This is a genomic window from Streptomyces axinellae (genome assembly GCF_039532135.1).
Classification (GTDB): domain Bacteria; phylum Actinomycetota; class Actinomycetes; order Streptomycetales; family Streptomycetaceae; genus Streptomyces; species Streptomyces axinellae.
In genome coordinates this window covers 227,358-285,028 of record NZ_BAAARJ010000005.1, presented here as the reverse complement: position 1 = coordinate 285,028, position 57,671 = coordinate 227,358, and the positions used below count along the sequence as shown (strand labels likewise).

General features: G+C 71.3%; 44 protein-coding genes, 1 tRNA gene and 2 pseudogenes (1 of these 47 only partly in view). 19 read left to right on the top strand and 28 right to left on the bottom strand.

Going from position 1 to position 57,671, the window contains the following annotated elements; translation table 11 throughout:
- The 4 genes from ABD339_RS09685 to topA form a co-directional block, all read right to left on the bottom strand.
- Window positions 1–422, bottom strand: partial view of an alpha/beta hydrolase gene (locus tag ABD339_RS09685; protein ID WP_344564215.1) — the 5' portion only. It extends 1,261 nt beyond the left edge of the window; the window shows 422 of its 1,683 coding nt (coding positions 1–422); the start codon lies at window positions 420–422; its stop codon lies off the left edge, out of view.
- A 200-nt stretch (window positions 423–622) separates the two neighbouring features.
- Window positions 623–1,834 (bottom strand): DNA polymerase III subunit delta', encoded by a 1,212-nt coding sequence (locus tag ABD339_RS09680; protein WP_344564214.1) that lies wholly within the window; start codon window positions 1,832–1,834, stop codon window positions 623–625.
- A gap of 110 nt (window positions 1,835–1,944) precedes the next feature.
- Window positions 1,945–5,331 (bottom strand): dTMP kinase, encoded by a 3,387-nt coding sequence (tmk, locus tag ABD339_RS09675; protein ID WP_344564212.1) that lies wholly within the window; start codon window positions 5,329–5,331, stop codon window positions 1,945–1,947.
- A 370-nt stretch (window positions 5,332–5,701) separates the two neighbouring features.
- Entirely contained in the window at window positions 5,702–8,596 is a 2,895-nt protein-coding gene (gene topA / locus ABD339_RS09670) for a type I DNA topoisomerase (RefSeq protein ID WP_344564210.1), read from the bottom strand.
- A gap of 272 nt (window positions 8,597–8,868) precedes the next feature.
- Here topA and ABD339_RS09665 point away from each other — a divergent pair, with 272 nt between their 5' ends.
- Both ABD339_RS09665 and ABD339_RS09660 read left to right on the top strand, forming a co-directional pair.
- Window positions 8,869–9,273: a TM2 domain-containing protein gene (locus ABD339_RS09665; protein WP_344564450.1), complete on the top strand. Its 405-nt coding sequence runs from the start codon at window positions 8,869–8,871 to the stop codon at window positions 9,271–9,273.
- 170 nt (window positions 9,274–9,443) lie between these two features.
- Window positions 9,444–9,917 (top strand): DUF2752 domain-containing protein, encoded by a 474-nt coding sequence (locus ABD339_RS09660; protein ID WP_344564208.1) that lies wholly within the window; start codon window positions 9,444–9,446, stop codon window positions 9,915–9,917.
- 171 nt (window positions 9,918–10,088) lie between these two features.
- On the opposite strand, the gene ABD339_RS09655 is transcribed toward ABD339_RS09660, so the two are convergent.
- The 4 genes from ABD339_RS09655 to ABD339_RS09640 all read right to left on the bottom strand — a co-directional run bounded on the left by ABD339_RS09655 (window position 10,089) and on the right by ABD339_RS09640 (window position 16,232).
- Window positions 10,089–11,852, bottom strand: a complete 1,764-nt coding sequence (locus tag ABD339_RS09655) for a DUF7059 domain-containing protein (RefSeq protein WP_425575941.1) — start codon at window positions 11,850–11,852, stop codon at window positions 10,089–10,091.
- A 159-nt stretch (window positions 11,853–12,011) separates the two neighbouring features.
- On the bottom strand, window positions 12,012–12,575 hold the full coding sequence (locus ABD339_RS09650) for a small secreted protein (protein WP_344564205.1): 564 nt from the start codon (window positions 12,573–12,575) through the stop codon (window positions 12,012–12,014).
- A 263-nt stretch (window positions 12,576–12,838) separates the two neighbouring features.
- Window positions 12,839–15,238: a sodium-translocating pyrophosphatase gene (locus tag ABD339_RS09645; protein ID WP_344564204.1), complete on the bottom strand. Its 2,400-nt coding sequence runs from the start codon at window positions 15,236–15,238 to the stop codon at window positions 12,839–12,841.
- Between the two features lie 418 nt (window positions 15,239–15,656).
- The gene (locus tag ABD339_RS09640) at window positions 15,657–16,232 is read right to left on the bottom strand and encodes a TetR/AcrR family transcriptional regulator (RefSeq protein ID WP_344564203.1); all 576 of its coding nucleotides are present in this window, start codon (window positions 16,230–16,232) and stop codon (window positions 15,657–15,659) included.
- A 99-nt stretch (window positions 16,233–16,331) separates the two neighbouring features.
- Here ABD339_RS09640 and ABD339_RS09635 point away from each other — a divergent pair, with 99 nt between their 5' ends.
- A complete protein-coding gene (locus ABD339_RS09635; protein WP_344564202.1) occupies window positions 16,332–17,183 on the top strand; it encodes an SDR family oxidoreductase in 852 nt (283 codons plus the stop codon).
- 148 nt (window positions 17,184–17,331) lie between these two features.
- Here ABD339_RS09635 and ABD339_RS09630 read toward each other — a convergent pair whose 3' ends face one another.
- The gene (locus ABD339_RS09630; protein ID WP_344564201.1) at window positions 17,332–17,892 is read right to left on the bottom strand and encodes an ATP-binding protein; all 561 of its coding nucleotides are present in this window, start codon (window positions 17,890–17,892) and stop codon (window positions 17,332–17,334) included.
- A 139-nt stretch (window positions 17,893–18,031) separates the two neighbouring features.
- Window positions 18,032–18,373 carry an anti-sigma factor antagonist BldG gene (bldG, locus tag ABD339_RS09625; RefSeq protein ID WP_016473000.1) on the bottom strand — a complete coding sequence of 114 codons (342 nt, stop codon included), beginning with the start codon at window positions 18,371–18,373 and terminating at the stop codon, window positions 18,032–18,034.
- Window positions 18,374–18,445: 72 nt separating this feature from the next.
- On the opposite strand from bldG, the gene ABD339_RS09620 reads away from it, so the two are divergent.
- Window positions 18,446–21,040: a DEAD/DEAH box helicase gene (locus ABD339_RS09620; RefSeq protein ID WP_425575940.1), complete on the top strand. Its 2,595-nt coding sequence runs from the start codon at window positions 18,446–18,448 to the stop codon at window positions 21,038–21,040.
- 281 nt (window positions 21,041–21,321) lie between these two features.
- Here ABD339_RS09620 and ABD339_RS09615 read toward each other — a convergent pair.
- The 7 genes and pseudogenes from ABD339_RS09615 to ssd form a co-directional block, all read right to left on the bottom strand.
- Window positions 21,322–21,666, bottom strand: a pseudogene (locus ABD339_RS09615) (Rv3654c family TadE-like protein); the annotation flags it as partial.
- On the bottom strand, window positions 21,572–22,012 hold the full coding sequence (locus ABD339_RS09610) for a TadE family type IV pilus minor pilin (RefSeq protein WP_344564197.1): 441 nt from the start codon (window positions 22,010–22,012) through the stop codon (window positions 21,572–21,574). The pseudogene ABD339_RS09615 and the gene ABD339_RS09610, both read right to left, overlap by 95 nt.
- 91 nt (window positions 22,013–22,103) lie before the next feature.
- A complete protein-coding gene (locus tag ABD339_RS09605) occupies window positions 22,104–22,310 on the bottom strand; it encodes a DUF4244 domain-containing protein (RefSeq protein WP_344564195.1) in 207 nt (68 codons plus the stop codon).
- An 89-nt stretch (window positions 22,311–22,399) separates the two neighbouring features.
- Window positions 22,400–23,356: a type II secretion system F family protein gene (locus ABD339_RS09600; protein WP_344564193.1), complete on the bottom strand. Its 957-nt coding sequence runs from the start codon at window positions 23,354–23,356 to the stop codon at window positions 22,400–22,402.
- Window positions 23,353–24,228 (bottom strand): type II secretion system F family protein, encoded by an 876-nt coding sequence (locus ABD339_RS09595; RefSeq protein ID WP_344564448.1) that lies wholly within the window; start codon window positions 24,226–24,228, stop codon window positions 23,353–23,355. Before ABD339_RS09595 ends, ABD339_RS09600 begins: the two co-directional genes overlap by 4 nt.
- A gap of 68 nt (window positions 24,229–24,296) precedes the next feature.
- Complete coding sequence (locus tag ABD339_RS09590) at window positions 24,297–25,541, bottom strand: TadA family conjugal transfer-associated ATPase (protein ID WP_425575947.1); 1,245 nt, start codon at window positions 25,539–25,541, stop codon at window positions 24,297–24,299.
- Between the two features lie 92 nt (window positions 25,542–25,633).
- Window positions 25,634–26,818: a septum site-determining protein Ssd gene (gene ssd / locus ABD339_RS09585; protein WP_344564191.1), complete on the bottom strand. Its 1,185-nt coding sequence runs from the start codon at window positions 26,816–26,818 to the stop codon at window positions 25,634–25,636.
- 453 nt (window positions 26,819–27,271) lie between these two features.
- Between ssd and ABD339_RS09580 the strand changes: the two genes are divergently transcribed.
- On the top strand, window positions 27,272–28,105 hold the full coding sequence (locus ABD339_RS09580; protein ID WP_344564189.1) for an HAD family hydrolase: 834 nt from the start codon (window positions 27,272–27,274) through the stop codon (window positions 28,103–28,105).
- A gap of 648 nt (window positions 28,106–28,753) precedes the next feature.
- Here ABD339_RS09580 and ABD339_RS09575 read toward each other — a convergent pair.
- A complete protein-coding gene (locus ABD339_RS09575) occupies window positions 28,754–29,614 on the bottom strand; it encodes a Fic family protein (protein WP_344564187.1) in 861 nt (286 codons plus the stop codon).
- A 116-nt stretch (window positions 29,615–29,730) separates the two neighbouring features.
- Between ABD339_RS09575 and ABD339_RS09570 the strand changes: the two genes are divergently transcribed.
- Window positions 29,731–30,714, top strand: a complete 984-nt coding sequence (locus ABD339_RS09570) for an ATP-binding protein (RefSeq protein ID WP_344564185.1) — start codon at window positions 29,731–29,733, stop codon at window positions 30,712–30,714.
- A gap of 184 nt (window positions 30,715–30,898) precedes the next feature.
- Here ABD339_RS09570 and ABD339_RS09565 read toward each other — a convergent pair whose 3' ends face one another.
- On the bottom strand, window positions 30,899–32,131 hold the full coding sequence (locus ABD339_RS09565) for a polysaccharide deacetylase family protein (RefSeq protein ID WP_344564181.1): 1,233 nt from the start codon (window positions 32,129–32,131) through the stop codon (window positions 30,899–30,901).
- A 258-nt stretch (window positions 32,132–32,389) separates the two neighbouring features.
- Here ABD339_RS09565 and ABD339_RS09560 point away from each other — a divergent pair, with 258 nt between their 5' ends.
- The 6 genes from ABD339_RS09560 to ABD339_RS09535 all read left to right on the top strand — a co-directional run bounded on the left by ABD339_RS09560 (window position 32,390) and on the right by ABD339_RS09535 (window position 40,595).
- Window positions 32,390–34,795, top strand: coding sequence for a SulP family inorganic anion transporter (locus ABD339_RS09560; RefSeq protein ID WP_344564180.1), 2,406 nt, complete (start codon window positions 32,390–32,392; stop codon window positions 34,793–34,795).
- A 95-nt stretch (window positions 34,796–34,890) separates the two neighbouring features.
- On the top strand, window positions 34,891–36,912 hold the full coding sequence (gene acs / locus ABD339_RS09555) for an acetate--CoA ligase (RefSeq protein WP_425575939.1): 2,022 nt from the start codon (window positions 34,891–34,893) through the stop codon (window positions 36,910–36,912).
- 275 nt (window positions 36,913–37,187) lie between these two features.
- Window positions 37,188–38,648: a Na+/H+ antiporter NhaA gene (gene nhaA / locus ABD339_RS09550; RefSeq protein WP_344564177.1), complete on the top strand. Its 1,461-nt coding sequence runs from the start codon at window positions 37,188–37,190 to the stop codon at window positions 38,646–38,648.
- 217 nt (window positions 38,649–38,865) lie between these two features.
- Entirely contained in the window at window positions 38,866–39,336 is a 471-nt protein-coding gene (locus ABD339_RS09545) for a phage holin family protein (RefSeq protein ID WP_344564175.1), read from the top strand.
- On the top strand, window positions 39,333–40,268 hold the full coding sequence (locus ABD339_RS09540; protein WP_344564174.1) for an alpha/beta fold hydrolase: 936 nt from the start codon (window positions 39,333–39,335) through the stop codon (window positions 40,266–40,268). The genes ABD339_RS09545 and ABD339_RS09540 overlap by 4 nt, the downstream gene beginning before the upstream one ends.
- Before the next feature lie 141 nt (window positions 40,269–40,409).
- Entirely contained in the window at window positions 40,410–40,595 is a 186-nt protein-coding gene (locus ABD339_RS09535; protein ID WP_344564173.1) for a hypothetical protein, read from the top strand.
- 135 nt (window positions 40,596–40,730) lie between these two features.
- Here ABD339_RS09535 and ABD339_RS09530 read toward each other — a convergent pair whose 3' ends face one another.
- From ABD339_RS09530 to nth, 3 genes are all read right to left on the bottom strand, one after another.
- Window positions 40,731–41,930 (bottom strand): MarP family serine protease, encoded by a 1,200-nt coding sequence (locus tag ABD339_RS09530; protein WP_344564171.1) that lies wholly within the window; start codon window positions 41,928–41,930, stop codon window positions 40,731–40,733.
- A 188-nt stretch (window positions 41,931–42,118) separates the two neighbouring features.
- Window positions 42,119–42,823 (bottom strand): NUDIX hydrolase, encoded by a 705-nt coding sequence (locus ABD339_RS09525; RefSeq protein ID WP_344564169.1) that lies wholly within the window; start codon window positions 42,821–42,823, stop codon window positions 42,119–42,121.
- Window positions 42,820–44,013 carry an endonuclease III gene (nth, locus tag ABD339_RS09520; RefSeq protein WP_344564167.1) on the bottom strand — a complete coding sequence of 398 codons (1,194 nt, stop codon included), beginning with the start codon at window positions 44,011–44,013 and terminating at the stop codon, window positions 42,820–42,822. The genes ABD339_RS09525 and nth overlap by 4 nt, the downstream gene beginning before the upstream one ends.
- 265 nt (window positions 44,014–44,278) lie before the next feature.
- Here nth and ABD339_RS09515 point away from each other — a divergent pair, with 265 nt between their 5' ends.
- A complete protein-coding gene (locus ABD339_RS09515; protein WP_326688883.1) occupies window positions 44,279–44,953 on the top strand; it encodes a Crp/Fnr family transcriptional regulator in 675 nt (224 codons plus the stop codon).
- 138 nt (window positions 44,954–45,091) lie between these two features.
- On the opposite strand, the gene ABD339_RS09510 is transcribed toward ABD339_RS09515, so the two are convergent.
- The 4 genes from ABD339_RS09510 to sp36 form a co-directional block, all read right to left on the bottom strand.
- On the bottom strand, window positions 45,092–45,961 hold the full coding sequence (locus tag ABD339_RS09510; RefSeq protein ID WP_344564163.1) for an MBL fold metallo-hydrolase: 870 nt from the start codon (window positions 45,959–45,961) through the stop codon (window positions 45,092–45,094).
- Window positions 45,958–46,821, bottom strand: a complete 864-nt coding sequence (locus ABD339_RS09505) for an NUDIX hydrolase (RefSeq protein WP_344564161.1) — start codon at window positions 46,819–46,821, stop codon at window positions 45,958–45,960. Before ABD339_RS09505 ends, ABD339_RS09510 begins: the two co-directional genes overlap by 4 nt.
- Window positions 46,822–47,265: 444 nt before the next feature.
- Entirely contained in the window at window positions 47,266–47,730 is a 465-nt protein-coding gene (locus ABD339_RS09500) for a RidA family protein (RefSeq protein WP_344564159.1), read from the bottom strand.
- Complete coding sequence (gene sp36, locus ABD339_RS09495; protein ID WP_344564157.1) at window positions 47,727–47,888, bottom strand: Sp36 family protein; 162 nt, start codon at window positions 47,886–47,888, stop codon at window positions 47,727–47,729. The genes ABD339_RS09500 and sp36 overlap by 4 nt, the downstream gene beginning before the upstream one ends.
- A 193-nt stretch (window positions 47,889–48,081) precedes the next feature.
- Between sp36 and bagA the strand changes: the two genes are divergently transcribed.
- Window positions 48,082–49,077: an ATPase BagA gene (bagA, locus tag ABD339_RS09490; protein WP_344564155.1), complete on the top strand. Its 996-nt coding sequence runs from the start codon at window positions 48,082–48,084 to the stop codon at window positions 49,075–49,077.
- On the top strand, window positions 49,074–50,606 hold the full coding sequence (gene bagB / locus ABD339_RS09485; RefSeq protein WP_344564153.1) for an ATPase BagB: 1,533 nt from the start codon (window positions 49,074–49,076) through the stop codon (window positions 50,604–50,606). Before bagA ends, bagB begins: the two co-directional genes overlap by 4 nt.
- A 460-nt stretch (window positions 50,607–51,066) precedes the next feature.
- Here the strand turns inward: bagB and ABD339_RS09480 are convergent, their stop codons facing one another.
- The gene (locus ABD339_RS09480) at window positions 51,067–51,447 is read right to left on the bottom strand and encodes a WhiB family transcriptional regulator (RefSeq protein WP_344564151.1); all 381 of its coding nucleotides are present in this window, start codon (window positions 51,445–51,447) and stop codon (window positions 51,067–51,069) included.
- 530 nt (window positions 51,448–51,977) lie between these two features.
- Between ABD339_RS09480 and ABD339_RS09475 the strand changes: the two genes are divergently transcribed.
- Window positions 51,978–54,266, top strand: a complete 2,289-nt coding sequence (locus tag ABD339_RS09475; protein WP_344564150.1) for a transglycosylase domain-containing protein — start codon at window positions 51,978–51,980, stop codon at window positions 54,264–54,266.
- Between the two features lie 479 nt (window positions 54,267–54,745).
- Here the strand turns inward: ABD339_RS09475 and ABD339_RS09470 are convergent, their stop codons facing one another.
- Entirely contained in the window at window positions 54,746–55,210 is a 465-nt protein-coding gene (locus ABD339_RS09470) for a GatB/YqeY domain-containing protein (RefSeq protein ID WP_344564149.1), read from the bottom strand.
- A gap of 199 nt (window positions 55,211–55,409) precedes the next feature.
- On the opposite strand from ABD339_RS09470, the gene ABD339_RS09465 reads away from it, so the two are divergent.
- The 3 genes and pseudogenes from ABD339_RS09465 to ABD339_RS09455 all read left to right on the top strand — a co-directional run bounded on the left by ABD339_RS09465 (window position 55,410) and on the right by ABD339_RS09455 (window position 57,622).
- Window positions 55,410–56,354, top strand: a complete 945-nt coding sequence (locus tag ABD339_RS09465; RefSeq protein ID WP_344564147.1) for a metallophosphoesterase — start codon at window positions 55,410–55,412, stop codon at window positions 56,352–56,354.
- 104 nt (window positions 56,355–56,458) lie between these two features.
- Window positions 56,459–56,710, top strand: a pseudogene (locus tag ABD339_RS09460) (LysE family transporter); the annotation flags it as partial.
- An 838-nt stretch (window positions 56,711–57,548) separates the two neighbouring features.
- Window positions 57,549–57,622: transfer RNA gene (locus ABD339_RS09455), tRNA-Pro, on the top strand.
- Window positions 57,623–57,671: the final 49 nt, after the last annotated feature.

Below are 57,671 nucleotides of genomic sequence, written 5' to 3'. Positions count from 1 at the left end.
GGCTTCGTACGGGTCACAGCCAGCTGGATCTCATCCCCGGAGCCGCCTTTGGCACCGTCCTTGGTGCCGCCCTTGGCGCCGCCCTCCGAGCTGCCCTTGGTGCCGTCCTCCGCGCCGCCCTTCGGATGCTCGTAATCCACGGGCACCCGCAGCTTGGCGCACTGGAAGCCGGCGGGGCCGCAGTCGTGCCAGGCGAGCTTCTGGTCGTAGTACGGCCGCAGTTCGTCCGGGACGCGCTCGGGCAGGGGCTTGAGCGGCGGAGCGGGCGCGCCCGCGCTGCTACTGCTCGCCGAGGCCCCGGATTGCGGCCGGTCGGACGAATCGCCGCTCGTGCAGCCGGAGATCAGCAGCGCGCCCGCGGTCAGCGCGCCGAGCGTGGAGAGCGCGGCCCGCGGGCCACTCAGCAGGCGTGTGTGGTCCATCAAGGAGTCCCTCCGCTCGCGGCACGTACTCGGCCGCACCTGGGGGGAGCGTATCCGGGCCCGCGTGTCAGCCATGCCCGCTCCCCCGCTTCCTTGCTCGTACGAGTGAGCCCCCGTCCACCTGCCATACGGGAGCCTCCCGGACGAGGCAAGCGGTCTCCTCCGTGCTCCCGTCCCCCCTGGGGGCGTGGGGCGCCCGCTCAGCCCGCTCTCAAGGCCATCGTCATCGCCTCCACCGCCAGCAGCGGCGCCACGTTGCGATCCAGCGCGCGGCGGCAGTCGAGCACCGCTTCGATACGGCGCAGCGTCTGCTCGGGGCGCGAGGCGGCGGCGATCCGGCCGATGGACTCGGCCGCCTCGTCGTGCGAGAGGGCCACCGAGGAGCCCAACTGCCGTGCCAGCACGTCCCGGTAGAAGCTCGTGAGGTCGGTCAGTGCCAGGTCGAGGGAGTCGCGCTGGGTACGCGTGGCACGGCGCTTCTGCTTGTCCTCCAGCTCCTTCATCGCCCCGGCCGTGCCGCGCGGCATCCGCTTGCCCTCGGACCCTCCGAGGGCCGCCCGCAGCTCCTCGGTCTCCTTGACGTCGAAATCCTCGGCGACCTGCTTGGCGTCCTCGGAGGCGGCGTCCAGCAGCTCCTGGGCGGCGCGCAGTGCCTGCCCCACATCGTCCACCCGGGCGGGCAGCTTCAGCACGGCCGTGCGCCTGGCGCGGGCCCGCTCGTCGGTGGCCAGTCTGCGGGCCCGGTCGATGTGGCCCTGGGTGGCGCGGGCGGCGAAGGCGGCCATGCCCGGTTCGATCCCGTCCCGCCACATCAGCAGGTCCGCCACCGCGTCCACCGGGGGCGTACGCAGGGCCAGGTGGCGGCAGCGCGACCGGATGGTGGGCAGCACGTCTTCCGTGGAGGGGGCGCACAGCAGCCATACCGTGCGCGGCGCGGGCTCTTCGACGGCCTTCAGCAGGACATTTCCCGCGCCCTCGGTGAGGCGGTCCGCGTCCTCCAGCACGATCACCTGCCAGCGGCCCCCGGCGGGCGACATCTGTGCCCTGCGCACGAGGTCGCGGGTCTCCTTGACGCCGATGGTGAGCAGGTCGGTGCGGACGACCTCGACATCGGCATGGGTGCCCAGCATCGCCGTGTGGCAGCCCTCGCAGAAGCCGCAGCCCGGCTCGCCGCCCAGCGCGCGGTCGGGGCTCACGCACTGGAGCGCGGCGGCGAACGCGCGCGCCGCCTGCGCCCGCCCCGCGCCGGGCGGGCCGGTGAACAGCCACGCGTGGGTCATGGCCGATCCGGACAGCCGGGCGGAGCCGCGCTCCGCGCCCTCCGCCGTCACGAACGCGTCAGCGTCGCGGGACGCGGCGCCCAACTGCCGCGCCGCCCGCTCCTGCCCCACCATCTCGTCCCAGACCGCCATGCCCCCATTGTCCCGGACGCCTGTGACAGCCGGTCCCGCCCGCCGCCTTACGGCCGCCGCGCGAGGGGACTGCTACCGGTTCCGCCCGCGGTCGGCGATTCCGCCCGCGGTCACCGGTTCCGCCTGCGGTCTTCCTCGCGGTCGGCGTCCTCGTGCGGGCCGAGCAACTCGTCGGCGAGCGTGGGTGCGTCGTCCATCGGGGTCTCCTCGGCCCAGGAGGGGCGGGGGCGTCCGCCCTCGTCCACCTGCGGCAGCTCCCGTGTGCGGTCCTCAGCGTCCGCGTACGCGTCCCCGTCCCTGCCGCCGCGTCCGCCGCCCTCGGTGACCTGGGGCAGCACGGTCGTCTCGTCGGCGTCGGAGACCTGCGGGAGGACCGTGGTCTCCTCGTGGTCGTGGCCGGAGACCTGCGGCAGGACGGTTGTCTCGTCGTTGTTGCCGGACGGAGAGGACGCGGGGGGCGTGGCGGACGCCGGGGGCGACGCCTGCGGGATCTGTGTCGTGTCCGCCTCGGTGCCGTCGGGCGCAGCGGCCCGTGACGAGGCATCCGGTGCGCTTTCCAGGGCATCAGGTGTGACCTGCGGAATCTGCGCGGTGTCCGCCTCGGTCCCGTCCGGGGAAACCGCGGCATCCGGTGCGACCGTCCCTTCGGACTCCGGAGACGAAGCCGGGGACGACGAAGTGGCGGACCCCGCCGCCCCGTCCTTCCGCAGGGAGTGCGACGCGCGCGGCTCGTCGTCCGTCCCGTGCGACGTCTGGGCCTGAGCGGCCCTGCGCGCCTCCTCCGCCCGCAGCAGCGCTTCCTCTGCCTTGCGCTGGCGCTCCTGCCGCCGCTCCTCCGCCTCGGCGCGCAGCTTCGCCTCCTCGGCGGCACGCTGACGCAGCCGCTCCTGCTCCTGCTCGTAGGCGCGCTGTTCGGCCTCCCGTCGTGCGCGCTCCTCCTCGGCCTTGCGGCGCGCCTCCTCGGCCTGCTTCCTGGCCTCCTCGGCGCGGCGTGCCTCCTCGCGCCGGCGCTCCAGCTCGGCCTCGCGGCGCTTGCGCTCTTCCTCCTCGCGGCGCAGTTTCTCCAACTGCTCCTTGCGCTCGCGCTCCTTGCGCTCCTCCTCGGCCTTGCGCGCCGCTTCTTCCTCTGCCCTGCGCCGGGCCTCTTCCTCTGCCTTCTTGCGGGCCTCTTCCTGGGCCTTCTTCTCGGCTTCGGACAGCGGCAGCACCTGGTCGAGGCGGTGACGCACGACGGTGGTGACGTCCTCGGGCTCCTGGCCGCCATCGACGACGAGGTAGCGGGCCGGGTCGGCGGCGGCGAGGGTCAGGAATCCGGAGCGCACCCGCTGGTGGAACTCTGCGGGCTCGGACTCCAGCCGGTCCGGCGCCTCGGTGAACCGTTCCCGCGCGGTGTCCGGCGCGATGTCCAGCAGCACCGTCAGGTGCGGGACCAGGCCGTCGGTGGCCCAGCGGGAGATGCGGGCGACCTCGGTCGGCGACAGGTCGCGCCCCGCGCCCTGGTAGGCGACGGAGGAGTCGACGTAGCGGTCGGAGATGACCACAGCCCCGCGCTCCAGCGCGGGCTTGACCACCGTATCGACGTGCTCGGCCCGGTCGGCCGCGTACAGCAGCGCCTCGGCGCGGTGCGAGAGCCCGGCGGAGGAGACGTCCAGGAGGATGGAGCGCAGCCGCTTGCCGACGGGCGTCGAGCCGGGCTCCTTGGTGACGACGACCTCGTGGCCCTTGCCCCTGATCCACTCGGCGAGCGCCTCGACCTGTGTGGACTTGCCGGCGCCGTCGCCGCCCTCCAGGACGAGGAAGAAGCCGGAGCCGGCCGGGGACTGCGCGGGCCGGCCGCCGCCGAACGCCTCCAGCAGGTCGCGGCGCAGCGGCACACCCTGCCGGTCGTCCGTGCGTCCCAGCAGCAGCGCGCCGACCGGCAGCAGCAGCGCGCCGACGAGCATCAGCGTGAAGGACGCGCCGCCGTGGTCGAAGACGAAGGCGCCGTTCTCCACGCGGTGCGGCCCGATGAGTGCGGCGACCACGGGCGCGAGCACCGCGGCGACCCCCAGCGACAGCCGGACGACGGCCTGAAGGTGCTCGGTGGTGCGGGAGCGGCGGGAGTCCTCGGTCTCCTGGTCCAGCAGGGTGTGCAGGGTGTTGGCCGCGATACCGGCGCAGACTCCGGCCAGCAGCGTCAGCGCGATCACGGTCGCCGTGTCGGAGACGAGCCCGGCGGCCAGCAGTGCGAGGCCGGTGAGCCCGATGATGAGCGCGAGCAGCCTGCGCCGGGAGAGCGCGGGCAGCGTGCGGGGCGCCAGCCGGATACCCGCGCCGGTGCCGCCGGTCAGCATGAGGGTCAGCAGTCCGAAGGCGACGGGGCCGCCGCCCAGGTCGGCGGCGTGCAGCGGGGCGAGGGCGACGGCGGCGGCGATGGCTCCGGCGATCGCGGCGCCCGCGAGCACCAGCAGCGGGACGGCGCCGGTACGGCCCTTGTCGGTGCCGGTACCCGTGCCGGTCCTGGGCCTGCGCAGCCCCTCCAGCGGGGAGCGCGGGCGCGGTCCGGCCGCGTCGGGCAGTTCGAGGAAGTAGACGACCGAGGCGGCTGCGGCGAACAGCCCGGCGGCGACGTACGAGGCGAGCGCGCTCTGGTGTGCGCCGAACCAGTCGATGCCGGTGCCCAGCAGGTTGCTGATCAGTGTGACGACGACCAGCAGCGCCGCGGCGAGCGGCAGCGCGACGAAGCCGGAGCGCAGCCACAGCCTGCGCAGCGCGTCGCGGTGGTCGGGCAGCGCGCGTACGGCGGCGCTCTCCGGCGGGGCCGCCGGGAGCAGGGCGGGCGCCGTGCTGTCCCGCGTGACGGTCGAGAGCCGCTCGGCGGCGCCCATGACGAAGACGGTGATCAGCAGTACGGGGAAGGCGCTGCCGGGCGTCCAGTCGATCCACAGCGGCGCGACGATCAGCGCCAGCACCCGCACGACGTCGGCGCCGAACATCGTCCAGCGCCGGTCCAGGACCTTCTTCCTGCCCTGGCCACCGGTCGCCGCCTGGCCGCCGTCACCCGGTGCGGCCTCACCCTGCGCGGCGTTCTCCTTACCGGAGTTCTCGTTGCCGGCGTTCTCGTTGCCAGTGCCGTCCTTCCCGGCATCGCCCTTCCCGGCGCCACTCTTGCCCGTACTGCCCTGCCCGGCGTTGACGAGCGCGGCCACGGGCCCCAGGAGCACGGCCCCGAACAGGAGGGTGGACAGCAGCCTGAGTCCGAGGACGGAGGCGACGACGAGGGCCATCCCCCGGTACTCGCCGCCGAACACCGGGTCCCCCGCCACGCCGCGTACGGCTGCCGCCTGCATCGCCAGCAGCAACAGCACCAGCAGAGCCAGCATGTCGCCGATCCCGCTGGTGAACTGGGCGCTCCACAGCCGCCGCAGCGGCGGGAAGCGCAACAGCGCGCTGACGGCGCCCTCGCGGGATTCCGCGGCCAGGGAGTCATCGGGGGCGGTAGGGGACTGAGACTTCATCCCGCCAGCGTATAGGGAGCGTCCGCCCATCGTTTGTTTGCCCGAACATCTGTACCTAGCACTGCCCGCCCCAGTGACCAGATCCGGCCACCGAGGCGCCCCCGGGCCGAAACCCGACCCCGGAGCCGGGCCGGAGACCCGGGCGGGAGACCGCCGCCGGATCTGGGGCAGGACTCGGGCAGCGCCCGGAATCAGGGCCCGGCCGGGGCCGGCGCGGGACCCGGAAGCAGGGCCAAGGACGGGCCGGAACCGGAGCCGGGATCAGCCGGAGCCAGGGTCAGCCGGAGCCGGTTCGGAGCACGGGCCGACCCGCCCAGGTCACCAGGCAGAGCCGACCCCCCAGGCCACCGGATAGACCGGCCCACCCAGGTCACTCCCCGGCGGACTCCTTCGATCCGGCCGCCTTCTTCGACGCCCCGGTCTTCTTGGCGGCAGCCGACTTCGCAGCGGCCGACTTCGTGGCAGGCGTCTTCTTGGTGGCCGCCGTCTTCTTCGCGGGCGCCTTCTTGGCCGCGGTCTTCTTGGCCGCCGTCTTCTTCGCGGTGGTCTTCTTGGCCGGGGCCTTCTTGGCGGTCTTCTTCGCGGGCGACTTCGCCCGCTTCTCCGCGAGCAGTTCGAACCCGCGCTCGGGCGTGATCGTCTCGACCTCGTCGTCCCGCCGGAGGGTCGCGTTCGTCTCGCCGTCGGTCACATACGGTCCGAAACGGCCGTCCTTGACCACCACCGGCTTCTCGGTCTGCGGGTCGGTGCCCAACTCCTTGAGCGGCGGCTTGGCGGCGGCTCTCCCCCGCTGCTTCGGCTTGGAGTAGATCTCCAGCGCCTGCTCCAGCGTGATGGAGAAGAGTTGCTCCTCACTCTCCAGCGAGCGCGAGTCGGTCCCCTTCTTCATGTAGGGGCCGTACCGCCCGTTCTGGGCGGTGATCTCGGTGCCGGACTCGGGATCGACGCCGACGACGCGCGGCAGGGAGAGCAGTCTCAGCGCCTGCTCCAGCGTGACGGTATCCAGCGACATGGAGCTGAAGAGCGAGGCGGTGCGCGGCTTGACCGCGTTCTTACCGGTCTTCGGCGTGCCCTCGGGCAGCACCTCGGTGACGTAGGGACCGTAGCGGCCGTCGCGGGCGACGATGGGCCGACCCGTCTCCGGGTCCGTGCCCAGCTCGAAGTCCCCGCTGGGCTTGGCCAGCAGCTCCTTGGCGTACTCGACGCTCAGCTCGTCCGGCGGCAGGTCGTCCGGCACATCGGCGCGCCGGCCCGGCTCGCCCTCGGTCTCGCTGGGGCCCTCGACGTAGGGACCGTAGCGGCCGACGCGCAGGGTGATCCCCTCGCCGACCGGGAAGGAGGAGACGCCGCGGGCGTCGATGGCGCCGAGGTCGGACACCAGTTCCTTCAGGCCGCCCAGGTGGTCGCCGTCGCCGTTGCCCGAGTCGGCCGCCGAGCCGACGGCGGTCTCCGCCTCGCCCTCGCCGAAGTAGAAGCGCCGCAGCCACGGCACCGCCTCGGCGTTGCCCGCCGCGATGCGGTCGAGGTCGTCCTCCATCTTGGCGGTGAAGTCGTAGTCGACGAGCCGTCCGAAGTGCTTCTCCAGCAGCCCGACCACGGCGAAGCTCAGGAAGGAGGGCACCAGGGCCGTGCCCTTCTTGAAGACGTAACGCCGGTCCAGAATCGTGCTGATGATCGAGGCGTAGGTCGAGGGCCGCCCGATCTCGCGCTCTTCCAGCTCCTTGACCAGCGTGGCCTCGGTGTAGCGGGCCGGCGGCTTGGTGGCGTGGCCATCGACCGACAGCTCCTCGGCGCGCAGCGGGTCGCCCTCGGTGACCTGCGGGAGGCGCCGCTCGCGGTCGTCCAGTTCGGCGTTGGGGTCGTCGGCACCCTCCACGTACGCCTTGAGGAAGCCGTGGAAGGTGATGATCTTGCCGGTCGCGCTGAACTCGGCATCCCGCCCGTCCGAGGAGCGCCCGCCGACCTTGACGGTCACCGACTGCCCGACGGCGTCCTTCATCTGGGAGGCGACCGTCCGCTTCCAGATCAGCTCATAGAGCTTGAACTGATCGCCCGTCAGCCCCGTCTCGGCGGGGGTGCGGAAGCGGTCACCGGAAGGACGGATCGCCTCGTGCGCCTCCTGCGCGTTCTTGACCTTGCCCGTGTAGGTGCGGGGCTTGTCCGGGAGGTAGTCGGCGCCGTACAGCTGCGTGACCTGCGTACGGGCGGCGGAGATCGCCGTGTCCGAGAGCGTCGTGGAGTCCGTACGCATGTACGTGATGAAGCCGTTCTCGTACAGCTTCTGCGCCACCTGCATGGTGGACTTGGCGCCGAAACCGAGCTTCCGGCTGGCCTCCTGCTGGAGGGTGGTCGTACGGAAGGGCGCGTACGGCGAGCGGCGGTAGGGCTTGGACTCGACGGAGCGGACGGTGAAGTCCGTGCTCTCCAGCGCGGCGGCCAGCGTCCGCGCGCCCTCCTCGTCCAGGTGCAGGACCGAGGAGCGGTCCTTGAGCTGCCCGTCGGAGCCGAAGTCGCGCCCCTGCGCGACCCGCCGTCCATCGACGGTGCTCAACCTGGCGCCGAAGGTACCCGGGTCCCCCGTCGAGGCATCCCCCGCCTGCCCCGTCGCGAACGTCCCGGTCAGATCCCAGTACTCGGCGGAGCGGAACGCGATCCGCTCGCGCTCCCGTTCGACGACGAGCCGGGTGGCGACCGACTGCACACGGCCCGCCGACAGCCGCGGCATGACCTTCTTCCACAGCACCGGCGAGACCTCGTAGCCGTACAGGCGGTCGAGGATGCGGCGGGTCTCCTGCGCGTCGACCAGTCGCTGGTTGAGGGTGCGGGGGTTGCGCACGGCGTCCTGGATGGCGTCCTTGGTGATCTCGTGGAAGACCATCCGGCGCACCGGGACCTTGGGCTTGAGCACCTCTTGCAGATGCCAGGCGATGGCCTCGCCCTCGCGGTCCTCATCGGTGGCCAGGAGGAGTTCATCCGACTCGGCCAGCAGCTGCTTGAGCTTCTTGACCTGGTCCTTCTTATCGCTGTTGACCACATACAGCGGTTCGAAATCGTGATCGACGTTCACGCCGAGACGGGCCCAGGACTCGCCCTTGTACTTCGCGGGGACCTCGGCCGCACCGTTGGGAAGGTCGCGGATGTGCCCGACGCTGGCCTCGACAACGTAGCCAGGACCGAGGTAGCCCTTGATCGTCTTGGCCTTGGCAGGGGACTCGACGATCACGAGCCGGCGCCCGCCGTTTGCTGTCTCGTGGGTCGGGGACAACTTCTGCTCTTCTCTCCGGTCGGTTGTGCCGCTGTGTCTCGGCTGTATGTCTCGGCTGCTGGCTGTATGTCTCGGCTGTGTTTCGACTGCGTCGCAGCCCTACAGCGTTTCCGTATCGATGCGGAGTGTGACGGTACCTCCCGCCTCCATGTCAAACGGGAAAAGTCCGCAACGCCACTCGAACGGTAACCCGACAACCAGGAATCCCGCCGCCCGATGCCTCTGGCAGCATGTCTGCTCACAACCAGGTACCGCTCGACCTCGGAGGACACATGTCCGACCCCAACCAGCCCGGCTACGGATATCCGCAGCAGCCCGGCCAGAACCCGTACGCCGCCCAGGGCGGAGGCCCGCAGGGGCAGCCCGCCTACGGCTATCCCCAGCAGCCGCCGATGGGCGGCGCCCCCGGCCCGTACGGCGCCACCGACCCGAACGCCCCGTTCGGATACGACCGCTACGGACGTCCGTTCTCGCACAAGTCGAAGATCGTCGCCGGTGTTCTCCAGCTCTTCATCGGCACGCTCGGCATCGGCCGCTTCTACACCGGTCACGTCGGCATGGGCGTGGCCCAGCTGCTGACCTGCGGTGGCTTCGGCTTCTGGGCGCTGATCGACGGAATCATCTTCCTCGTCAGCGACGAGCGCACCGACAGCGACGGTCGCATACTCCGCAGCTGAGTCCGGCCGCGGTGCCGAACCCGCACGGTCCGGACAGCCGACAACGGTCCGGACAGCCGGAAGAAGCGCGTCCAGCACAGCGGAGGCGCGTTCGGCGGCACGCGGCCGTCGAACAGTTCGCAGTCGTCGGACGGCGGTTCGCACCCGCCGGAACGGAGAAGACGCACACCATGGCAAGAGCCGCGGCGCGAGACGGTACGGGGAACACCGGCCAGCCGGTGAAGGGGCACGTCCCTCCCCCTCTCGTCCGGCTGCGCGCCGCGCTCTCCCACCCGGCCGCCGCGCCGCTCGCCACAGCGGCGGCGGGGGCGGCCGGCGCCTTCTACCTGTGGGGCACCGACCCCCACCAGCCCGGCAATCTGCTGCCCCGCTGCGCCTTCAACTGGGCGACAGGGCTGCTGTGCCCGGCATGCGGCGGCACGCGGATGCTGTACGACCTGATGCACGGCGACTTCGCCGCCGCATTGCACGACAACACCGCGCTGCTCTTCCTCGGCCTGCCCGCCGCCGGGTACCTGTCCGGCCGCTGGCTCTACGAGGGGCTGCGCGGGCGCCGCTACCGTCCCCGGCTGAGCACCCGGGGCACGGTCGCCGTCCTCTCGCTGGCGGTGGCCTGGACGGTGGCCCGCAACCTGGTGGGCTGAGCGCGCCCCAGGCCGCACGAGCCTCGCACCGGATGCCCCGCCCCGGAAAACGCGCACCGGATGCCCCGCACTTCACCTCGCGCACCGGATGCCCGCATCGGCGCACTGCGAGCCCCGCACCGGATGCCGGGTGCAGAGTGCCGGACCACCTCGTTCGGACGCCCGTGAGCGTCAGGCCCCCGCGACGCCGTTGCCAAGGTTTCCCTCGCCCGGCACGGCGCTCTTGACGGCCGTGGCGGCGCCGAACTGCCCGGCGTCCACCGGCGTCAGGAACCCCTGCTCGACCAGCAGCCTGATCGACTCCGGTGTACGGGCGCGAAGCTCGGCCGGGTCCTCCCCCAGCAGCTGGCCGATGGCGTCGAGGATGCGCCCCGCGCTCAGCGTCCCGTCGCACACCCCGGCGAATCCCGCGCCGACCGTATCCACCGTCGTCGCCCGCCGCATGCCCCGGTTCTGACGCAGGACCACATATTCCGGATCCTCGGCGCCCGGGAGTCCGACCTGCTCTTGCACCACCTCGTCGGCGAGGACGAACCGGTGTTCCAGCAACGCAGCATCGGACGTCTCCCGCAGGAAATCCTGCCTCTCGAAGTGCGAGCTGACCACGTCGCCGAGCGGCTGCTCCACCGGATGCGGCCACTCCTCCGCCAGCACAGACGGACGTTCCGCTTCCGTACGCCGCAGGGTGATCCAGCCGAAGCCGACGGCCTTGGTCCCACGCGCCTCGAACTCCTCCAGCCAGGCGTCGTAGCGCGCCGCGTACGTGGCGCGATCGCGCTGGTGGTCGCCCGCGTCGCGCAGCCACAGCTCCGCGTACTGCGTCACGTCCTGCACCTCGCGCTGCACGATCCACGCGTCGCACCCGGCGGGCACCCAGGAGGACACCCGTGCCCGCCAGTCCTCATCGGCGCGGTGTTCCCAGTTGGCCAGCAGCTGGCAGTAGCCGCCCGGCGCCAGATACACGGCGGAGCGCTCCACGAGCGTGCGGCACAGCGCGTCGCCCGTCATGCCGCCGTCGCGGTAGGTGAACCGGGCGCCGGGGGAGATCACGAAGGGCGGGTTGGAGACGATCAGGTCGTAGGGCTCCGCGCCGTCGAGCGGCTCGAACAGCGAGCCCTCGCGCAGTTCGGCTTCGGGCGCTCCGGACAGCGCGAGCGTGAGACGTGTCATACGCAGCGCACGAGGGTTGAGGTCGGTCGCGGTCACCCGCGTCGCGAACCGGCTGACGTGCAGCGCCTGGATACCCGATCCGGTGCCGAGGTCGAGCGCGCGCGCTGCGGGCCCGCGCACGGTGATCCCGGCCAGCGTGGTGGACGCCCCGCCGACGCCCAGGACGAGCCCCGCCGCGTCACCCTCCCGGCCCGCACCGGCAGCACCGGCCGCACGCGCGGAGCCGGTCGCACCCTCCGGGCCGCCGGGACCTTCCGAGCCGCCGGGACCGGCCGGGGCGCCCGCGTCGCGGGCGGAGCCGATGCCTCCCGCGCCGCCGACGGCACAGCCCAGATCGCTGACGATCCACCAGTCCTGGTCCTCGGGGCCGCTGTAGGGCCGCACATCGACCACCGCGCGGACGGCGGCACCCGGATGGGCGCCGGCCCCCGCCGCGTCGTCCGGGCCCCCTTCAGGCGCCTCTCCTGCCCACTCCAGCCAGTTGCCGGCGAGTGCCTCCTCGACGGGGAGCACCGCACGCGCGCTCTCGTACGGCACGGGCTGCTGGAGCAGGAAGAGCCGCACCAGGGTCTCCAGCGGCCCCTCGCCGCGCGTGGCGCGCAGCGCGGGCACGGTCTCGCCACGGGCGAGGGCGGCGTAGGCGGGGGCGCCCAGCAGTTCGAGGAGCCCGTCGGCGGTGAAGCGGGCGGTCCGCAGTGCCTCTCTCAGCCGACGGGTGCTCTCTTCAGCGGGCTCGGGAAGCGCGTCAGTACTCACCCGCCCCATTCTCCTTCGTATCGGGCCCGAAGCCTCCTTCGCGGCGCGGGCCCGCGCGAGGAAACGCGTCCGGCGCCAAAAGAGGAGTCGGGGCGGGGCCCGGAACACTGTTCCGGGCCCCGCCCCGACTCCGATCTCTCTCCAGCTCTGCCCGGCTCCGGCCGGATGCTACGAACCGGTGGAGGAGCCGCTGGGCTTCTTGCAGCCCTGCTGATTGGCCATCGACTTGCCCAGTTCGCCGGACTGGAGCTTGCTGAGGGCCTTGTCCCCGCTCTTGCCGAGGGTGTCCAGCTTGCTGGCGACGCCCTTGAGGCCCTCGGCGAACTTCGACTGGTCCTTGGTGTCGAGCTTGTCGACAGTGGTCTTGAGACCGGCGTACTGGGTCGAGAGGCTCTTCAGCTCCTTGACCGCGTCCTTCTGGAGTTTCTCCCCGCCGTCCACGGGCGGCGCACCAGCGCCGTCCACCGCGCCGGCCAGCGACTTGTAGGCGCCGGAGATCTTCTGGAAGGCGGCCGAGTCGGTCTTCTTGACCTCCTCCGAGGACTGCTTCTGCTCGGATGCCTGGTCGATCGAGGAGTTGGCCTGCTGGATCTTGGTGACCTGCGGCTTGACCTCGTCGCAGACCTTCTTGGCCCAGTCGTCCGTCTTCTTGCCGCTGTCGTCGCTGCAACCGGTCAGCGCGAGTACGAGTGCCGCACCGCCGGACAGTGCAGCCGCAAGCTTCTTGTTCACCGGATCGGTCCCTTCCATGGCTGTTCGGCCCGGAACATACACGCCGGGGAGGGAGTGGCGACGAGTCGTCAGTTTCTTCCGTCCCCGATTACAGCCATTTGCACCAAAAGCACGTACCGGCATCGCGGGCGACCTCCGCCCGGCGCGCGGCGGCGCGCACTGCCGCACACAAGAGGGCGGGCAAGGCGCCAACGCGCCCTGCTCGCCCTCCAGTTGACCTGCGGCGCCGCGTCCGTCACCGGTAGCGGTACGCCGCGTTCCGGCTAGGAGGCGGCCACTGGATCGGAGGGCTTCGCCACCCGATCGGTGTTGCCTTCCTCACCAACGGCGATCCCGCGCCGCTTGGAGATGTATACGGCGCCGACGATGACCACGACGGAGACCGCCGCGACCACGACCCGCACACCCACGCTGCTGTCCGCGCCGAAGCTGAACTGCACCACGGCGGGCGCGATCAGCAGCGCCACCAGGTTCATGACCTTCAGCAGCGGGTTGATCGCGGGGCCCGCGGTGTCCTTGAACGGGTCACCGACGGTGTCGCCGATCACGGTGGCCGCGTGGGCCTCGCTGCCCTTTCCGCCGTGATGACCGTCCTCGACCAGCTTCTTCGCGTTGTCCCAGGCGCCGCCCGAGTTCGCGAGGAAGACCGCCATCAGCGTGCCCGCGCCGATCGCACCGGCCAAGAACGCCGCCAGGGCGCCCACCCCGAAGGTGAAGCCCACGAAGATGGGCGACATCACGGCGAGCAGTCCCGGGGTGGTCAGCTCGCGCAGGGCGTCCTTGGTGCAGATGTCCACGACGCGCCCGTATTCGGGCTGTTCGCTGTAATCCATGATCCCGGGACGCTCCCGGAACTGCCGCCGCACCTCGTAGACCACCGAACCGGCCGACCGGGAGACGGCGCTGATGGCCAGGCCCGAGAAGAGGAAGACCACCGCCGCCCCCAGCATCAGCCCGACCAGCGTGCTGGGCTGCGCGATGTCCACCAGCTCCAGCATCTTGCCGGCGCTCTGGTCCGCGCCGTCCAGCGCCTTGGCCAGCTCGGTGCGGTACGACCCGAAGAGCGCGGCGGCGGCGAGCACGGCCGTGGCGATGGCGATGCCCTTGGTGATGGCCTTGGTGGTGTTGCCCACCGCGTCCAGGTCGGTGAGCACCTGGGCGCCCGCGCCCTCGACGTCGCCGGACATCTCCGCGATGCCCTGCGCGTTGTCGGATACCGGCCCGAAGGTGTCCATGGCCACGATCACGCCGACGGTCGTCAGCAGGCCGGTGCCCGCGAGCGCCACCGCGAACAGCGCCAGCATCACCGTGCCGCCGCCGAGCAGGAAGGCCCCGTAGACGCTGAGACCGATCAGGAGGGCCGTGTAGACGGCCGATTCCAGGCCGAGCGAGATCCCGGACAGCACGACGGTCGCGGGCCCCGTGAGCGAGGTCCTGCCGATGTCGCGTACCGGCTTGCGGGTGGTTTCGGTGAAGTATCCGGTCAGCTGCTGGATCAGCGCCGCCAGGACGATGCCGATGGCGACGGCGACGATGGCCATCACCCGCGGGTCCCCGTCGTGGCCGAGGATGTCCTGGGCGTTCTCGCCCGCGACACCCTTGAGGTCCGCGTAGCTGGACGGCAGGTACGCGAAGGCGGCGACGGCCACCAGCACCAGCGAGATCACGGCCGAGATGAAGAAGCCCCGGTTGATCGCGGTCATCCCGCTGCGGTCCGACCGGCGAGGCGCGACGGCGAAGACGCCGATCATCGCCGTGAGCACGCCGATCGCCGGAACGATCAGCGGGAAGACGAGCCCCGAGTCGCCGAAGACGGCGGTACCGAGGATCAGCGCGGCCACCAGCGTGACCGCGTAGGACTCGAACAAGTCGGCCGCCATACCGGCGCAGTCGCCGACGTTGTCGCCCACGTTGTCCGCGATGGTGGCGGCGTTGCGCGGGTCGTCCTCGGGGATGCCCTGTTCGACCTTGCCCACGAGGTCGGCGCCGACGTCGGCGGCCTTGGTGAAGATGCCGCCGCCGACCCTCATGAACATCGCGATCAGCGCGGCGCCGAGACCGAAGCCCTCCAGCACCTTGGGCGCGTCGGCCGCGTAGACGAGCACGACGCACGCGGCGCCGAGCAGCCCGAGGCCGACGGTGAACATGCCGACGACCCCGCCCGTACGGAAAGCGATCTTCATCGCTTTGTGCGAAACGGTGGTCAGGTCGGCGGCGGGTTCCCCTTCCGCCGGGGTCGCCTCACGCGCCGCAGCCGCCACTCGTACATTGCTGCGCACCGCGAGCCACATACCGATATAGCCGGTGGCCGCCGAGAAAGCGGCACCGACCAGGAAGAACAGTGACCGGCCGATCCGCTGTTTCATATCGTCGGCGGGCAGCAGCATGAGCAGGAAGAAAACAACGACCGCGAATACGCCGAGGGTGCGCAGCTGCCGCGCGAGGTAGGCGTTGGCGCCCTCCTGCACGGCCGAAGCGATCTTCTTCATGCTGTCGGTGCCTTCGCCGGCGGCGAGCACTTGTCGTACCAGCACCACGGCGACGCCGAGCGCTGCCAGCGCGACGACCGCGATCACGATCGCGAGTCCCCGGTTGCCACTGGTCAGTTCTGCGGCGTCAGCGAGGTGCTGGGGGTTCTGAAGTGGGCTGATATGCCCCGCCATTCGTCCTCCTTGACGTTTGGCACATGGGCGCGCGCAAGCACGCTCAGGCGTCCTGCTGCAAAGATGTGGACGGATTGTAGGGAGCGCCACTAGATCAAAACAGAGCGCAGCAGCGGGAATTCGCCCCGAACAGCGAAGATCAGCCGCGCATGAAGCTGCCAATTCGCTCGCACGAGGGAAGCCGCAAATTCAACTGACGCCGAAGAAATGATCTCTCGAACGATCAAGAGGACCGGAATAACCCCTGGTCAGTAATGAACGACGAAGATCGAAAAACATGCGGGAGGGGCGGCGGAATCCGCACCGAAGATCAAAAAAGCCCACCGCAAGCACGCCGGGCACATGGCGCGGACCGTCGGCACGGGGCCCGGAATCGATCACCCCTGGACGCACCCACCAGGGGCCCGGGGGCCGGAGTTCAGCTCCCGGCCGCCCCCTTGCTCAGCGCGTCCATGAAGAGCTCGACGAGCGGACGGGCCTGCTCTTCGGTGCCGTGCTGCACGGAGTAGGCGATGCCGCCCATGAGAAGCAGGACGTTGTCGGGGGTGACGTCGGTCCGCAGGCTGCCGTCCCGGGCACCGGCCGCGAGGAGGGTGGCGACGGCGTCCGTCAGGAGCGCACGGCTGTCCGAGTACGGGTCCATTCCGGAGGCGATGACCGCATTGAGCGCTTCGGACATACCGCTCTTGGCCGTCGCGTACTGAATGAAGTGCTCCATCCACCGCCGGGTGGCCTCGGCGGCCGGGTGCTGGGCGAGGAGGGCGTTCACCTTCTCGCACACATGCGTGAGCTGGCGCCGGTAGGCGGCGTCGATGAGGACTTCGCGGGTCGGGAAGTGCCGATAGAGCGTGCCGACCCCGACGCCCGCCTGCTTGGCGATGGCGGCGGGCGCGGTATCCAGCCCCCGCTCGGCGAAAACCTGGGCGGCGACCTCCAGCAGGCGCTCCCGGTTCTGCAGCGCGTCGCTCCTGGTGCGGCGGGGGGTGGCGGGCACGCGTGCTCCTCCGGGATCGCTCCGGTTGCCTTCCGGAATCCGTTCCGTTTAACTTTAAGCGGAACGGATTCCGGTAACACTTTACTCCAGGAGACCCCCATGCCCGCTCCCGCCGAGAAGGCCGTACGCCGCTGGTTCATCACCGGCGCCTCCGGCGGCCTGGGCCGCCACCTCACCGAGCACGCCCTCCGCAACGGCGACCACGTCACGGCCACGGTCCGCCGCCCGGCAGCGCTGCAAGACCTGCACGAGAGGTACGGCGACCGGCTGACCGTCCAGATCCTCGACCTCACCCGGCCCTCCGACGTGGAACAGGTGGTCAGCGGGGCTCTCCGGTCGGGGCCGGTGGACATCGTGGTCAACAACGCCGGGTACGCGGTGGTGGGCGCCGCGGAGGAGATGACCGCCGGGCAGATCCGCGACCAGATCGAGGTGCTCCTCGTCGCACCGATGATGATCACCCGGGCCTTCCTGCGGCCGATGCGCGAACAGGGCGGCGGCAGGATCATCCAGATCTCCAGTGTGGGCGGCCAGGTCGGCATCCCGACGCACAGCTCCTACCACGCGGGAAAGTGGGGACTGGAGGGCTTCACCGAGAGCGTCAGTCGCGAAGTCTCCGACTTCGGCATCCATCTCACCCTGGTCGAGCCGGGTGCCACCCGCACCGGTTTCGCCTCGGCCCTGAACTACACCACCGAGACGGCCGCCTACCGCGACAATGCCGTCGGCCGGGCCCGGCGGTACCTGGAGAGCGCCGACGAGAGCGACTTCACCGGAGACCCGGCCAAGCTCGCCGCCGCCGTCTACGCCACGACCCGCCACCCGAGCCCGCCGCTGCGCCTGCCCCTCGGCTCCGACACCTACGGCGCCGTCCACGCGGCACTCACCGAGCGTCTGACCGCGCTCGAAGCCCAAAAGGATCTCGCCGGCTCGGTCTCCTTCACCGACTGAGACACCCGCAAAACCAGCACGCCGTAGTCGGCGGATGTTCAGGCGTCAGATGTCAGGACATCCGGCAGCAGCACGTCAGACGCCGCCTATCAGCGCATAAGACGCCAGGTATCAGTGCCCCAGGCGTCAGTACGTCAGACGTCGAGCGTCAAGGAAGGACGGGCTCGGGGGTGGTGGGCCAGCTCATCCGGATCACGCCGCCGTTCTCGTCGGCCGAGACCTCGACGTCATCGACGAGCCCGCTGATCACCGCGAGCCCCATCTCGCCGTCGCCCTCGTCCTCTTCGGCGACCGGCTCGGGAATCTCGTTCCGCGCGCCCGGCATCAACGCGCCCTCGGCCTCCACCAGCCCCTCGCCGGTGCCGCCGGCACCGGAACCCGAACCATTGGCCGACCCGGAACCGTTCCCCGATGCCGTAGGAGCACCCAGGGTGTCCCCGGGCATCGTGAAGCGCGGGTGCGGCGCCTCGTCACCGACCTCGATGGAGAACTTCTTCTCGTCCTCGATCAGCGACACCCGCACCGGGCTGTCCACGCCATTGCTCATATGGAGCCCGACGGCACGCGTGCACGCCTCACCGACGGCCAGCCTGACCTCGTCGAGCACTGCTTCGTCCACCCCGGCGCGCCGCGCCACGGCGGCGGCCACCAGCCTCGCCGTCCGGACATGCTCCGGCAGCGCGCTGAAGAGCAGCTCTACGGTGGCCATCCATCCCCCTCGGTCTTCCCAGTGTGTCTGCGGGGCCCGCGCCCGGGGACTCGGAGAGCCGGACCCCAGCGACCGCGTTCCAGTCGTCAGCCGGTCCGCCGCCGCCCGCCCAGGTAGGGCGGACAGCGGCTCCGGTACCTCAGTCGGTGGCCGCTACGGCCTCGTCGACGGACGAATGAATCGGGAACACCTTGGTCAGACCAGTGATACGGAAGATCTTGAGAATGCGCTCCTGATTGCACACCAGACGCAGGGAGCCCTCATGGGCACGCACCCGCTTGAGCCCGCCGACGAGCACACCCAGGCCGGTGGAGTCGAGGAAATCGACCCCCTCCATGTCCACGACGAGGTGGTAACTGCCGTCGTTCACGAGCTCGACAAGCTGCTCCCGCAGCTTGGGCGCGGTGTATACATCAATCTCGCCCCCGACCTCGACGATCGTGCGATCGCCTACGGTACGGGTCGACAGGGACAGGTCCACGGATCCTCCAGCACCTTGCTATCGAGCGGTCAGCCCCCTCGGTTCTCCCTCCCCCCTGCCTGACGGAGGGAGGTGCCCCCAAAGGCAGGGGACGGATCGGCAGCCGCAGAGGCATTCAATCACTTACCAGCAGGGGAGTACGACGCCTTGCGGCCATTGTCCGTCTCGCCAGTGACACACTCGGTACCGATGGCCAACGAACAGCACACCCGGTCCGCGAGCGTACGCCCGCGAGCCGAGCCTGGGCGCTCGGCTTCCCGCGGCAACCCTCGCGACGTGCTCGATCGTCTCGCCAGGGGGGCGGACCGCGCTGGGCGCATCACCCATACGGAGCACTTGCCCCCGCGGAACGGTCGCCATGCAGAATGGCCCGACCAGATCCGGCCAGAAGTGATCGAGGCCGTGCGCGGTGCGGGTATCGAGCGACCCTGGGAACACCAGGCGCAGGCCGCCGCCCACGCCGTGGCGGGCGAATCCGTGATCATCGCCACGGGCACGGCCTCCGGGAAATCCCTCTCCTACCTCGTTCCGGTCCTCAGCCACCTGCTCGACGGCTCCGAGGCGCCCAACGGCCGGGGTACCACCGCGCTGTACCTGGCCCCCACCAAGGCCCTCGCCGCCGACCAGCGCCGCGCCGTCACCGAGCTCGCCCGCCCCCTCGGCACAGCGGTACGCCCCGCGGTCTTCGACGGTGACACTCCCGTCGAGGAGCGCGAGTGGGTGAGGCTGTACGCCAACTACGTCCTCACCAACCCGGACATGCTCCACCGCGGCATCCTGCCCGGCCACGCCCGCTGGTCCTCCTTCCTGCGCGCTCTGCGCTACGTCGTCATCGACGAATGCCACACCTACCGGGGAGTCTTCGGCTCGCACGTCGCTCAGGTCGTCCGCCGACTGCGCAGGCTGTGCGCCCGCTACGGCGCCTCCCCCGTCTTCCTCCTCGCCTCGGCCACCGCCGCCGCACCCGGCGAGGGCGCGGCCCGGCTCACCGGTGTGCGGCCCGTCGAGATCACCGAGGACACCTCGCCCCGCGGTGAGACGGTCCTCGCCCTGTGGGAGCCGCCGCTGACCGAACTGGAGGGCGAACGCGGCGCGCCCGTGCGCCGCACCGCCACCGCTGAGACCGCCGAGCTGCTCACCGACCTCGCGCTCCAGGACGTGCGCACCGTCGCCTTCGTACGCTCCCGGCGCGGGGCCGAACTGGTCTCCCTCATCGCGCAGGAGCGCCTCGCCAACGCCTCGGCCAATCCGCCGGCCAGCACCTCCGCCGACGCTCCGGCCGACATCCCGGCCCCCCGCGTCCCGAGCGCCCCGCCCGGCACCGGGCGGGGCGGAGGGCTGTCGGCGCGGATCGCCGCCTACCGCGGCGGCTACCTCCCCGAGGAACGGCGGGCCTTGGAGCGCGCTCTCCACACCGGTGAGCTGCTGGGGCTGGCCGCCACCAATGCCCTCGAACTGGGCATCGACATCTCAGGGCTCGACGCCGTCCTCATCACGGGATATCCGGGCACCCGTGCCTCGTTCTGGCAGCAGGCCGGGCGTGCCGGACGGGCCGGTCAGGGAGCGCTGGCCATTTTGGTGGCCCGCGACGAGCCGCTGGACACCTACCTCGTACATCACCCCGAATCTCTCTTCCAGACCCCCGTCGAGTCCACCGTTCTCGACCCGCACAACCCGTATGTGCTCGCGCCCCACCTCTGCGCAGCCGCAGCCGAGATCCCGCTCACCGAGGCCGACTTCACCCTCTTCGGACCGGAGACCGGCCAGCTCGTCCGCAAGCTCGAAGAGCGCAAGCTGCTCCGTCGCCGGGGCTCGTCCTGGCACTGGACCCGCAAGGAACGCGCCGCCGATCTCACCGACATCCGTGGCGGCGGGGGCCGGCCCGTCCAGGTCGTGGAGGAGGACACGGGCAGACTGCTGGGCACCGTCGATGCCTCCGCCGCGCACACGACCGTCCACGACGGTGCCGTCCACCTCCACCAGGGCCGCACCTATGTGGTGCGCAGGCTCGATCTGGAGGATTCGGCCGCACTCGTCGAGGAGGCCAGCCCGCCGTGGACGACGATGGCCCGGGACACCACCTCGCTGGCCATCCTGGAGACCGACCAGGAGGTTCCCTGGGGTGAGGCCAGGCTGTGCTTCGGCTCGGTCGAGGTCACCAACCAGGTCGTCTCCTATCTGCGGCGGCGCCTGATGACCGGCGAGGTCCTCGGCGAGACGAAACTGGACCTGCCTCCCCGCACGCTGCGCACCCGCGCCGTGTGGTGGACGGTCACCGAGGACCAGCTCGATGCCGCCCGGATCAACCCGGAGATCCTCGCCGGCGCCCTGCACGCGGCGGAGCACGCCGCCATCGGAATCCTGCCGCTGTTCGCGACCTGCGACCGCTGGGACATCGGCGGCGTCTCCATCGCCCTGCATCCCGACACCCTCCTTCCCACGGTGTTCGTCTATGACGGCCAGCCGGGCGGCGCGGGCTTCGCCGAGCGGGCCTTCCACACCGCCAGGGAATGGCTGACTGCGACCCGCGACGCCATCGCCGCCTGCGAATGCGAGGCGGGCTGTCCCTCCTGCATCCAGTCCCCCAAGTGCGGCAACGCCAATGACCCGCTCCACAAGCGCGGCGCCGTCCGTGTGCTCACCGAACTCCTCAAGTCCGCGCCTTGACGCCTCTGCCCTGCGCTCCTCCGCTCTGCGCACCTCTGCGTCGCCTTGGCCTCCGGCGACTGGCCGGGGGTCTCGCTAACCGCACGGGCGGCCTTGCCGACCTGCGGCTCGGTATCTTCGCAGCGGCCCGCGCGGCACTCCCGGCTCGCCCCTCCATGCCCGGTGCTGTCCGCTGCGTCCGTGCCGCCTCCCGGGACCGAGCCGGTTCCGTCGGCGCGCGCCGGGCCTGCGCGGGACCGCGCCCGGGAGGCCAACGGCCCCCAGCGCGTGCGCACGTCCAGGTCCGCGACCTGACCGCGGACCGCGCACCGTGCCACCCGCGCGTCCTGGGCCCGCGCTACTCGTCGAGCCGTCGCGCAAGCTCTCACCTCGCCGTACAGCGCACGGTCGGCGGCGGCGAGCGCCGCCAGGTCGGCCGCCGCGCCGGCCCGGTGGTGAACGGTCACGGCCTGGCCCAGCGCGAGCACCCCGCCGAACACGGAGCACAGCGCCAGCGCGGCCAGCGCGCCCCACACCGAGGCCGAACCCCGGTCACGGTCCCCCGCGCGCCACAACCGCGCTCTCGTCCCCGGCTTCCGCCTTCTCCCCGGCTCCGGCTCCGGTCCCGTCACCCGCGCTCCTCTCATTCAGCGCCACCGCCTCCGACTTCAGCTGCACTGTGAGCGGCCCCGGACCAGCGGTCCGCACCCGCACCACCACCCGCACCAACTCGCCTTCTCTGGCCACCTGGGTACGGGCGCCCGAAGCCGCAGACCGCACCGCGTTCTGCACCGTCGATACGGGCTCCCCACGTGCGGCGGCCCGCGCTCCGGCCCGCGCCGCGTCCACACACTGGATACGCACAACCGCCGCCATCAGGCCCCACAACAGGCCCGCCATCAGCAGCACCAGCGCCGGGATCACCACTGCGGCCTCAGCGGTCACATAGCCCGCGCTCAGGTCCGCTGCCCACCGGCCGCGCCGTCCCGCCACCGTGCCCTCGTACCGGGCCTCGTCCCGCCGCCTTCTCCGGACCCCGCACTGCCCTTGTCGTCTCCGCAAACCCCCGTGCACGGCCGCCTCCTCAGAACGGTCCGCTGAGGGCCCGCATGATGAGCCCTCGCATCTCGTCACTGACCGCACCGCTGGAGACGATCTTGTAGAGCACGGTCGCCAGCATGACCGCCGCCAGGGTCCCTACCGCGTACTCGGCCGTGCTCATTCCCCTGTCCCCAGCCCTCCTCCGCGCCTCGCGCGCCCTCTGCCACAAGTTGCGAACCTTCGTGAACATCGCTTCCCTCTCCCTCCTTCGGTCCAGCACTTCAGTCGCCTCCTCGCCGAGTCGTCCCCACCGAGCCGTCCACCCGCCAAGTGGCCGTCTCACCACAGCGACTTCGCGAGCCCCAGCACCACGGGGACCACTCCGATCACCAGGAACGCGGGCAAGAAGCACAGCCCCAGCGGTCCGGTGACCTGTACCGCCGCTCTCCTTGCCCGGCCGGTCGCCGCACGCGCCTCACGACCGCGCAGCTCGGTGGCCAGCCGGGTCACAGACTCCACCGCCGGGACCCCGGCCGTTCCCGCCCGCTCCATGCACCGGGCGAACTCCTCGCCCCAGGGCCGCTTCGCGAACCGCCCCCACACCGCGTCAGGTTCGGCCCCGAGCCGCAGCTCGGTCGCCGCGCTCGTCAGGCGCTCGCCCAAGGGCCCGCCCAGTGAGCCGCCCACGGCTTCCGAGGCCCGTTCCGGCCCCGCTCCGGCCGCCAGGCAGGCGGCCATCAGGTCTGCCGCGAGCGGGAGTTGCTCCCGCGCGGTCCTCTCGTCGGCGTCGTCGCTCTCCCCGGCCAGCGAGCGCCCTCTCAACCACCGCCACACGCTCCCCGCGGCCACCACGCCAACGAGCAGCCCGAATCCGCCTCCGACCAGTTGCGCTCCCAGCATTCCGGCGCTCAGCACCCCGGCTCGCTCCAGCACCCTTCTCTCGCGCAGCCACTGCTCCCAGCCGCGCGCCGACTTGGGACCGGAGGCCGGCCCTTCCTGCCGTCCCCACCCCCGGCCCCGGCCCGGCGCGGCTCTCCACCGCGCCCTCGCGTCCGCCCATACGCTCGCCACCGCGGGAGCGCCGTCGAACAGCCCCAGCGCCCGTCTGCGTACACCTGACTCGCCGCGTAGCGCCACCACTACCCCGGTCACGCACCCCGCGGCCGACAGTACCGACACCCACATCCACACCCTGGGGACAAGTCCGCCCGCTCCCAGTCCGGCAGCCCCCAGCCCGGCCGCCGGCCCGGAGGCCGCGAGCCACTCCGGCCACAGAGCCCCATCCAGCGCCCTCATGCCTTCAGGCTCCTGTTCGCGCCCTCCGCCCTGCGGACGATCCAGGCCACCCAGGCCAGCCCGGCACCCTCCAGCGCGGCCCCCACCACCAGGCAGGCGAGCCCGGCGGGACTGTGCAGCAGCACCTTCAAGGGGTCAGCGTCCATGGCCGAACCGAGCAGCAGCCCGAAGACGGGGAGCAGGGCCAGGACGAAGGCCGTGGAGCGCGGGCCCGCCAACTGGGCCCGCAGGTCCTCCCGTTGGTCCCGGGCCGCGCGCAGTGCGCCGGCCACCCGGTCCAGGCCCTCGGCCAGCCCCGCACCGCCCTCGATGGCCACCTGCCAGCAGGCCGCGACCCCGGCAAGGCCCTCGGCGCCCGGCTCGCGTGCCGCCTCGCGCAGCGCGCCCGGCACATCGCCGCCGAACCGCGCTGCCGCCAGCGCTGCCGAGCCCGCGTCTCCGAAGCGCCGGACCACGGCGGCATCCCCCGCCAGCAGCGCCGCGTCGGGCTGTCGCCCGGCACGCAGCTCGCCCGCGACCGCGGCACACAGCTCGATCACGGCCGCCTCCCGGTCGAGCGCCGCTCGTCCCGCCTCGTTCCTGGACAGCCATCCGCGCACCAGCGGCGCCGCCGCGAGTCCGGCGGCCAGCGGAATCCAGGACCTGCCCAGCACCGCCAGCAGCACGGCCGCGGGCAGGCACCACCAGGCACGGCCCAGGCGCACCCCGAACCGGGCGCGCACGCCCTCCGTAAGGTCCCGAAGCCAGCCGGGCGGCTCGAACACGCGGCGTGGACCCGGCGTCTCACCGGCACCGGCCAGCAGCAGCCGGGCCCGGCTCGCCCCGTCGTCGCGTCCGGTCATCAACCACGCCGCGGCTCCGGCGCAGGCCATCGCCGCATAGGCCGAAGAGACGACCGCCGATTCCGTGCCGGGCAGCAAGGTGCCCGTCGTCGCCGTGATCACGCGCTCCTCCTGCTCGTGCCGGACCGAGGGCCACCGGCGATATCGCCCGGCCGGGTGCGGGGTTCGGCGGGGCCGGGCGGTGCGCCCCTCGCGCAGAGCAGTTCGAGCCGCTCCCAGCCGCGCTCCTTGACGAATCCGGCGCTCCGCCTGACGGCCGGGTTCTCCGTGCCCTGCCATACGGCCGCGGGGACAGTCGTCACCAGCCCGTTCCGGTCCCGCTCCAGCACGTGGATCTGCGCGATGCGCCGTTTCCCGGAGCGCCCCCGTACCAGGTGCACCACCACATCGAGTGCGGCGGCCAACTGGCTGTGCAAGGCTGCCCTGTCGAGCCCGGCGGTCGTCCCGAGCGCTTCCAGACGGGCGGGAACATCGTCCGCGGCGTTGGCGTGCACGGTTCCGCAGCCGCCCTCGTGGCCGGTGTTCAGCGCGGCCAGCAGGTCGGTGACCTCGGCTCCCCGCACCTCGCCGACGACCAGCCGGTCGGGGCGCATCCGGAGGGCCTGCCGCACCAGGTCGCGCAACTCCACGCGGCCCACGCCCTCTTGGTTGGCGGGCCGGGCCTCCAGTCGCACCACGTGCGGGTGGTCGGGGCGCAGTTCGGCGGAGTCCTCGGCGAGCACGATGCGCTCGGCGGGGCCGACCAGCCCCAGCAGCGTGGACAGCAGTGTCGTCTTCCCCGAGCCGGTGCCGCCGCTGATCATGAAGGAGAGCCGGGCATCCAGCATGGCGCGCAGCAGCCGCTCGCCGCCGGGCGGCACCGTGCCCGCCGCCACCAGTTCCCCGAGCCCGAAGGCACGGTGCCGCACCACCCGCAGAGACAGGCAGGTCGATCCGACAGCGACCGGCGGCAGCACCGCGTGCAGCCGCGTGCCGTCCGGCAGCCGGGCGTCCACCCAGGGCCGTGCGTCATCCAGCCGCCTGCCCGCCGAGGTCGCCAGCCGCTGTGCGAGCCTGCGGACGGCGGCGGCGTCGGGGAAGCGCACCCGGGTGCGCTCCAGACCTCGGCCCCGATCGACCCACACCTGGTCGGGTGCGGTCACCAGCACATCGGTGACCTCCGGGTCTGCGAGGAGGGCCTCCAAGGGCCCCGCGCCGACGAGTTCGGAGCGGAGGGCCTCGACCACCCCCAGTACCGCGCTGTCCCCCAACAGCCGGCCCTGGGCGCGCAGCGCCGCCGCGACCCTGGCAGGGGTGGGCTCGGCCCCTGATTCGGCGAGGCTGCGCCGTACAACGTCCAACAAGTTCGCGCCCGAGCCGCCGATCCGGTGCCCGGCCCGCTCTTCCCTGCCTGCGGTCTCGGGACGGCTGCCCGTGCCGGAGAATTCCAGGAAACTCACGCGGTCACCTCTCCCCCGCTGAGCACCCGCGCCCAGAACTCGCGGCAGAAACGGGCGAGGGCCCCGTCCTTCGCGAAGCCGGGCGGCAGCCCCTTGTCAACGCTCTCCAACAGGCCACGTTCCCAGGGCAGTTCTCCGACCAGTGGCAGACCGAGCAGCCGCGCGACCTCCTCGTCGTCCAGCCCGGAGCCATAGCCGCGCTCTGCGTCGGGGCCGCCTGGGGCGCGCACAACGGCCCGCAGGTCGCGCACCACCAGCTGCACCCGGGTGACCATCCGGTGGGCCGCCGCCACGGCTCGCAACTCGGCCGGGACGACGGCGAGCCCGAGGTCGAGTTGGACCAGTGCTTCGGCCACCGTCTCGTCCATCTGGCGGGGCAGATCGACGACGACCACGCCGCCACGCCGACGGGCCGCGCACAGCACGGACTTCATCGCGTCGGCGGGGATCAGCGCGGTCTCGCCACGGTCCCAGCTGAGCACGCTCAAGTCGTGCAGCCGGGGCAGCGACTCGGCGAGCGCCGCGCCGCCCACCCGACCCCGCGATTCCGCGAAGGCCGGCCAGCGCAGCCCCTCGGCGCGCTCGCCGCCGAGCAGGACATCGAGGCCGCCGCCGAGCGGATCGCCGTCGATCAGCATCGTGCGCTCCCCCTCGCGCGCCGCCGTGACCGCCAGGGCGCACGCGAGCGTGGAGGCTCCGGCCCCACCCCTGCCGCCGATCACACCGACGGTCAGCGCCGGGCGGCCCATCTCCTCGGAGGCGTCAGCGATGCGGCCGGTGAGCCAGCTCTCCGCGTCGGGCAGCATCACCACGCCCTCGGCTCCGATCCGCGCTCCGCGCTCCCACACCCCCGAGTCGTCCAGGTCCTTGCCGACGAGCAGGACTCCTGGCCGCCGCAGGGCCACTCCGCTGTCCGCCCCAGCCCCGCCGTGGCGGTGCCTGTGGCGGTGATCGTGGGTGTCGTCCTGTCCGCCGAAGCCCGGCGCCCGGGCGCAGTCGTCCCCCACCAGCACCAGGGGGGCGCGCTCCCATGAGGCCGCGCCGCCCCAGGATGCCCAGCCGGCACCGCTCGCGGGGGCACCATGGGCGACCTCCGCCTCGGCTCCGGCGGCTGCGCACAGTCGCAGTAGGTCATCGAGGAGTTCCTCGTCCTCGGTGACAATCAGCACGTTTTCAGCCAAGATCCCGACCCCCTTCACACGGCGCCGACTCGCGTCCGCAAACGCCTGCGGACAACGCCGGGAATCACCGTGCGGCGAACCGGGAAAACTTGTGGATCATGGTCCAAAACTGTGGACAACCGGGGAGCTGTGAATAACTCGCTCACCCAAACCGGTGACTGCCGGAGAGCAGCAAAACGATTACACTCGGTCACAGCTCGGAGGAATCACGGAGTCCGTCTCCGAGAGATCAAAAAAGCCCCGGCCGACTGGGGCCAGGGCGAAGAGATACCTCCGGACATGCGACGACCCCCGCCGGGGGGGAGAGCGGGGGTCGTCCCCACGGCCGACTCGGGGGGGGAGGAGTCGGGCCGGGTTAGCACGGTCGCGAACGATCCGTGACTTCCATGGTGTACCCGAGAGCCTTCTCAGGCAAACCCACGCGCCCCAGCTTACGCCGAATGGTTGGCGCCTATGCTCGATGTCGTGGAAAACCTAGCGATGCCCCGCACAGCCGCCTTCTTCGATCTGGACAAGACGGTCATTGCGAAGTCGAGCACGCTCACCTTCGGCAAGTCCTTCTACCAAGGTGGCCTGATCAATCGGCGCGCGGTGCTACGGACCGCTTACGCGCAGTTCGTATATCTCCTCGGCGGAGCCGATCACGATCAGATGGAGCGGATGCGTGAGTACCTCTCGGCGCTGGCCCGGGGCTGGGATGTGGGACAGGTCAAGGAGATCGTCGCCGAGACCATCCACGATCTGATCGACCCCATCATCTACGACGAGGCGGCCTCGCTCATCGAGCAGCACCACATGGCCGGCCGTGATGTCGTCATCGTCTCCACCTCGGGCTCCGAGGTGGTCGAGCCCATCGGCAAGATGATCGGCGCCGACCGCGTCGTGGCGACCCGGATGGTGGTCGAAAACGGCCGCTTCACCGGCGAGATCGAGTACTACGCCTACGGGCCGACCAAGGCCGAGGCCATCCGTGAACTGGCCGGGTCCGAGGGCTATGACCTGGCGCGCTGCTACGCCTACAGCGACTCCGTGACCGACCTGCCGATGCTGGAGGCAGTGGGGCATCCGCACGCCGTCAACCCTGACCGGCCACTGCGCAAGGAGGCCCTCGCGCGCGAATGGCCCGTGCTGTCCTTCTCACGGCCCGTACGGCTCAAACAGCGCATACCCTCGCTGTCCATGCCGTCCCGGCCCGCCCTGGCGCTCACAGCCGTCGCCATAGGTGCCGCGGCGACCGCGGCGGGCCTCGTATGGTTCAACAATCGCCGCTCAGTACGTGCCCTCTAGCGATTTCGCCGCATACAAGCGGGCTCGGGCAATTTAGCGCTGTACACCCGCTTTTGAAGAGAAAAGTAAAGAACTGCGGGCGGGGGTTCCACTTGAGGCCCGTCGAGAGTACAAAGGAATTGACGGCCCGCGAGACCGGCGGCATCCGAGAGGATCCCGTTGAACGCACAGGCCCCACGGACCGCATTGCATGAACATCGGGCACCCACGCGACGCACAGCCCGCGATCGGGCAGGTTCCAGCAGGAATCGGGCGAAGTCCCGTCCTGATGGACGAAAAGTGGAGCACGCACTGGTAACCCGTTGGGCATGCCAGCGGCGGCATACGCTCTGAGGCGGTGCCGCCGCATTTCCGTTTTCACCGCCCCGGGACAAGGCACGAAAGGCCCCCGCACAGCGCTTCAGCATCCGCATGGCGCTCCCCCGAGGTAATACGCGGCGCTGCCCAAACGGCTCCCGTACGGCATGCGATCAAAGCGCGTCTCTCTGTCGCACTCGCACGTGGGCCTGCCTATCGCAGCGGATCCGCCTGTTTCAGCGCGTGTACAGCCGCGTATACGACTCGTACGCGCGTCCCCGCGAGCGCCGACAGGTGCAGCACACCGGGCGCGCTCGGTAATTCGCGATACCCCGGTACGCCGGAAGCCGCTCAGGCCGCGCCGCGCTGGAGTGCCTCGCAGACGGCTGTGCTCTCCCGCACTCCGAGCCCGACCGCGCGCCCGCAGTGGGCGATCCACTCGACCATTCCCTCCGGCGTTCCGGAGGCGTAGCCGTGCAGGGCCTTCAGATACGCGTCACCGCCCTGTTCGGCCTGGCCCACCTCGGCCGGGCAGATGGCCTTCGGGTCCAGACCGCTGCCGACCAGCACGACCCGCTCGGCGGCGCGGGCCACCAGTCCGTTGCGGGAGCCGAAGGGGCGCAGCACCTGAAGCTCTCCGTGCACCACGGAGGCCGTGACCAGAGCCGGGGCCGTGCTCCCGGCCGCCACCAGCTGGGCCAGGCCGTCGAGCCGGGCGGCCACCTCGTCCGCGCCGGGCAGCTCCAGGCCCAGGTCCGGGCCTTCCACCGGCTCTCCGGCCCGCCGGGGACGGCCGACGCTGTCGTCGGGTGCGGCGCCGCCCGCGGCCACCAGGTGCAGCCTGGCCAGTACGCGCAAGGGCGACTGCTGCCAGATGTCGAGGAGCTGTCCGGCCTCGGCGGTCACGCGCAACGCGGCCCCGACGGCGCGGGGCTCCTCACCGGTGCCGAAGTCGCTGCGCCGCCGCACCTCCTCCAGCGCCCAGTCGGCACCCTCCAGCGCGGCGGAGGCGCGGGCTCCGCGCAGGGCGGCCTCGGCGCTGACCTCGCTGCTGCGGCGGCGCATGACCCGGTGCCCGTAGGCCCGGTCCACGGCTGTCCGCACGGACTCGACGGCTTCCGGCACGCCGGGGAGCGCGGCGAGCGGGGCCAGCGGGTCGGCCGGGGTGGCGACGGGCGGCGGGGGGCTGCCTGCGGGGCGAGCGGTACTCATGAGTACGACCCTACGCACCCTCTGGAGGGCCCCACCGGCCGATAACCCCTCGATCGAGTGGTCTTCTTCACTCGATGGTCCCGTTCACGGCCTCGGCCCGGCATACGCTGTTGAACATGAAGATCGCTTTCGTAGGGAAAGGCGGCAGCGGGAAGACCACGCTGTCCTCGCTGTTCATCCGCCATCTCGCCGCCCGCGGCGCGCCCGTGGTCGCCGTGGACGCGGACATCAACCAGCATCTGGGGGCCGCGCTGGGGCTCGACGAGGACGAGGCCGCCGGGCTGCCCGCGATGGGCGGCCAGCTGCCGCTGATCAAGGAGTACCTGCGCGGTTCCAACCCACGGATCGCCTCCTCCGACACGATGATCAAGACGACGCCGCCCGGAGAAGGATCCCGGCTGCTGCGCCTGCAAGAGGACAATCCGGTCTACGAAGCGTGCGCGCGGAGCGTCGCACTGGATGGCGGGCGGATCCGGCTGCTGGCGACGGGCCCCTTCACCGAGTCGGACCTGGGAGTGGCCTGCTACCACTCCAAGACGGGGGCGGTGGAGCTGTGCTTGAACCATCTCGTGGACGGGCGCGGGGAGTTCATGGTCGTCGACATGACGGCGGGCAGTGACTCGTTCGCCTCCGGGATGTTCACCCGCTTCGACATGACCTTCCTGGTGGCCGAACCGACGCGCAAGGGCGTCTCGGTCTACAGGCAGTACAAGGAGTACGCACGGGACTTCGGCGTGCCGCTGAAGGTCGTGGGCAACAAGGTGCAGAGCGAGGACGACCTGGACTTCCTGCGCCAGCAAGCCGGGGAGGACCTGCTGGTGACGGTCGGCCATTCGGACTGGGTACGCGCCATGGAGAAGGGCCGCGCCCGCCCCTTCGCCGAGCTGGAGGAGCCCAACGCCCGCTCCCTGGAGGCGCTCTACGAGGCCGCCGACGCGGTCTATGAACAGCGCGACTGGGAGCGCTACACGCGCCAGATGGTCCACTTCCACCTGCGGAACGCGGAGAGCTGGGGCAACGCGAAGACCGGAACCGACCTTGCCGCGCAGGTCGATCCCTCCTTCATCCTGCGCGAGGAACCCGCCCCCCAGCCGGCCTGAGACCCGACCCGTCCGAGCCCCTGACCCGTCCGAGTATCCGGCACACCCGGGACCGCTCCCCGTCCGCCCCGCCCCGGGCCAGAAGGCCGGGGTGGACGGGACGGGGACGGGCCGGGCGGACCGGTGAAGCCAGATGGACCGGCGGGGCCGGGCGGCCGGACGGGGACTGCTGTCTCCCGGCCTTCTATCCCCGCGGCTTCGCCACGGTCAGGAAGGAGCGCCAGCCTCCGGCGGGCTTCTCCCCCACTTCCAGGGTGCGCAGCTTGGCGAGGACGCGCGGGTCCTGCGCATCGAGCCAGTCGGCGAGTTGCCGGAAGGAGACGCAGCGGACGCCCTTCTTGGGGCAGACCTTCTTCATGACGTCCTCGACGGCATCCATGTAGACGCCGCCGTTCCAGTCCTCGAAGTGGTTGCCGACGATGAGCGGCGCCCGGTTGCCCTGGTAGGCGCGCCGGAAGCCCTGGAGCAGTCCTTCGCGCATCTGCCATTCATAGGTGGGCCGTCGGGACACGGGGCCGTTGACGGTTCCGGACTGGTTGGCGAGGAAGTTGTAGTCCATCGAGAGCGTCTCGAACTTCCGGCCCGGCACCGGAACCTGCTGGAGCGGCATGTCCCACAGCCCGTTGCGCTTGGCCGGCCACACCTGGGTGCCGTTGCCGCTGGAGTCGTAGCGGAAGCCCATCTCGCGCGCCGCCTTCAGAAGGTTTTCCTGGCCTTCCAGGCAGGGGGTGCGGCCACCGACCATTTCCCTTCGATAGTTGAAGGGAAGCGCGGCGGCGCGCTTCCATCCGGTGGTCGTCTTCCAGTTCTGAACGAACCAGCGGGCCTGTCTGATCTCGCTCTTCCACTGTTCGACCGACCAGGACCCCACCCCGCCGGGGCCGCAGAAGTGCCCGTTGAAGTGGGTGCCGATCTCGCTGCCGTCTAGCCATGCCTGGCGGACCTGCTTGAGGGTGGCGCGGACGTTCTTCTTCTTGAGGTAGCCGATATCGGAGGCGCCTCGCGCGCGCCCGGGCGGGAAGTAACGTTTCGCCTGGTCTTCCGGGAGCGCGTAGACGCCGCTGAGGAAGTAGGTCTGCGCCGCGCCGTACTTCTTACCCGCCCTGCGGAAGCGGGAGAAGAGCTTCTTGTTGTCCTCTCCCGCTCCGTCCCAGGAGAAGACGACGAACTGCGGGGGCTTCTTGCCGGGGGACAGCTTGCGCGGGTGGGGCTGGAGTGGCTGACGGCCCGTGAAGGATGTCGAACCGTCCCCGATGAGCCGGGCCTTGATCTGGGGCCTCGCTTCGGGGGCCGGCCTCGGCGCGTCGTCCGGCTTTCCCGTCGAAGCGCCGTCCGAACATCCGCTCACAGCCAGGGACAGCGCCAGCGCCGCCAGGACCGTCGCGGTGAGAGCGGGTCGTCTTCGCGTGGCTGTCATCGGCTCACCTCGTCCTCTCGCCTCGTCTCGTCGGTCACCGGTCGGGACCGGCGATGTCACGGGAACAAAAGTGACATGAGACTTTAAACAGACAAATAGGACAAGCGGCTTTTTTCCCTCGTTCACTCGATGGATGGAATCGAGCAACCAGGCGCCACCCCGGGCTTCTCCAAGGCTTTACTTGTCATTACGATCCATTTACTTCCGCTTGGGAGTAATCAGAAAGTCACGCACTGTGCATCCATCGAGGGAGACGCGATGTCCGCCCGCACCCCCGCGCATCGCCACGACCCCGGGCGCCCCCAAGGCCCCCCCGCGCACAAACGCTGGTCAGCAGACCTCTCCGCCTCCGCCACCGTCTTTCTGATCGCCCTGCCGCTCTCCCTGGGCATCGCCCTGGCCTGCGGCGCCCCGCTCCAGGCCGGGCTGGTGGCCGGGGCGGTCGGCGGGCTGGTCTGCGGTCGGCTGGGCGGTGCGCCGCTCCAGGTCACCGGCCCCGCCGCGGGCCTGACGGTGATCACCGCCGAGCTGATCCAGCTGTACGGATGGCGCACCACGTGCGCGCTCACCGTCGCGGCCGGGCTGGTCCAAGTCGGGCTCGGGTTCCTGCGGGTGGCCCGTGCGGCGCTCGCCGTCAGCCCCGCGATCGTGCACGGCATGCTGACCGGGATCGGCGTCACCATCGCGCTCGCCCAGTTGCACGTCATGCTCGGCGGCGACCCCGACAGCTCGCCGGTCACCAACGCGCTGGAGTTGCCGGGGCGGCTGGTGGCGGTCCAGCCGGCGGCGCTGTCGATCAGCGGGCTGACGGTGCTCGTGCTGCTGGTCTGGCCATGGCTGAAGGCGCACGGCGGGTCGGTCGGAGCCGGCCTGGGGAAGGTGCCGCCGGCCCTGGCCGCGGTGGGTCTGGCCACCGCGGCGGCCTGGCTGGCCGGCATGCGGCTGCCGCGCGTCGATCTCCCTTCCTGGCGCACCCATGCCCTGCCCGAGCTGCCGGAGGGGCCGGTACTGCCGCTGGCCTCCGCCGTGCTCACGCTCACCCTGGTGGCCACCATCCAGGCACTGTTGTCGGCCGTGGCCGCGGACAAGCTGGCGGCGGCGCGCGGTGGGCGGGAACGAGTGCCGCGCAGCGATCTGGACAGGGAGCTGCGGGGGCACGGCGCCGCGAACGTGGTCTCCGGGATGCTCGGCGGCCTCCCCGTCACCGGGGTCGCGGTGCGCAGCGCGGCCAACATCTCGGCGGGGGCCGTCAGCCGCAACTCCGCCATGTTGCAGGGGCTGTGGGTGTTGCTGGCAGCCGGGCTGCTGGTGGGGGCGCTGGAGCTGATTCCGCTCGCGGCACTGGGCGCGCTGGTGATGGTCGTGGGCGTGCGGATGGTCAACCCCGGCCACATCAAAGAGGTGAGCCGGCACGGCGAGGCCCCGGCATTCTGGATCACGACCGCCGCGGTGGTGCTGCTCGGTGTGCTGGAAGGGGTCGCCATCGGGGTCGCGGTCGCCGTCGGGATGGCGCTGCACCGTCTCGCGCTCACCCGGATCTCCGTTGAAGAGGGCGAGACGGAGGCACGGGATGAGACGGAGGCGCGGGCGGAGGCAGGGGGCGCGCGGGGGGTGGGCGTGCACCTGTTGGTCGTACGCGGGCAGTTGACGTTCTTGGCGGTGCCACGGCTGAGCCGGGCGCTGGCACAGATTCCGGAAGGGTCGAGGGCAGTAGTGGAACTGAAGGGGTCGTTCATGGATCACGCGGCATACGAGGCGCTGGAGGGCTGGCGGGCCACGCACACGGCGGCGGGCGGGGAGGCGGAGGTGCGGGGCCGCGCCGGGCAGCGCCTCGCGGAGCCCGGCGACTCGCACGCCTGCACGCCCTGGACGCCGTGGCGCAACCATCAGTGCACGCGCGCGCACACCGAGGACACGAGCGGGGGCGCGGGCGCGGGGGGAGCCGGGAGCGCGCGAGGGAGCGGGGGCCGTCACACCGCACGCAAAGCCCAGTTGCTGGGCGGGGTGCGCAACTTCCAGCGGACCACGGCACCACTCGTACGCGAGGAGCTGGCGCGGCTGGCCGAAGAGGGGCAGCGGCCCTCCCAGCTCTTCCTCACCTGCGCCGACTCCCGGCTGGTCACCAGCATGATCACCTCCAGCGGCCCGGGTGACCTCTTCACGGTGCGCAACGTCGGCAACCTCGTACCGCTGCCCGGCGAGGAGACCGGGGACGATTCGGTGGCGGCGGCCATCGAGTACGCGGTGGACATCCTCAAGGTCGAATCGGTGACCGTGTGCGGTCACTCGGGGTGCGGGGCGATGCAGGCGCTGGCTTCCAGCACCGCTCAGGGGCATGCGGGCAGTTCGCCGCTGACCCGCTGGCTGCGCCACGGACGGCCCAGCCTGACGCGGCTGTCCGCTCGCGGCGAGTCGGCGCCCCGTATCGCCGACCGGGAGACGGCGGACGGGACGGAGGCGCTGTGCCTCGCCAACATCGTCCAGCAGCTCGAACACCTGGCCGCCCACGAGTGCGTGGCCCGCCGCGTCCGCGAAGGGGCCCTTGAGCTGCACGGCATGTACTTCCATGTGGGCGAGGCTCAGGCATACGTACTGGACCTGGACGGCACAGAGGTCGCGCCGGCGGTCTTCGCCGCCGTACGCCCGGATCCGGTGGCGGGCTGAAGGGCGCTTCCGGGCGGGCGGGAGCGGCGTCAACATCGCTCCAACAGGTCTACACCAATTTGCGCGGCGGCCCTTGTCACAGGGCAGCGCGGCTGATGAGCTATGGCCGGGACACAGCGCACAGCCCTGGGAAGGGAGATGACGTGAGCAACGAAAGCTCGGCCAGCTTGGCCAACCTGCTCAAGGAAGAGCGGAGGTTCGCCCCGCCCGCCGACCTGGCCGCGCACGCCACTGCGAAAGCGGCGGATTACGAGCGGGCGAAGGCCGACCGGCTGGGCTTCTGGGCCGAGCAGGCGCGCCGTCTGAGCTGGGGCACCGAGCCGGCCGAGACGCTCGACTGGTCGAACCCTCCGTTCGCCAAGTGGTTCAAGGACGGCAAGCTCAATGTCGCCTACAACTGCGTGGACCGGCATGTGGAGGCGGGCAACGGCGAGCGCGTCGCCCTGCACTTCGAGGGCGAGCCGGGGGACACCCGCAGCCTCACCTACGCCGACCTCCAGCGCGAGGTCTCACAGGCGGCCAACGCGCTCACCGAGCTGGGTGTCCAGGCGGGCGACCGGGTCGCCGTCTACATGCCGATGATCCCCGAGACGGTCATCGCCATGCTGGCCTGCGCGCGCATCGGCGCCCCGCACTCCGTCGTCTTCGGCGGCTTCTCGGCCGACGCGCTGGCCACCCGCATCCAGGACGCCGACGCGCGGGTCGTCATCACCGCGGACGGCGGCTACCGCAAGGGCGCGGCCAGCGCGCTCAAGCCCGCCGTGGACGAGGCGCTCACCCGCCCCGGCACCGAGAACGTGCGCAACGTGCTGGTCGTCAGGAGGACGGGCCAGGAGGACATCGCCTGGACCGAGGGCCGCGATGTGTGGTGGCACGACGTGGTCGCACATCAGTCCGAGCAGCACACGCCGCAGGACTTCGACGCCGAGCACCCGCTCTTCATCCTCTACACCTCCGGCACCACGGGTAAGCCGAAGGGCATCCTGCACACCACGGGCGGCTACCTCACCCAGGTCGCCTACACCCACAGCGCCGTCTTCGACCTCAAGCCGGAGAGCGACGTCTTCTGGTGCACGGCCGATGTCGGCTGGGTGACCGGGCACTCGTACATCGTCTACGGACCACTGGCCAACGGTGCGACCGAGGTGCTGTACGAGGGCACGCCCGACTCCCCGCACAAGGGCCGCTGGTGGGAGGTCGTCCAGAAGTACGGCGTCACCATCCTGTACACCGCGCCCACCGCGATCCGCGCCTGCATGAAGTGGGGCGACGACGTTCCGGCGAAGTTCGACCTGTCCTCGCTGCGGATCCTCGGCTCGGTCGGGGAGCCGATCAACCCCGAGGCGTGGATCTGGTACCGCCACCACATCGGGGGCGACCGCACGCCCGTGGTCGACACCTGGTGGCAGACCGAGACCGGCGGCATCATGATCAGCCCGCTGCCCGGAGTCACCGAGACCAAGCCCGGCTCGGCGCAGGTGCCGCTGCCCGGCATCTCCGCGACGGTCGTGGACGACGACGCCAACGAGGTGCCCGACGGCGCCGGCGGCTACCTGGTGCTCACCGAGCCGTGGCCGGCCATGCTGCGCACCATCTGGGGCGACGACCAGCGCTTCCTGGACACCTACTGGTCGCGCTTCGAGGACCGGTACTTCGCGGGCGACGGCGCCAAGAAGGACGACGACGGCGACATCTGGCTGCTCGGCCGGGTGGACGACGTCATGCTCGTCTCCGGACACAACATCTCCACCACCGAAGTCGAATCCGCGCTGGTCTCCCACCCGAAGGTCGCCGAGGCCGCCGTCGTGGGCGCGACCGACCCGCAGACCACCCAGGCCATCTGCGCCTTCGTCATCCTGCGCGGCGGCGCGGCGGAGGGGGAAGGGCTGGTCGAGGAGCTGCGCGCCCATGTGGCCAAGCAGCTCGGGCCGATCGCCAAGCCGAAGCGGATCCTGCCGGTCGCCGAGCTGCCCAAGACCCGCTCGGGCAAGATCATGCGCCGACTGCTGCGGGACGTCGCGGAGAACCGGACGCTGGGCGACACCCAGACCCTCACCGACTCCTCGGTGATGGACCTGATCCAGTCCAAGCTGCCGAGCGCGGCCAGCGAGGACTGAAGGGACGGACGGGGCGGCCGGGGCCCGAGGGGCCTCCCTGCCCCGGGGCCCGGCATCGGCGTTCGGGCCCGTCACCGCCGCCCCCGCGTCCACGGTCACAGCGGCTGCGGCGCGCCGCACAGGCGAGGGGCGTCCAGGCGGTCGGACGCCCCTCGCTCGCGTTCGTTACGCTGGCAGGGATCGCGTAAGGAACGCGACAAGATCATGGGCGCGCCGGGAAGTCTGGTCGGCACACAGAGCACGTATGTCCGCCGACGCTCCTGGAGGCCCCCGCCGTGTCCCCGTCCCCCGACGGCAAAGAGCCCCGCCGCTCCGTTTTCCTCGGCCGGCTCCCCCTGAACGAACGCAAGTTCCTCACGGACGCGCTGCGCACCGAGACCGTCGGCGGCACGCTGCTGCTGGTGGCCGCCATCGTGGCCCTCCTACTGGCCAACACCCCGGCCAGCGGCTTCTACGACGAGGTCCGCAACTTCCACTTCGGGCCCGCGTCGCTCCACCTGAACCTGTCGGTCGCCGACTGGGCCAAGGACGGGCTGCTCACCGTCTTCTTCTTCGTCGCCGGAATCGAGCTGAAGCGCGAGCTGATCGTGGGCGAGCTGCGCGACCCGCGCGCCGCGGCGCTGCCGATCATCTCCGCGCTGTGCGGTATGGCCGTACCCGCGCTGGTCTACCTCGGCATCTCGCTCAGCGGCGGCGGCGACGCGCGGGGCTGGGCCATCCCGATGGCCACCGATATCGCCTTCGCGCTCGGCGTGCTGGCCGTGCTCGGCACCGGGCTGCCCTCCGCGCTGCGGGCCTTCCTGCTCACGCTCGCCGTCGTCGACGACCTCGGCGCGATCGTGATCATCGCCGTCTTCTACTCGGCGGGCATCAGCTTCGGCGCCCTGGCCGGGGCCGTCGCGGGGCTGGCGCTCTTCTGGTTCCTGCACCACCGGACGAAGGTGCGCGGGTGGTACGTGTATGTGCCGCTCGCGGTGGTCATCTGGGCGCTGATGCACGCCAGCGGGGTGCACGCGACGGTCGCCGGGGTCGCGATGGGGCTGATGCTGCGCTGCACCGTCCGACAGGGCGAGAAAGGCCACAGGGACGGGGAGAGTGCGGGCAGCGGGGACGGCGACGGGGAGGTCTCGCCCGCCGAGCGCATCGAACACAAGGTCAGACCGCTGTCCGCCGGGCTGGCCGTGCCGGTCTTCGCCCTCTTCGCGGCGGGTGTCGGAGTGTCGGGCGGGGCGCTCGCGGATGTGTTCAGCAAGCCGGAGACGCTCGGCGTGGTCCTGGGGCTGCTCGTCGGCAAGACCGTGGGCGTCTTCGGCGGCGCGTGGCTGGCGGCCCGCTTCACCCGCGCCGAACTCAACCGCGACCTCGGCTGGCCGGATGTACTGGCCATCGCCATGCTCGCCGGAATCGGTTTCACCGTATCGCTCCTCATCAGCGAACTCGCGTTCGCCGGTCAGCCCGTCCTGACCGACGAGGCGAAGGCGGCAGTGCTGTGCGGCTCGCTGCTCGCGGCGCTCTGCTCCGCCGTGCTGCTCAAGTTCCGCTCCAGGAAGCACCGTTCGCTCGTCGAGGTCGAGGAGCGCGACGAGGACGAGGACGGCGTTCCGGACATCTACCAGGAGGACCTGCCCGAGTACCACCTGCGCATGGCGGCCCGCCTGGAGGCGAAGGCGGCCGAGCACCGCAGGCTCGCCGAAGTGGCCAGGGGCCAAGACGTGACGGACCATGGTCCGGCATGATGCGACGTTGACCGACCGGTAATCCGGCAGTGCGGCCGGAGGATGCCCGGGACACAGAAACGGGAAGCCCCCCGGCTCGTGCCAGGGCATCTCCCCGGCCCGGCCTGGCCCGGGACGGCGCGACACGTCACGTCACGTCATGTCCGGGGCACGGCATACAGACCACGTCCGGGGCATGGCACGCAGACCCCGCCGTACGACAGAGGGAGAGAGAGCGATGAGCGCAGCCGACGACGGCCGCAGCCTCGGACAGTTGGTCGCGGCGGCGACCGCCGAGATGTCCGCGCTGGTGCACGACGAGATCGCCTTGGCCAAGGCCGAGCTGCGACAGGACGCGAAGCGCGGCGCGATGGGCAGCGGTGCCGCGATCGTCGCGCTGGCCTTCTTGCTCTTCGCGCTCCCCGTGCTGAGCTTCGCCGCGGCCTACGGCATCCACAACCTCGGGCTCGGGCTCGCCTGGTCGTTCCTGATCGTGGGCGGCGCCTTCATTGTGCTGGCGCTCATCCTGCTGGGCCTTGCGGCGCTGAAGTTCAAGAAGATCTCCAAGAGCAAGGGCGCCCAGCGGTCGATGGCCTCCGCCAAGGAGAGCGCGGCCGTCCTCTCCCACGCCAAGCCCCACCCGCGTACGGGCGAGGACGGGACGGAGGAGAGCCGTCCTCTTGAGGGTGTGACACGCTCGTCTGTATGACGCTCGCAGAAAGCCCCGCGGCAGTGATCCGCGCCGACGGTCCCTGGACCCACCGGGATGTGGCCGCCAACGGTGCGCGCTTCCACATCACCGAAATGGGTGAAGGTCCGCTGGTGCTGCTGCTGCACGGTTTTCCGCAGTTCTGGTGGACCTGGCGCCATCAGTTGCCGGCGCTGGCGGACGCGGGGTACCGGGCCGTCGCGATGGACCTGCGGGGAGTGGGCGGCAGCGACCGTACGCCGCGCGGCTACGACCCGGCCAACCTCGCGCTCGATGTGACCGGTGTCATCCGCTCCCTGGGCGAGCCGGACGCCGCACTCGTCGGACATGACCTCGGCGGCTACCTGGCGTGGACGGCCGCGGTGATGCGGCCCAAGCTGATCCGAAGGCTCGCCGTGGCCTCGATGCCCCATCCGCGCCGCTGGCGCGCCGCGATGGTGGGTGACCCGCGGCAGACCGCCGCCGGCTCCTACATCTGGGGCTTCCAGCGGCCCTGGGTACCAGAGCGTCAGCTCGTCGCGGACGAGGGCGCCTTGGTGGGACGGCTGATCCGGGAGTGGGCGGGCCCCAAGCCGGCCGGCGTCGCCGAGGACACGGCGATCGACAACTACCGGCGCGCGATGTGCGTGCCCTCCACGGCGCACTGCTCCATCGAGCCGTACCGCTGGATGGTGCGCTCGCTGGCGCGGCCGGACGGGGTGCAGTTCTACCGGCGGATGAAGCGGCCGGTGCGGGTGCCGACCCTCCATCTGCACGGCTCGCTCGACCCGGTGATGCGCACGCGCAGTGCGGCCGGTTCGGGCGAGTACGTCGAAGCGCCGTACCGCTGGCGGCTGTTCGACGGCCTGGGGCACTGGCCCCACGAGGAGGATCCGGTGGCCTTCACCACGGAGTTGCTGAACTGGCTGGGCGACCCGGAACCGGACCGCTGAGCCTTTCGTCCGACCGCTGCGGGAGCGGTCCCGCCGGCCTGCCGCGACCACCCGGCGAAACCGAACATGTGCCCGCCGCATAGGCCGATTGAGGGCTCCGGAGGCGATTACTGACCTTGGGGCGGGGGCAGGGACCCCAGTATGGGCTGGTCGCACGACTTCCGTGACGTGGCACGTAATCGCAGCCATCTGAGGGCCCCGCGCACGCCGTCTTCGGCGCGCTTCGCGGCCCGGCTGGAGCCTTCGGATCCCGAGCTGGGAATCCCCCGCATTCTGCGCCGCCGCGCCCGCTGGGTGGGCGCGCGGCTGCGGCATACCCGCACCTGAGTCGGACCGGACCGGATCAGGTCCGGCCGGGGTCTGGCCGACTCGCTTGCCTTGCTTGCCTTGCTTGCCTTGCTTGCCTTGCTTGCCTGACGTGACGTGACCGGGGCCCAGGTGCCCCGCCGAAGGCAGCGGTCGTCACATCGCGCAGCCCTGGCTGTCAACCTGCCGCTGGGCCGTCATGCCCTTGGTGATGTCCTCGGTCACCTCGTCGGTGCTGAGGGCGTATCCGGTCTTGTTGTCGTCCAGGGACTTGGCGAAGATCACGCCGTATACCCGGCCGTCCGGGGTGAGCAGCGGGCCGCCGGAATTCCCTTCCCGGATGGTCGTGTAGAGCGAGTACACGTTCCGGGAGACGGTGCCGCGGTGGTAGATGTCAGCGCCGCTGGGCTGGATACGGCCGCGTACGCGCGCGGGCCGTACGTCGAAGGCGCCGTTCTCCGGGAAGCCCGCGACGATGGCGCCGTCGCCGCTGATCGCGCCCCGGTCGGCGAAGCGCAGCGCGGGCGCCCGCAGTCCGGGGACCTTGAGGACGGCGATGTCCCGCTTCCAGTCGTAGACCACGACCTGCGCGTTGTAGCGCTGGCCCTCGCCGCCGACCTGCACGGTCGGCTCCTTCACGCCGCCGACGACGTGAGCGTTCGTCATCACCTTGTCCTGCGAGAAGACGAAGCCGGTGCCCTCCAGCTCTTTGCCGCAGCTGGGCGCGGTGCCGACGATCTTGACGATGCTGCGCTTGGCCTGCTGGACCACCGGCGCGGTCGCCAGCGCGGGGTCCGGCGGCGGCACTTCGCGGATCGGCTCGTTGGAGAAGGGCGAGAAGACCTGCGGATAGCCGTTCTTGGCCAGCACGGTGGAGAAGTCCGCGAACCAGCTGCTGGCCTGCTGGGGCATCACCCGCGAGATGCCGAGCAGCAGCGTGGAGCCGCGCACCTCCTTGCCCAGCGTCGGCAGCGCCGTACCGGCCAGCGCGGCACCGATCAGCCAGGCCACGACCAGCATGGCCAGCACGTTGACGAGCGCGCCGCCGGTGGCATCCAGGGCACGCGCGGGCGACCAGGTGATGTAGAGGCGCAGCTTGTTGCCCAGGTGCGTGGTGAGCGCCTGGCCCACGGAGGCGCAGATGATCACCACGATCACCGCGCACACGGCGCCCACCGTGCCCGGTCTCTCGCCGTCCCTGAACTGGTCCCACAGCAGCGGCACGACCAGCAGCGCGACCAGTCCGCCGCCCATGAAGCCCAGAACGGACAGGATGCCGACGACGAACCCCTGGCGGTATCCGATACTCGCGAACCACACGGCTGCCAGCACCAGCAGTACGTCCAGCACGTTCACCGAATTCAGCCTCGCCTCGGATCCACTGACAGTTCAGGCCGCCGCTCCCGCGCGGAGAGCGGACAGCTTCCGCGAAAAAAGCGGGAGAGATACCGTCTCATGTGCGCGGGGTGGCCTTGTCACGTGTACCGGTGCTACCGGATCGTGCGGTTCGGCATACCGCGCTCGCTCCCCAGGAGCGGGGTCGCTCAGGTGTGCCAGTCGAGCGGGACCCGGTGGTCCTGGTCCCAGGGCAGCTCCCAGCCGGCGAAGTGCAGGATCCGGTCGATCACGCCCGCCGTGAAGCCCCAGACGAGCGCCGAGCCCACCCGGAAGGCCGGGCCCGCGTGCCCGGCCGGATGCACGGCCATGACGCGGTTGGCGGGGTCGGTCAGATCGGCCACCGGGACGGTGAACACCCGCGCCGTCTCCCCCGGATCCACGGGCGCGACGGGCGTCGGGCGGCGCCACCAGCCGAGTACGGGGGTGACGACGAAGCCGCTCACCGGAATGTAGAGGCTCGGCAGCACACCGAACACCTGTACCCCGGAGGGGTCGAGGCCGGTCTCCTCCTCCGCCTCCCGCAGCGCGGCGCGCAGCCGCCCCTCGCCCTGCGGATCCCCGTCCTCCGGATCGACGGAGCCGCCGGGGAAGGAAGGCTGACCGGCGTGCGAGCGCAGGCTGGAGGCCCGCTCCATCAGCAGCAGCTCAGGGCCCCGGGAACCGTCGCCGAAGAGCACCAGCACGGCGGAGGGGCGGCCTCCGCCGTCGGGCGGCGGCAGGAACCGGCTGAGCTGACTCGCCTCGACGGTCTGCGCGGCATCCCGTACGGGCACCAGCCATTCGGGCAGGCCGCGGTCGCTGACCTCGACGGGCGTGGGGGAATCCCCGTGGGCGGACCGCGCGCTCGTCACCGGGCGGCGCCGGTGGCCGGAGCACGGGAGGGCAGGGGCGGCGCGGGCTGCCCGGGGTAGTCGGCCGGGGGCTTGAGCCGCTGCCCCGGCTGGCCGCCCATCTCGTACTTGAGCAGCTTCCTGGCCTTCTCCGGGTCGGTCTCGCCCTCGCCGTAGGAGGGGCACAGCTCGGCGATGGGGCACGCTCCGCAGGCGGGCTTACGGGAGTGGCAGATGCGGCGGCCGTGAAAGATGGTGCGGTGCGAGAACATCGTCCACTCGCTCTTGGGGAGCAGCGCGTCGATCTCCTGCTCGACCTTGACCGCGTCGGTCTGCTCGGTGAGCTTCCAGCGGCGCACCAGACGGCCGAAGTGCGTGTCCACGGTCAGCCCCGGGACCCCGAAGGCGTTCCCCAGCACCACGAACGCGGTCTTGCGGCCGACCCCGGGCAGGGTGACCAGCTCATCGACGGTGCCGGGCACCTCGCCGCCGAACTCGTCCCGCAAGGCGGCGGACAGCCCCAGGAGGGACTTCGCCTTGGCACGGAAGAATCCGGTCGGCCGGATCAGCTCCTCCAGCTCCTCCGGATCAGCCGCCGCCATGTCCTCGGGGGTGGGGTACGCGGCGAAGAGCGCGGGCGTCGACTGGTTGACCCGCAGGTCCGTCGTCTGCGCGGAGAGGACGGTGGCCACGAGCAGTTCGAAGGGATTTTCGAAGTCCAGCTCGGGGTGTGCGTAGTAGTACACATCGGCCAGCGCCTCGTTGATCCGCGCGGCGCGGCGGCTCTTGGACGCCTGGGATTCGGTGGAGGTGCCGCTGGACTGCTTCTTGGCGGCGGTCTTCCCGGCAGCCGTTTTCGGGGCGGTGGCCTTCTTGGCGGCGGGCTTCTTGGCAGCCGTCTTCTTCGCCGCCGGCTTGTCGGCGGTGGCCTTCTTCGCGGCGGACTTCTTCGCCGCCGGGGCCTTCTTGGGGGCGGCCTTCTCGGCAGCCGGGGCCTTCTTGGCGGCGGGCTTCCCCGTGGGCTCCGCTGCGGCCTGCTCGGCGGTGGCCCTGGCGTCCGCCGCCTTCCGGGCCGCCGTCTTCTTGGCCGGGGCCCTCTTCGCCGGGGCCTTCTTCGCCGGGGCCTTCTTCGCCGGGGCCTTCTTCGCGGTCGGCTCGCCCGCCGCCGACGGGCTTCCCGTCGCCCTCTTGGCCGCCTCGCGTTCGCTCACAGCGGAATCCTCCGTCGCCGTCACCCGCCCAGCCCCCTCTCTGTCCGTGTACTTCCCGGGGTGGTGGACACTCGGCCAGACTAAAGGGGGGCGCCGACATTCGCGGCGCACACAGCCGATCCACAGCCCTAGCGGGACCTGCCTTGGGGGTCACTGTGTCCGTACGTCAAACTTGTGACTGATTGCTGTGACTGATCGCACTGTTTCACCGTCCGGCATCATGGGTTCCACGGACCCCATGGGCAGGTCGACAAGGAGAGAACTCGTGGACGACGTTCTGCGGCGCGCCCCGCTCTTCGCGGCGCTCGATGAGGAGCAGGCCGCCGAGCTGCGTGCCTCCATGGCGGAGACGACGCTTGCTCGCGGTGAGGCCCTCTTCCACGAGGGTGACCCGGGTGACCGCCTCTATGTGGTGACGGAAGGCAAGGTGAAGCTGCACCGCACCTCGCCGGACGGCCGCGAGAACATGCTCGCCGTGCTCGGTCCCGGCGAGCTGATCGGTGAGCTGTCCCTGTTCGACCCAGGTCCGCGTACGGCCACGGCCTCCGCGCTGACCGAGGTCAAGCTGCTGGGGCTGGGCCACGGCGACCTCCAGCCGTGGCTGAACGCCCGCCCCGAGGTCGCGACGGCGCTGCTGCGCGCCATCGCCCGGCGGCTGCGGCGCACCAACGACTCCATGTCCGACCTGGTCTTCTCCGACGTCCCCGGGCGCGTGGCCAAACAGCTGCTCGACCTGTCGCGGCGCTTCGGTGTGCAGTCCGAGGAGGGCATCCACGTCGTACACGACCTCACACAGGAAGAGCTGGCCCAGCTGGTCGGTGCCTCGCGCGAGACGGTGAACAAGGCGCTGGCCGATTTCGCCGGGCGCGGCTGGCTCCGCCTGGAGGCCCGCGCGGTCATCCTGCTGGACATCGAACGGCTGGCGAAGCGCTCCCGCTGACCCGTCCCCGGGACGGTACGGGCATCCGTTCCGCCCGGGCCCCGTCCACGACGGCCGATCCGGCCCATCCAGTCCGTGATGTAAGGGGTGCCCTCTCTTGAGGGCGCCCCTTACGCATGCGCGGAGCGCGCGTCCCCCTCAGACCGGTTCCGGTCCGGGTCCGGTTCCGGCTCCGCGCGGAAGCAGTCCGTGTTCACGGAGATAGTCGAGCTGGGCCCGGACGGACAGTTCCGCCGCCGGCCAGAGCGAGCGGTCAACGTCGGCGTACACGTGTGCGACGACCTCGGAGGCCGTGCGATACCCCGCCTCGACCGCTGTCTCGACCTGGGCGAGCCGCTTGGCGCGGTGTGCCAGGTAGAAGTCGATCGCACCCTGTGCGTCGTCCAGGACCGGCCCGTGCCCCGGCAGGATCCGGCTGACCCCGTCCTCCACCGTCAAGGAGCGCAACTCGCGCAGGGAGTCGAGGTAGTCGCCGAGCCGCCCGTCCGGGTGGGCGACGACGGTGGTGCCCCGGCCCAGCACCGTGTCGCCCGTCAGCACGGCGGCGTCGGCGGGCAGGTGGAAGGAGAGCGAGTCGGCGGTGTGACCAGGGGTGGGGACCACGCGCAGCTCCAGGCCGCCCGTGGTGATGACGTCTCCCACCCCGAGCCCCTCGTCGCCCAGACGCAGCGCCGGATCGAGGGCGCGCACCGGAGTGCGGGTCAGTTCCGCGAACCGCGCGGCGCCCTCGGCGTGGTCCGGATGGCCGTGGGTGAGCAAGGTGAGCGCGACCCGCTTGCCCACCCTCTCAGCGGCGGCGACGACGGCGCGCAGGTGGTCCTCGTCCAGGGGCCCGGGGTCGATGACGACGGCGAGATCCGAGTCCGGCTCGGCGACGATCCAGGTGTTGGTGCCGTCGAGCGTCATGGCCGACGGGTTGGGCGCCAGGACGCAGTGGGTGCGCGGGCCGGCCTGCCCGCTGATCACTCCGCCTCGCGGCTGGCCGGGAAGGGCGGCGGCATCGGTCATGCGGAATCGATCCTCTTGGTGAACTCGTCATGTCCCGGCCAGCTCAGCACGATCTCCCCTGCCTCCAGGCGGGCCCGGGCGAGGACCGGCGTCAGATCGCGGTCGCCCGCCGCCGCCAGGGCTTCGGCGGCCGTCGCGTACGGCAGCAGCTCGCGCAGTGCGGCGATGGTGGGCGGCATCATCAGCAGTTCGCCCCTGTCGTAGCCGGCGGCGGCCTCCTCGGGACGGACCCAGACGGTGGCGTCGGCCTCGGTGGACGCGTTACCGGTGCGCTGGCCCTCCGGAAGGGCGGCCACGAAAAAGTACGTGTCATAGCGCCGCTTCTCGAACTCCGGCGTGATCCAGCGCGCCCAGGCCCCCAGCAGGTCGGCCCGCAGGACGAGGTTCCTGCGGTTGAGGAAATCGGCGAAGGACAGCTCGTGGGCCACCAGAGCGGCCCTGTCGGCCTCCCAGTCCGCGCCTGTGGTGTCCGCGACGACGGTGTGCGGGTCGGGCCCGGCGAGCAGCACTCCGGCTTCCTCGAAGGTCTCCCGGACGGCGGCGCACACGACAGAGCGCGCCGTCGCCTCGTCCGTGCCGAACCGCTCGGCCCACCGCGCGTCCGCCGGACCCGTGCTGTCGGTCGCGCGGGTGTCACGCGGATCGACGGCACCGCCCGGATAGGCGTAGGCGCCGCCCGCGAACGCCATGGACGTACGGCGGCGCAGCATATGGACGGCCGGCCCCGCGGGGGTGTCGCGCAGGAGCATGACGGTGGCGGCTCTGCGCGGGGCGACGGGCGTCAGCTCGCCCGCCGCCAGGGCGCGGATACGCTCCGGCCACTCGGGCGGATACCACTGGCCGTTCTCGGTGGACGACATGGCCGGATGCTACGGCGCTGCGCGCCGATGTTCGAGAGGTACCCGGTGTGCGGGTATCCGGTCGCACGGAACGCTCACCGGGCATCCGGTCACACGGAATACCGCCAGGCATCCGGTCGCCCGGAATGCCCGTCAAGCATCCGGTCGCACGGAATGCCTATCCGGCATCCAGTCGCTCTGGCAGCAACCGCACGGAAGACCGACCCGGCATCCGGTCACGCGCTGCGCCACCGGGCATCCGGTCACGCGAATCGTTCGGGGCCGGCCTCCGCAGGCCCGCCGGGAACAGTCGGCCTGCCCCTCCCCGCAGCCCCAAGGGCCGGGAGGCTCAAAGCCCGAAAGGGCCCCAAGAGTCCGAAAGTCCGAGGGGCCGAGACCCGAGGTCCCGGGCGGCCGAAGTCCCGGGCGGCCGGGGTGCGCTGCCGGGCCGCCCGGGTCAGCCCGTCAGCCGGCCAGCTCGACCTGGACCTCGACCTCCACGGGCGCGTCCATCGGCAGCACGGCCACGCCGACGGCGCTTCGCGCGTGCACGCCCTTCTCACCCAGGACCTCACCGAGCAGTTCGCTGGCCCCGTTGATGACGCCGGGCTGGCCGGTGAAATCCGGCGCGGAGGCGACGAATCCGGTGACCTTGACGACGCGGGCGACCCGGTCGAGATCCCCGGCGACCGACTTCACCGCGGCCAGTGCGTTCAGCGCCGCCGTACGCGCCAGTTCCTTCGCTTCCTCGGGGGTGACCTCTCCGCCGACCTTGCCGGTCAGCGGAAGCGTGCCCTCGACGAGGGGGAGCTGGCCCGCCGTGTAGACGTACGTGCCCGACCGGACAGCGGGCACATAGGCACCCGCCGGAGTCGCGGTCGCCGGGAGCGTCAGGCCGAGCTCCGCCAGCTTGTCCTCGGCCGCGCTCACGCTTCCTTCTTCCGCTTCAGGTAGGCCACGAGCTGCTCGGGGTTGTTCGGCCCCGGCACCACCTGGACCAGTTCCCAGCCGTCCTCGCCCCAGGTGTCCAGGATCTGCTTTGTCGCGTGCACGAGCAGCGGCACGGTCGCGTATTCCCACTTCGTCATGGGGACGACCCTAACGGCTGAGAGCACCCCGCACGGGCGCGGTGGTCCCCGGCAGCTCAGGCCCGGTGGCCGGCCCCCCGTTCCTGGCCGGGGGCTCTCCGTTCCGGGCCGGGAAGCCTCCTGCTCCACGCCGGGAGCCTTCCGCGCGGAACCGCACGCGTAGGCGAGGCGTGCGCTGGTTAGGCTCCCAGCCGTGAGCAGGCTTCACGTAGTGACCGGCAAGGGCGGGACCGGCAAGACGACGGTCGCCGCCGCACTCGCGCTGGCTCTGGCCGACGGCGGGCAGCGCACGTTGCTCGTCGAGGTCGAGGGCAGGCAGGGCATCGCACAGCTCTTCGAGACCGAGCCGCTTCCCTACGAGGAACGCAAGATCGCCGTCTCGCACGGCGGCGGCGAGGTCTACGCGCTGGCCATCGACGCGGAGCGGGCGCTGCTGGACTACCTCCAGATGTTCTACAAGCTGGGCAGCGCCGGCCGCGCGCTCAAGCGCCTGGGCGCCATCGACTTCGCGACGACCATCGCACCGGGGCTGCGCGACGTGCTGCTGACCGGGAAGGCGTGTGAGGCGGTGCGCCGCAGGGACAAGCGTCAGCGTCCCGTCTACGACGCCGTGGTGATGGACGCGCCGCCCACCGGCCGCATCGCCCGCTTCCTGGGGGTGAACGAGGAGGTGGCCGGGCTGGCCAAGGTCGGCCCCGTCCACAACCAGGCGCAGGCCGTGATGCGGGTCCTCAAGTCGCCGGAGACGGCAGTGCACCTGGTGACGCTGTTGGAGGAGATGCCGGTGCAGGAGACCCTCGACGGCATCGCCGAGCTGCGCTCCGCCGGGCTGCCCACGGGAAGCGTGGTGGTCAACATGGTCCGCCCGAGACTGCTGGACGAGGAACATCTGAAGGCGGCGGACGGGCACACAGCAGAGATGGCGCGCGCCTTCGCGCGCGCCGGTCTGGGGGGCGCGCGGCGCGGAGGGCACGCCGAGCGCCTCGTCGCGCCGCTCCTGGAGCAGGGCAGGGAGCACGCTGAGCGCGTCGGCCTGGAGCGGGGCCTGCGCGAGGAGTTGCACGCGCAGGGCCTTCCCCTGCGGGAGCTGCCACTGCTGAGCGAGGGAGTCGAGCTGGCGGGCCTGTACGGCATGGCCGGTGAACTGCGCGCCCAATGGCAGACCACTACCGGCGGAAGGCAGCCATGAGCCGCACCGGAGACAACAGCACCCCCTTCGCCGCACAGCAGACGTCTCAGCACGTCACGGAGACCCCACAGGCCCCACACCCGACAGAGCCGACAGAGCCGACAGAGCCGACAGAGCCGACAGCACGAGCAGAACCGGCAGAGTCGGCAGGAGCGGCCGGTCCCACGGAAGCGGCAGAGCCGACCGCCGACCCGACGAACGCCGGGCCGCTGGACGGCGTTCCGCTGGACGGCAACCCGCTGGGCGCGGAGGCCCTGGACATCGACCCGCTCCTGGACGATCCGGGCACCCGCATCGTCGTGTGCTGCGGCTCCGGCGGGGTCGGCAAGACGACGACGGCCGCGGCGCTGGGTGTGCGGGCTGCCGAGCGCGGTCGCCGGACCGTCGTCCTGACCATCGATCCCGCCCGCCGCCTGGCGCAGTCGATGGGACTCTCGAAGCTGGACAACACCCCTCGCGAGGTGCCGGGCGTGGACACCTCGGCGGGTGGCGAACTGCACGCCATGATGCTCGACATGAAGCGCACGTTCGACGAGATAGTCGAAGCGCACGCGGAGCCCGACCGCGCCACGGCGATCCTCGGCAACCCCTTCTATCAGTCGCTGTCCGCCGGGTTCGCGGGGACGCAGGAGTACATGGCGATGGAGAAGCTGGGGCAGCTGCGCTCCGGCGACGAGTGGGACCTGATCATCGTGGACACCCCGCCCTCGCGCTCCGCGCTGGACTTCCTGGACGCCCCCAAGCGGCTGGGCTCGTTCCTGGACGGGAAGTTCATCAAACTGCTGATGGCCCCGGCCCGGGTCGGCGGCCGGGCCGGCATGAAGTTCGTGAACCTTGGGATGGCGGGCCTTTCGATGTTCACCGGGGCGCTCAACAAGCTGCTGGGCGCCGGGCTCCTGCGGGACGTCCAGACCTTCGTCGCCGCCATGGACACCATGTTCGGCGGCTTCCGCACCCGTGCCGACGCCACCTACCGGCTGCTCCAGGCCCCGGGCACGGCCTTCTTGGTGGTGGCGGCGCCCGAGCGGGACGCGTTGCGCGAGGCCGCGTACTTCGTGGAACGGCTGGCCGCCGACCGGATGCCCCTCGCCGGGCTGGTGCTCAACCGGATGCACGGCAGCGAGGCGGCCGGACTGAGCGCCGAACGGGCCCTCGCCGCCGCCGAAAATCTTGAGGACGGCGGCATGGTGGATCGCGGCCGGGGGAAGAGTGGAGGGCGTGGCGCGCTGTCGGCCGCTCCAGAGAATCCCGAGGACGGCTCCCCCGCCTTCGAGGACCCCGGCTCCGGCGCCGAGGACTCCACCACGGAGCGGGACCCGGGCCAGGACGCCACCGCGCTCGCCGCAGGGCTGCTGCGGCTGCACGCCGACCGGATGCGGCTGCTCGCGCGCGAACGGCGCACCCGTGACCGCTTCACCGCGCTGCACCCCGAGGTGCCGGTGGCGGAAGTGACCGCGCTGCCCGGCGATGTGCACGATTTGGAGGGCCTGCGCACGATCGGTGAGCGGCTGGCCCGTTGCCAGGGTTGAGCACGAGAGGGCCGAGATGCGGCGGCCGTCGGCTCACTGCGGTTGGGGGCCGACTGCGGTTGGGGGCCGACTGCGGTTGGGGGCCGACTGCGGTTGGGGGCCGACTGGCGGCCGGCGACGGGATCGCGTCCGACGAGCAGCGGGGGTGGGCTGCTCTCATGACTGCCGCATGCCGACGTCCGCGCTACACATGACGCGACACAGGAGGCGCTGTCGCGCGGTGACGCGAGGCAGAGCGCGAAGTACTTCGCACGCTCGTCCAGCGCCCCGGCACCTGCCGTCTCGGCCACTCGCCGTCTCGTCGCCGTGAATCCGCGCCGCGGATGAAGGGCAGCGTCTCCAGGACACGTCCGCTTCCTGAGCCCTGAACTCCGTGTGCTGCACCCCGTGTGCTGAGCGCCGGGCGGTCGGCGAGGTGTGGGAGCCGTGATGTGTGGGAGCGGTCCGGCGGCCGGGAGGGTCATCCCACGGCCGCGTAGTCCTGTTCGTAATCGTGCTCGTAGTCGTGCTCGTCGCCCATGTCCACGTCCACGGGCACCTCCATGGGCAGGAGGCCGCCCGTGCTGCGCTCGTACTCCGAGCGCGCTGTTTCCAGCAGGCGGCGCCACGAGGTGACCGTGGGGCGGCGGCGCAGCAACGCTCTCCGCTCCCGCTCGGTCATCCCGCCCCACACGCCGAACTCCACGCGGTTGTCCAGTGCGTCCGCGAGGCATTCCGTACGGACGGGGCAGCCCGTGCATACGGCCTTGGCGCGGTTCTGCGCCGCCCCTTGCACGAAAAGCTCATCTGGATCCGTCGTGCGGCAGGCGGCCTGCGCACTCCAGTCTGTAACCCAGCTCATTGCCGGTGCCGTCCTCTCCCGAATCGAGGCTCCCCCACGGCGGCGAACGGCATATTCACCGTTGCCAGTTGAGGACGTTACGGAAGGCGGACATGGCGCAACACCCCCGTCGGGCCCAATCTTGAATGGCCCGAACGGACTATGCGTATGCGGCAGATCACCCAACGGAGTGAGCCGGTAACAAGCCCGACCTCCCCGGCAGATCCGGTCGGTTCAGCAGGCCAGGCGGCTATCCGGGTGGCCCGGGAGGGCGGCCGGAGCTGCTTTCGGCACTTGCCACGGGGATTTCTTCTGGCGTATGACGGCGGCTGCGGGCGAACCAGTCTCAACACTCACTTGAGTGAGCCGGAGGGCAACGGACCGGAGGGCGAGGGAGAGGCGAGGAGAGGCTCTGGGGTGGGAAACCACCGATGTGACGGGTGGGAAGACGAGACCGGGCCTCAGCTTATGTGACCCCGCTCGCCCCTGTCCGGCGTTTGCCACGCTTCCCCACGGGATGCCCGGGGCCTACTCGTCGTAGGCTCTTCCCCATGGCTAAGAAGCGCGCGGGCCGAGGGCTGAGCGGCCCCCAGCAGGTCGCCAAGTTCCTCGGGGTCAGTGTGCTGGCGGGGGCGGTGATGGCGGGGCTCGCACTGCCCGCTGTCGGAACGCTGGGCCTGGCCGCCAAAGGCACGGTCGAGGGCTTCGACGAGCTGCCCGTCAATCTCAAGCGCCCGCCGCTCAGCCAGCGCACCACGATCCTGGACCGGGAGGGCGGTGAGATCGCCAAGGTCTATTCGCGCGACCGCACGGTCGTGGACCTCAAGGACATCTCGCCCTACATGCGCAAGGCGATCGTGGACATCGAGGACGCGCGGTTCTACAAGCACGGCGCCGTCGATCTCAAAGGTGTGCTGCGCGCCGTGAACCGGAACGCGCAGTCGGGCCAGGTCTCGCAGGGCGCCTCGACGCTCACCCAGCAGTACGTCAAGAACGTCTTCGTCGAGGAGGCGGGCAACGACCCTGACAAGGTCGCCCGCGCCACCCAGCAGACCATCGGCCGGAAGATAAAGGAACTGAAGTACGCGATCCAGGTCGAGGAGGAGCTGGGCAAGAAGCGGATCCTGGAGAACTACCTCAACATCACCTTCTTCGGCCAGCAGGCATACGGCGTCGAGGCCGCCTCGCAGCGCTACTTCTCCAAGTCGGCCAAGGACCTGAAGCTGGAGGAGGCCGCGCTGCTCGCCGGGATCGTCCAGTCCCCGACCCGGTACGACCCGGTCAGCAACGAGCAGGAAGCCAGGAAGCGGCGCGATGCCGTGCTGGGCCGGATGGCCGTGCACCACGACATCACCAAGGCGCAGGCCGCCGAGGCGCAGAAGAAGCCGATCGAGCTGGCCGTCAGCAGGCCCAAGAACGGCTGCATCACCTCCACCAGGGGCGCCGGATTCTTCTGCGACTACGTACGCCAGATCTTCCTGACCGACCCCAGCTTCGGCAAGACCAGCAAGGCGCGCGCGAAGCGGTGGAACCAGGGCGGCCTCACCATCCGGACCACGCTCGACCCCAAGGCACAGGCGTCTGTCAAGAAGTCCATCGAGTCCCATGTGAACAAGTCCGACAAGGTCGCGACGGCCGCGACGATAGTGGAACCCGGCACCGGCAAGATCCGGGGCATGGGACAGTCCCGGCCGTACGGCTTCGGGAAGAACGAGACCCAGATAAACCTCTCGGTGGACAGGAGCATGGGCGGTGGCGCCGGATACCAGCCCGGTTCGACCTTCAAGCCCGTGATCGCCGCGGCGGCGCTGGACAAGGGGATGAGCCCCTACAAGTCGTACCCCTCGCCTTACCGCATGCAGTACCCGTCCCCGGTGAAGACCTGCCATGGCAAGTGGTCGGGCAAGGCTCCTGTCGAGAACGAGAACAGCAGTGAGGTCGGGCCGTACCGGATGAAGGAAGCGACGGCGAAATCCGTCAACACCTACTTCGTCTCGCTCATAAGCGAAACCGGCATCTGCCCCGTCACCGACATGGCAAAGAAGATGGGTATCGCGCGCGCCGACGGCAAGAAGATCGACCAGGTGCCGTCGATCTCGCTCGGCACCCAGGAGATGTCACCGCTGACCATGGCCGAGGGCTACGCCACCTTCGCCAACCGCGGCGTGCACTGCACCCCCGTCGCGATCGAGTCGATCACGGACGCGCGCGGCAAGAAGCTGCCGGTGCCGAAGACGAAGTGTGAGCGCGCGATGAAGACCAAGACCGCCGATACGGTCAACGCCCTGCTGCGTGGCGTGGTGGAGGACGGCACCGGCAAGAAGGCCGGGCTCTCGGGCCGGGACAGCGCGGGCAAGACGGGTACGACGGACGAGCGGTACGCCGCCTGGTTCGTGGGCTACACGCCGAACATGTCCGGCGCCGTCTGGGTCGGTGACCCGGCGCACCAGACCCAGATGAAGAACATCACCATCGGCGGGGTGCCGTACGACAAGGTCTTCGGTGGCGAGGTCCCCGGCCCGATCTGGCGGGACGCGATGGCCGGTGCGCTGTCAGGCGAATCGGCGCCGGACTTCCACCACGTGCCCATCCGGGACGGCGGCAAGAACAAGCCGAAGGCGCCGGGGCGGGACCGCGGCAACGGCGGCGGCGGCGCGCACGGTGGCCAGGGCGGTGGCTCCGACGACCACAAGCCGAACGACCCGTGGCCGGACGTCATCGGCGGCGGCGACAACGGCGGCGCCGGGAACGGTCCCGGTGGGGGCGGCGGCGGTGGCGGCGGCGGGTGGCCCGGCGGCAACGAAGGCGACCCCGGTGGCGGCGGCTGGGACTGGCCGTAGCCCGCGGATACCGGCTGACGGGCGATACCGGCCGAGGGCGCCGAGGACGGACTTCGGGCGGCTCTCTTACAGCGAGCATCCGGTACGAGAAAACATGGGTAAGGGGCGTCCTCCTGAGAGGGCGCCCCTTACCCATTGGGCTTACGGGCCCGTGTGTGCCCCCTGCGGCTCGTGCGCCAGGGGGAAGCCGTGCGGCCAGCAGGAGCGGAGCCGGATGCCTGATGCCGGGCGCCGGATGTTTCAGGGCCCGCGGCGGCGTCACGTAGCCGGTGTCGGCGCCTCGTAGCCGGCGGCGGCTTTGCTGCCGCCGACCACGGCGGCGCTCCATAGCCGGCAGTGGCGAGACTCCGGCCCCGACAGTGGCGGCACTCCGTAGCCGACGGCAGAACGGGAGCCCGGGCAGGGCGCTCTCCTGCCGTCGCAGCACTCGGTCCGTCTGCCCGGTTTCGTGAGGTGAGGCCCGTGAGATCGGGCGGCCGTCAGCCCGCCAGTTGCTTCTTCACCAGCGCGGCGACCCGGCCGCCCTCGGCGCGGCCCGCCACCTTCGGGTTGACGATCTTCATGACGGCGCCCATCGCGCGAGGCCCCTCGGCCCCGGATGCCCGCGCCTCGGTGACCGCCTCCGCGACCAGCGACTCCAGTTCGTCGTCCGAGAGCTGCTGAGGCAGGTAGTCCGCGAGCACCTTGCCCTCGGCCCGCTCCCTGTCCGCCTGCTCCGCCCGGCCGCCGTCCGCGAACGCCTCTGCCGCCTCCCGCCGCTTCTTCGCCTCGCGGGCGATGACTCCCTGCACCTCGTCGTCGGAGAGTTCGCGCGCGCTGGTGCCCGCGACCTCCTCCTTCGTGATGGCGGCAAGGGTCATGCGGAGAGTGGCGGAGCGCAACTCGTCGCGCTCCTTGATCGCTGCGGTGAGGTCGCCCTGCAGCCGGGACTTGAGCGTGGTCATGAACTCAGTGTGCCAGGATCCGGCCAAAGCTCGTCCGGGATAAATGGGCGGAGCCGCTGCCGGGGAGAGGCCGGGCGGTGGTCGAGGGGCGGCCGGGCGGTGGCTGGGGGCGGGTGCGGGCGTCCGGATGCCGGCTGACGGGCGCACCCGCTGGCTGGACTCGCTGCGTGGTGTGTGCTGGGTCTGCGACCATGGGCGCATGCGCGCGCGATACCGGATTCCCCTCAAGACCGCAGTCGGCATCACGGCACTCGGCGCGGCGTGCGTCGGGTACGCGGCGGGAGTGGAGGTCCGTTCGTTCCGGCTGCGGCGCGTCTCGGTGCCGGTACTGCCGCGCGGTATGCACCCGCTGCGCGTCCTGCAGGTCTCCGACATCCATATGGTCGGCGGGCAGCGCAAGAAGCAGCGCTGGCTGCGCGATCTGGCCGGTCTGCGCCCGGACTTCGTGATCAACACCGGGGACAACCTGTCCGACCCCGAAGGCGTCCCCGAAGTGCTGGACGCGCTGGGCCCGCTGATGGAGTTCCCCGGGGCCTACGTCTTCGGCTCGAACGACTACTACGGACCGAAGCTGCGCAATCCCGCGAAGTACCTGCTGGAGAAGGCGAGCGGCCGGCACGGTCTGAACGGGAACCCGGCCGCGGTCCACGCCATCCACAACCCGTGGGAAGAACTGCGGGACGCGTTCGACTCGGCGGGCTGGACCGGCCTGTCGAACACCAGGGGCCGTATCAAGCTCGACGGCGGCCAGGAGATCGCGCTGACCGGGCTCGACGACCCGCACATCAAGCGCGACCGCTACAGCGAGGTCGCGGGCGGCCCGGAGACCGACGCGGACCTCTCCCTCGCCGTCGTACACGCTCCGTACCTGCGCGTGCTCGACGCGTTCACCGCCGACCGCTACCCGCTGATCCTCGCGGGGCACACCCACGGCGGCCAGCTTTGCGTCCCCTTTTACGGGGCACTCGTCACCAACTGCGACATCGACACCGACCGGGTGAAGGGCCTGTCCACGCACCGGGCGGGCGGCCACGAGTCCTACCTGCACGTGAGCGCGGGCTGCGGTACGAACCGATACACCCCCGTCCGCTTCGCCTGCCCTCCCGAGGCGACGCTCTTGACGCTCACCGCGCGGGAGGAGTAGGGAACCCTGCCCGTCCCCCCACGGAGGGAGACGGCCCCGACCCCGATCCCTGACCTCCCGGCTCGACGAGGGTGAGACCCGAGGGATGAGAGGGGCGTCAGCTGGTGGAGATCGAACTGACGGAGGCGGCACGGGCGCCCGAGTGGGGCGCCTTCCTGCCCGCCGCGCTCCTTCTGGCCGCTACGCCCGGCGCCAACCAGTTGCTGACCCTGCGCAACGGACTGCGCCACGGCCCCGCCCCCGCGATCAGCGCTTCGGTCGGCCGCTTCCGCGCGTTCGCGCTGATGGTGGCGGCGGTCGCCGCCGGATTGGGCGCGGTCCTCACCGCTTCCGAGGTCGCCTTCGGAATCGTGAAGTGGTGTGGCGTGGTGTACCTGCTGTGGCTCGGCGGACGGACGCTTTTCGCGGCGGTGCGGGGCATGCGTGGGGGTGGCGGCCCCGCGCCGTCCAGGCCCGCGCCGTCTGCCCCCGGGGCGCCCGGAACCACCCCTTCCGATCCGGCCCCGCCTCGGCCCGCGTCACCCGATCTGGCGCCGCCTCGGCCCGCGTCACCCGATCCGGCCCCGCCTCGGCCCGCGTCACCCGATCTGGCGCCGCCTCGGACCGTGTCACCCGATGCGGCGCGACCTCGGACCGTGTCACCCGATGCGGCGCGACCTCGGACCGTGTCACCCGATGCAGCCCGACCTCGGACCGCGGGGCCCCAGCACGGGCTGGGCACGGACGCGCCGTCCGTGCCCCGGGCCGACGGCCGCGCTTCGCCCGAATCATCACGATTGCCCGCGTCGCCTCGCGTCGTACCGCCGCGAACGCCCTGGACCCTGGCCCGGCAGGAGTTCCTGGTGGCTGCCTCGAACCCCAAAGCGCTGCTGCTCTTCACCGTCTTTCTGCCGCAGTCCCTGGCGCCGGAGGCCGCGCACGTCACGGTGCCGCTCCTCGCACTGGGTGGCGCGTACATCGCCATCGAGTTCTGCTGCGCCCGCGGCTACGCCGCTCTGGGTGGCCGCCTGCGCGCCTCGGCCTGGGCAAACGCGCCCCGCGCACCCTTGAAGCGCTCACCGGGGCCGCGATGCTGGCCCTCGGCGGCTGGCTGGCCACGGAACACCGCTGGCCCCTGGCCCGCCCCTCCCTCTCCTCACCCGAAAGCGGATTTCGCCTCAGCGCTCCCCTGGGCTAAAGTAGTCGTCGTTGCTTCGGGGTGTAGCGCAGCTTGGCAGCGCGCTTCGTTCGGGACGAAGAGGTCGTGGGTTCAAATCCCGCCACCCCGACAGAGGAAACACCAGGTCAGGCCCGGTTCTGAGAGATCAGAACCGGGCC

Coding starts and splice junctions, on each gene's coding strand:
- ABD339_RS09575 (WP_344564187.1), bottom strand. CDS start 29,614: ATGAGTACCGCTCGCCCCGCAGGCAGCCCCCCGCCGCCCGTCGCCACC.
- ABD339_RS09545 (WP_344564175.1), top strand. CDS start 38,866: ATGAGCGCAGCCGACGACGGCCGCAGCCTCGGACAGTTGGTCGCGGCG.
- ABD339_RS09680 (WP_344564214.1), bottom strand. CDS start 1,834: ATGGCGGTCTGGGACGAGATGGTGGGGCAGGAGCGGGCGGCGCGGCAG.
- sp36 (WP_344564157.1), bottom strand. CDS start 47,888: ATGACGAAGTGGGAATACGCGACCGTGCCGCTGCTCGTGCACGCGACA.
- ABD339_RS09475 (WP_344564150.1), top strand. CDS start 51,978: ATGGCTAAGAAGCGCGCGGGCCGAGGGCTGAGCGGCCCCCAGCAGGTC.
- ABD339_RS09645 (WP_344564204.1), bottom strand. CDS start 15,238: ATGGCGGGGCATATCAGCCCACTTCAGAACCCCCAGCACCTCGCTGAC.
- ABD339_RS09470 (WP_344564149.1), bottom strand. CDS start 55,210: ATGACCACGCTCAAGTCCCGGCTGCAGGGCGACCTCACCGCAGCGATC.
- ABD339_RS09665 (WP_344564450.1), top strand. CDS start 8,869: ATGTCCGACCCCAACCAGCCCGGCTACGGATATCCGCAGCAGCCCGGC.
- ABD339_RS09540 (WP_344564174.1), top strand. CDS start 39,333: ATGACGCTCGCAGAAAGCCCCGCGGCAGTGATCCGCGCCGACGGTCCC.
- ABD339_RS09600 (WP_344564193.1), bottom strand. CDS start 23,356: ATGAGGGCGCTGGATGGGGCTCTGTGGCCGGAGTGGCTCGCGGCCTCC.
- ABD339_RS09505 (WP_344564161.1), bottom strand. CDS start 46,821: ATGTCGTCCACCGAGAACGGCCAGTGGTATCCGCCCGAGTGGCCGGAG.
- ABD339_RS09580 (WP_344564189.1), top strand. CDS start 27,272: ATGCTCGATGTCGTGGAAAACCTAGCGATGCCCCGCACAGCCGCCTTC.
- tmk (WP_344564212.1), bottom strand. CDS start 5,331: ATGAAGTCTCAGTCCCCTACCGCCCCCGATGACTCCCTGGCCGCGGAA.
- ABD339_RS09480 (WP_344564151.1), bottom strand. CDS start 51,447: ATGAGCTGGGTTACAGACTGGAGTGCGCAGGCCGCCTGCCGCACGACG.
- ABD339_RS09605 (WP_344564195.1), bottom strand. CDS start 22,310: ATGTTCACGAAGGTTCGCAACTTGTGGCAGAGGGCGCGCGAGGCGCGG.
- bagB (WP_344564153.1), top strand. CDS start 49,074: ATGAGCCGCACCGGAGACAACAGCACCCCCTTCGCCGCACAGCAGACG.
- ABD339_RS09465 (WP_344564147.1), top strand. CDS start 55,410: ATGCGCGCGCGATACCGGATTCCCCTCAAGACCGCAGTCGGCATCACG.
- ABD339_RS09635 (WP_344564202.1), top strand. CDS start 16,332: ATGCCCGCTCCCGCCGAGAAGGCCGTACGCCGCTGGTTCATCACCGGC.
- ABD339_RS09660 (WP_344564208.1), top strand. CDS start 9,444: ATGGCAAGAGCCGCGGCGCGAGACGGTACGGGGAACACCGGCCAGCCG.
- ABD339_RS09565 (WP_344564181.1), bottom strand. CDS start 32,131: ATGACAGCCACGCGAAGACGACCCGCTCTCACCGCGACGGTCCTGGCG.
- ABD339_RS09655 (WP_425575941.1), bottom strand. CDS start 11,852: ATGGGGCGGGTGAGTACTGACGCGCTTCCCGAGCCCGCTGAAGAGAGC.
- ABD339_RS09510 (WP_344564163.1), bottom strand. CDS start 45,961: ATGACCGATGCCGCCGCCCTTCCCGGCCAGCCGCGAGGCGGAGTGATC.
- ABD339_RS09535 (WP_344564173.1), top strand. CDS start 40,410: ATGGGCTGGTCGCACGACTTCCGTGACGTGGCACGTAATCGCAGCCAT.
- ABD339_RS09570 (WP_344564185.1), top strand. CDS start 29,731: ATGAAGATCGCTTTCGTAGGGAAAGGCGGCAGCGGGAAGACCACGCTG.
- acs (WP_425575939.1), top strand. CDS start 34,891: ATGAGCTATGGCCGGGACACAGCGCACAGCCCTGGGAAGGGAGATGAC.
- ABD339_RS09595 (WP_344564448.1), bottom strand. CDS start 24,228: ATGGCCTGCGCCGGAGCCGCGGCGTGGTTGATGACCGGACGCGACGAC.
- ABD339_RS09630 (WP_344564201.1), bottom strand. CDS start 17,892: ATGGCCACCGTAGAGCTGCTCTTCAGCGCGCTGCCGGAGCATGTCCGG.
- ABD339_RS09560 (WP_344564180.1), top strand. CDS start 32,390: ATGTCCGCCCGCACCCCCGCGCATCGCCACGACCCCGGGCGCCCCCAA.